This window comes from Paenibacillus paludis, assembly GCF_042610515.1.
In the GTDB taxonomy this organism is placed as follows: domain Bacteria; phylum Bacillota; class Bacilli; order Paenibacillales; family Paenibacillaceae; genus Paenibacillus_AQ.
Map to the genome: position 1 here is coordinate 230,687 of NZ_JBGJZP010000006.1, position 57,671 is coordinate 288,357.

Here is a 57,671-nt window from a genome sequence, read left to right on the forward strand (position 1 = left end):
AGCGTAATGCCGATGAAATCGGCCGCAACGCCCGCACCGTGTCACGATTGTTAGACGGACTCCGGGAACTGGGCCACCTGCATAGCGGTGTGGTTCTGGAACATGGAGGCATGCTGAAGGTGGAGCTTAACCACCGCAGCTTCGTAAAGGTACAGGAAATGTTCGGTGAGGTATCCAACGACAACCGGATATTGGCTGTAGCGCTCAATTATCTTCATGAGGAGAACGAGAAAGCTGAACCACGCCCTGTGGTACTCGTAAGTAAAGATGTACTTGTCCGCATCAAAGCGGATGTGCTTGGCATTACACCGGAGGATTATTTATCTGACCGTACAGGTGATCTGAACGAGCTGTATACCGGCTACCAGTCACTGATGGTCCATCCTTCGCTGATTGATGAATATTACAGCCATCGTTTCCTGTCCGTCAAACAACTGCCCCTGTCCTATGCGCTCTACCCGCATGAATTTGTAATTCTGAAGGATGAGATCGGCAGCGGCAAATCTGCTCTGCTCAAAGTGAACAGCGACGCCACACGCCTTGAACCGCTTTATTTGGGCAATGATGCGGTGTGGGGTATCAGTGCCCGCAATGCCCAGCAGCGGATGGCGCTGGAGCTGCTGTTGAACGATGACATCCCGCTGGTAACTATTACCGGCAAGGCAGGAACGGGCAAAACGCTGCTGGCGCTTGCTGCCGGATTGTTCAAGGTGGAGGATGAGCACCGCTACAAGAAGCTGCTCATCGCCCGGCCGGTTGTGCCGATGGGTAAAGATATCGGATATTTGCCCGGGGAGAAGGATGAGAAGCTGCGTCCGTGGATGCAGCCGATTTATGATAATTTGGAATTTCTGTTTGATACGAAGAAGTCCGGGGATATTGATAAAATACTCATGGGCCTCGGCAGCATCCAGGTGGAGGCACTAACCTACATCCGCGGACGTTCTATTCCTTCACAGTTCATCATTATTGATGAAGCCCAGAACCTTTCCCGCCACGAGGTGAAGACCATCGTCTCCAGAGCCGGGGAAGGCAGCAAGGTTATTCTTATGGGCGACCCGGAGCAGATCGACCATCCGTATCTCGACGCAGCGAGCAACGGGCTCAGTTATATTGTCGAGAAGTTTAAGCAGGAAGGGATCAGCGGTCATATCACACTGGAAAAAGGTGAGCGTTCCCGCCTGGCCCAGCTGGCCGCCGATTTACTGTAATCGCCAGAGGTCTTTGATTCGTTGCATTGCACACAATATAGTGGGTTCGTAACATACCTAATCACAGCGAAGTGATTCATTATCAGTACCACAGCAAAAGCCGGGAGATCAATGTCTCCCGGCTTTTTGTCTGCCCCTCCCCGGAACGGCGGAGGTTTCAGAGCTTATACGCACGCGATAATGGAATGGAGAGAAATTTTGGAACTGGAGAAGCACTAGCGTTCGCCTTTATCCCCGGATTTCTTCCGCTGCAGGCGGAATTATATAAGTTGAACAAAAGAACTACCTAGAGGCAAAAGCAGCGGAGGGGAAGTTTGGAACTGTAGGAGCGATAGCGACCGCCTTTGTCTACGGATTTCAACCGCAAATAGCGGGTTAAATCAAGAAATCTGTAGACAACAGCGGCCGGAAGTCCAAACATTCACCGCAGTTGTGTTCGATGCCGGATTGGTAAATCTTAAGTTCAACTTATATAGAATCAGGAAATCTGAGGATAACAGCGATCGGAAGTCAAAATCTTTCTTGTAATGCAACATTATATCGCAAATGTCTCGAGGCCTCCGCGGTTCACACCTATATAATAGAAAGAGAACGTTTTCAGCTAACACAGACAATCAAAGAATCATCTGGTAAAATAGGGGGACAAGTGTTTAGGCCGGAGGGGAAAAAGAAATGCTGAGACGCAAAAACTATTGGCTGCTGTTTGCAATACTGCTGCTTGCGCTGACAAGCTTGTCACCCAGCATGGAGCTGGACACCAGCGAACGCACCCGTCCGCAGAAGTTGCCGCTCGATCAATCAGAGCGCCCGGATTCGGGAGAGACGGGAAATGTGCAAAGCCTGCGGATTCGCGTTTCGCTGAGCAGCGAAGAGCTGCGTGAGCTGGAACGGATCAGCAGGAACTATACGTTATCGAGCGGGATTGAAGTTGTGCTGAGCAATGTGGACAGCGAGGAATCGGCTGAAGCGCTGAAGCAGGACCTGACTACAGGCGACAGTCCGGATATTGTGATGACCGATGGCCGTAATATTTCCGATCTGGCCACCCGGGGATATTTGCTTCCGGTGGATGTCTATCAGAGCGTTCCCGGCAGTGCCCCGCTGACCCTGCTCATTCCGCAAATGCAGTGGAATGGTTATGATTGGGGAGTTCCGCTCGATATTGATCCTTACGTACTGGTGTATTCTCCGGCGCGCCTTGCCGAATTGGGCCTTTCGGAAGCGCCGAAAAGTCTGGAACAGTGGAGCGGTCTGCTGAAGCATCTTCGAGAAGAACAGGATCAGGAACAATATATCCTGGCTATGGATACCCGCAACCCTTATGGTTACTCTGCGGTTCTGGAAAGTATGGGGGCCAGCCTGACTTCAGAGAATGCGGCAATGCTGGAGTGGACCCAGAACGCCCGTAGCTCCTTCTATCTGACCAGCCGGTACGATAAAGAAATCTGGAATATGCTACAGGAGGGAAAGGTCGCCGTAGCTGCGCTTCCGCTCTCTGAATTCCAGAAGCACGGGAATTCATCGCTGGCTGTGGAAGTGCCGCTGCCTGGCGGGAGCAGTAAAGGCTATGAGGCAATGTACAGCCGTTTCTTCGCTCTTCCCGCAGAGTCGAGCAACCCGGAGGCAGCGGTGAAATGGCTCGCCTATATTACCTCCAGCTCCGCGCAGCTCGAATGGCTGGAGAACACGGGGCGTCTGCCTGCGTTGGATGAGCTTTACCGTTCGGGACTTCCAGAGATGGACAGGCTTCCTTTTGACTCCGGGGTGCTGCTGACAGACGAAGCCATCACCGAGGAAAGACCGGTTGGCGGCTGGAGTGAGCTCTCCACGGCGGTGGCAATGTTGCTTACCGGTAAGCTGGATGCCGCAGGATACCGGGAAGCGCTGGCAGCACCCTCAAAATGAGATGGAGAGCTTTACATAAAGCACGCCTTCTTTGCTTTCTACTTCAGTCGCATGCAGAAGTGAGACGATTTTCTCCGGATAAAACCCTAGATCGAATTCTTCCTCCAGTGACTGGCGGGTGGAATCAGGCAGCTCCAGGCCGTTAAATACTACATTGTCGACATGGAACATGAGCCCGTTAACCGGCTCGTTTTCAATCGTGTAATGACCGGTCAGGGTAAGCGTCAAACCGCCGCTGGTTCCCGAAGCAGTCACCTGACCCTTGTTGAAATGAAAAGCAAAATCCTTAAACAGCTCATTTTGTGAGACCAGAAAGGTATTAAGATCCTCTTCTTTCAGCGCAAGGGTATAGGTCATTCCTTTACGGGTCAGCATCCCGCTTTTGCTCTGGACAAATTGCGGCAGATGATTCATAGCCGATGACAAAGCCTTGAAATAGGTTTTTACTTCATGGATACCAATGTTCTCCCAATACCTCGTAAATTCGTTCAGCAGCGCGCTCATGCTCTCCGGATCGCTGCTGGCGCTGATTCCTCCTTCAATCTCCTCATTTAACGCGGCAACCCGCGTTTTTTGTTCGGTAAGAGCCGTTTTAAGCTCCTCAAGCTCCTTGCTGCTGCGCAGCGAAGCCGTTATCGTGGATTTCATATCTTTGTACTGCTCTTCATACTGATTGAGGATGTCGCGGTCCTGCCCAATAATAATCTCGTAATAATCGTACAGGGCAAGCATCCGGCTGATACTTTTAGCGGAGAGCAGAGCAGCCAGCAGACTATCTCTGTCCCCCATATAATAAGAACGAATGACAGCCCCGGCACGCTTTTGTTGATCTGTGATAGCTGCTTCTTTATCTGCTGCTTGTTTGCTGAGGAGTGAAACCTTCTTCTCGAGAACCTTTTGCTCCGCAGTAATTCTAAGGATCTCACGTTCGATTTCAGCAGAGGACAACGTCTGCTCCAGCAGCTTGCGGGTCTCTTCGTTATCGGGAAAATCAGGAGGAGAGGAGACGGCGGCAGCACTAGAGCCCATGGAAAGCGAGGCCGCAGAGGTCAGCGGCAGCATCGTGCAGAGAAGCAGAATGAGCAGGAAGGCGAACCTTCGGCTTAAAATATTGCAGGAAAGCACTACACCACCACCTTTGGCAAAATAGAATAGGTATGTACTATTAATATGTTTTGTCCTGCTAAAATATCATACCCTGTTTTCCGCCTCCCGGCCTACAAAAAGACAAACAAAAAACGGAAGTCGTCCTTATTTCTAAGGATTTGACTTCCGTTTGATTGGCCAATAGCCATTATAGCGGCAACCCCATCTGAAAGATCGTCCAGTAGCTGAAGCCGGTAAATGTAACAATCATATATCCCCAGAACAACATGATGTAGGTCTTTTCTGTAAACTTCAGATAGCCAAGTATTACAAAAAAGGCGGTTTGCAAGAAGAAGAGTAAGGCCATCTCGGTTAAATCCCCGGCAAAAGCCATCAGCCCGATTACGAGCGTGAAAAACCCCAATACGCGAAACATGCGGTCCAAGAGAGTGTCCCCCTTCTTAGAATGATTCCCGAATATGACTTCTTTGGATTAATTATACCTCCTGGACAAAAGACTGTAAACGAATTCATTGAAAAAAACCTTTGTTTTTTAAATTAATATGATTTTTGACATTGACATATGTGTTTAGCGAAAGAAATTAGAAATTATAGCAATGTGCGTATGATGTTTAAGCAAAATGGAAATACAATTTAGTATCAAATAGATTCTATGAACTCTATCAGAGGCATAGAAATGGAGTAAGCAGCTTTTATCCTATTCACTACCCGGCGGAGCTGCCGGTTATGAAGATGGCTATTTCATGATGTTGTTAGGAGGGTTAGGCTTTATGACAGCCGTTAGACAAGATGCTTGGAGTGCTGAAGATGATTTGATTTTGGCAGAAATAACGCTGCGTCATATCCGGGAAGGCAGTACGCAACTCGCTGCTTTTGAAGAGGTGGGAGAAAAAATCGGCAGGACCTCGGCGGCATGCGGATTTCGCTGGAACAGTTGTGTCCGCAAAAGCTATGAGGATGCAATTGGCATCGCTAAAGGCCAGCGCCAGAAGCGGAGCTATTTGAAAAAACAGCCGATGAACAGGGGAGCACAGGTAGCAGGACTGATTCTCGGGGACATTGAAGAAGAATATGGACGAAGCGAAGGCTTGAACGAAAATTCGTTATCCATTGATGCGGTTATCCGTTTCCTCAGACAGTGGAAAGGAACCTTTCAGGAGGCGGGACGCCAGCTGAAGATGCTGGAAAGAGATCTGCGGGAGAAGGAAGATGAATTATCCGAGCTCAGGGTGGAAAATGAGCGGTTATCGAAGGAAGTTAACCTCGCCCAAAGTGATTACCGTGTGGTAAACGATGATTACAAGGCACTGATTCAGATTATGGACCGTGCCCGCAGACTTGCCTTCCTTAATGAAGAAGAAGAGGAAATGAAGACTCGGTTCAAAATGGATGCCAACGGCAATCTCGAACGTATGGAATAAAGGTTAAGCAACGGTATGACCCGCAAACAAAGCTGCCTTCGGGCACAGTGTTTGCGGTTTTTTTGTTTTTTGCATTTGCGGGAGCCTGCGGATATAATGAGGGAAATTATTGGAAGGGTGCGGAGGCGCGGCGTGAAAATTGATATCATTGGCGCGGGATCACTTGGTTTGCTGCTGGCAGGAAAACTTATCGGCGCCGGAGCCGAGGTCAGACTCTGGTGCCGAAGTGATGAACAGAGCAGGGCGCTGGAGGAGAACGGTATTACAATAAGCTATGAGGATGGCCAACCCCCGGTTTTTCTTCCGCCCGACAAGTTTAAGTCAGCATCTGTGAACACATTTGCCGAAGTTTATCTGCACGATCCGGGGGATTGGATGGCAATCATGGTCAAACAGAATGCACTCCATAATGAATTCCCGCAGATACTGCTTCCACTTAAGCAGAGCAAGATTCAGGCGGTGTGTTTTCAGAATGGCTATGGCCATTTGGAGCTGCTGCAGGAGCTGCTGCCACAAGCAGCAGTTTGGGCAGCGGTAACCACTGAGGCAGCCAAAAGAAAAACATTAACCGAGGTTGTTCATGCAGGGAGAGGAGAAATATGTATAGGGAAGGTTGGCGACAGCAATACTACTCATGGTCCATCCTCGCTAATTAGTTTCATTGAAACGCTCACAGCAGCAGGATTCTCCGCCTCTATGTCGAAAGAAGTGGATACCATGATTTACCGGAAGCTTTTAATCAATGCTGTGATCAATCCTCTTACAGCGATCTGGCGCGTACCGAACGGTGAATTGCTCGCTGCCGAGCAGCGCATACATTTGATGAAGGAGCTGTATGAGGAAGCGATTGCCGTTTATGAAGCCTGCGGTATTGCTCTTGAAAGTAACGCCTGGGAAGGCATAATGGAGGTTTGCCGGGCAACAGCCGGCAATATTTCATCGATGCTTGCCGATGTGTTGTCCTCAAGAGCAACGGAAATACGCTGGATTAATGGGAGCATTGTGGATATGGCGGAGCGGAGCGGCATCGATGCTCCACAACACCGCTGGATTTGCCGGATGGTAGAAGGCATGCTTGTGAGGGAGAGGTGAGGCTGTTTGGAATTTCTGCGGAATTCGTTCATTACTATAAGCGTTATTCCGATTGTTCCTTTTTTAATCGTCTATTTTGCGGGAATAGGCCTCAAAAAAGAAAAGAAAAGCACTTTTTTGCTGGCAATGGACGTGACTACATTATTTTTATTGCTTTCCGTATCGGCCTTATTTAATATCATATTTGATTCGGGTTGGGGCTTCTATCTTATACTACTTATTGTATTAATATCCACCGGATTGATTGGAGGGGCTCAAAATCGCTTAAAAGGAAAGGTGGATGGAAAACGGTTACTTCGGGCAGTATGGCGGCTTACTTTCTTTTTTATGACCGTTAGTTACATTCTGTTTTTATTCGTAGGCCTCATTCGATACATATCACAAGCGATGTAACGTTCCACTGCTTCGGTGAAGCGTCAATGTCACAAATCTTTTAAGTTTAAAAAAAAAACGGTTTTCAGAAAATATTGCTCTAGATTTTTTTGACCACTGGTTGTATAATCATAAACCATATACCACATTCTATTTAGGGGGAACTGCTAGATGAAGAAGAGTAAAAGTCTATTGCTCATGATTGCATTAGTTTTAGTCATCGGCACAGTGCTTGCTGGCTGCGGCGGAAACAATGCAAACAATGGCAAAAATGCCAGCCCGACCAATGCGCCGGCTGACAACGCAGGTAACAAGAACACAGGAAACGCAACTGGCGATGAGAAGTTAGCTGCTGACCAAACGCTTAAGATCAACCTGAGCTCCGAGCCTCCTACATTTGACCCGCAACAAGCTCAAGACAGCACATCCAATGCTATCCTGAAATTGTTGTATGAAGGACTTACTCGTCAAAATGCAGAAACTGGGCAAGCTGAAGAAGGTATTGCTGAGTCCTGGGAAATCTCCCCTGACGGCCTGGTGTATACTTTCAAACTTCGTGATGCAAAATGGAGCAACGGCGACGCTGTAACAGCTAAAGACTTCGCCTTTGCTTGGCAACGTGTCCTTGATCCGAATGCGGAACAAGCTGCTCCTTACGCTTACCAATTGTTCTACATCAAAGGTGCTAAAGACTTCAACGAAGGCAAAATCACTGATTTCAGCCAAGTTGGCGTTAAAGTAGTTGACGATAAAACACTTGAAGTGACACTGACCAACCCTACACCATATTTCTTGGGTCTGCTGTCTTTCTATACGTACTACCCAGTGCATAGTTCCGTTGCAAATGATCCAAAATGGGCAACTAAGGTTGAAACCCAAATTACTAACGGACCTTTCACTTTGTCTGAGTGGACAACTGGCCAATCTCTGGCCGTAGTTAAGAACCCATCGTACTATGCTGCAGATCAAATTAAAGCAGCAGGCATCAACTTCTCCATCGTAAACAGTGGTGCAACTGAACTGCTGAGTTACAAAAACGGCGAACTTGACCGTGCAGGCGGTCCGATTGGTGAAATTCCAACCGAGCAACTGCCAATCGTTGAGAAAGAATTCCCTAAAGAATTTTCAAGAAAAGGTATTTCCAGCGTTTACTACTACCAGTTCAATGTAACTGAAAAACCTTTTACAAATGCTAAAATCCGTAAAGCCTTGGCTATGGCTATCCAACGTCAGCCAATCATCGATAATATCACTTTGGGCGGACAACTGCCGGCATTCGGTTTTGTTCCTCCGGGCATCCAAAGCAATGAAAAAGAATACCGTGCTCAAGTAGCTGATTCCCAATACTTCAGTGAAGATGTGGAAGGCGCTAAAAAATTGCTTGCCGAAGGTCTGAAAGAAGAAGGCTTGGATAAACTGAGCTTCTCTCTGACTTATAACACAAGTGAAGGCCACCAAAAGATCGCTGTAGCCATTGCTGATATGTGGAAAAAGAACCTCGGCGTTGAAGTTAAGCTCGAGAACAAAGAGTGGGGCGTCTTCATCGAAGACAAACAGAACAAGAACTATCAAGTAGCACGTGCCGGCTGGTCCGCGGACTTCAATGATCCAATGACTTACCTTGATATGTGGGTAACTGGCGGCGGTAACAATGATACTGGTTACTCCAACCCAGCGTATGACAAACTGATCGACGAAGCTAAAAAATCTTCAGACAATGCTGTTCGTCAAGAGAAGTTTACTGCTGCAGAAAAAATGATTATGGATGATATGATTTTGATTCCAATCTATTACTACACAAACAACTCGTTGACTAAAGAGTACCTTAAAGGTGTAACTCTTGACTTCAGCGGTGCAATCGACCTGAGCCGCGCTTACTTGCTCGAACACTAAGAGTAAAGCTTGCAACAAAATATAGTAATATAATATCTGAAGGTTTTTATATTACTTCGGGATATATATGTGGAACTCCATATATATCCCTTTTTTTTGTATGGGATAGTAAATGAGATTATTTGGAAAAAATAACAATTTGATTAAATGGACAAATGAGTATTTTTTCCTTAGAATAGGTAAGTAAAAATATTGTCGAAGGAGGTGATGGCGGGCATGGTTCGTTATATTTTCAACAGATTTCTCCACATGATTATTTCCCTGTTTGTATTGATATCTGCGACCTTTTTTCTAATGAAGGCGATTCCCGGAGATCCATTCACAGCAGAAAAGAAAATTCCTGAACAAATTTTGCAGCGTCTATACGCGCAGTATAATTTGGACAAGCCCGTCTTTGAGCAGTACGTAATTTATTTGAAGAATATTATTAAAGGTGACCTGGGCATCTCAATGAAAATGCTTAACCAGGAAGTAACAGATATTATTTCACAAACCTTCTCTTCATCGCTGAAGCTTGGGGTTGTGGCTATTATTGTAGCGATTATTATAGGTGTAGGGCTAGGGATGCTTGCAGCTCTGCATCACCGGAAATTGATCGATAATGTCGCAATGATATTGGCTGTTCTCGGTATTGCTGTACCGAGCTTTGTTGTGGCTTCATTGCTGCAATATTTGCTGGCCTATCACTGGAAAATTTTCCCTGTCATGGGCTTTAAAGGACCGATGAATTATTTCCTCCCGGTTATGGCACTGACGGCGTCGCCGATTGCAGTCATTGCACGTCTTACCCGTTCCAGCATGCTTGAAGTGCTTCATGCCGATTACATCAAGACAGCAAAGGCGAAGGGCCTCAGCTGGATGTCGATTTTATCCCGCCACGTGTTGCGCAACGGTATTATGCCGGTAATTACTTATGTGGGACCGATGACCGCGAACATTATTACCGGTTCTGTTGTCATTGAACAAATCTTCGGTATCGGCGGTATCGGTAAACAGTTCGTTCAAGCGATTAACACACGTGACTATCCGATTATTATGGGTATCACCATATTCTATGGTGTAATCTTGATGGTCGCACGTTTCCTTACGGATGTCGCTTATGTTGCTGTTGACCCACGTATTAAACTTGCTGGAGGAAAGGAGGATTAACGTTGGCTGCAAATAATAATACTGTTGCTCCACATGTGGACCTGAAGCCCGAAGATTTCCGTAAAATCGGCATTGATGAGAAGGAAGCGGAAGTGATTCAGCGCGAAAGCCTTTCCGCTTGGCAGGATGCATGGCAGCGTCTGCGCCAGAACAAACTAGCTATGGTTGCGCTGGTTATTATGATCTTGATTGTCATTATGGCCATTGTTGCTCCGCATTTGGTTCCTTATACTTATGACTCGAATGATTTGATGAGTACGAACAAGAAACCATCCTTGGATCACTTGTTTGGAACGGATGATTTTGGACGCGATGTATTTGTCCGCACCTGGATGGGTGCCCGGATCTCGCTGATTGTCGGCCTTGCCGCTGCGATGATCGACTTAATCTTTGGTGTTATTTACGGTGGGATCATGGGATTCTTCGGTGGACGCATCGATACAGTAATGAACAAGTTCTCCGAAATTTTATATTCGATTCCTTATCTGCTCGTAGTAATCATGCTGCTTGTAGTATTTGAACCGAGTCTGTGGACGATTATACTTGCCTTGACCATCACAGGCTGGATCAATATGTCCTGGATTGTGCGCGGCGAGATTATGCAGCTCAAAAACCGTGAATTCATCTTGGCCTCCCGCTCTATGGGTGCTGACTGGAAACGCCTGCTGTTCAAGCATTTGCTTCCAAATGCAATGGGGCCTATTATTGTTACCGTAACGTTGTCCGTACCAAGCGCAATCTTCTCCGAAGCGTTCCTCAGCTTCCTCGGACTTGGCGTACAGGCACCGGTAGCTTCACTCGGTTCCATGATCAATGACTCCCTTACAGGCTGGATGTACTATCCTTGGCGGATGATCTTCCCTGCGCTTGTTATCAGCTTGACCATGCTGTCCTTTAATATTTTTGGTGACGGACTCCGTGATGCACTGGATCCTAAGCTGAAGAAATAGGAGGTGAACATTGATGGAACCCATTCTGCAAGTCAAAGATCTGCATGTTTCCTTTTTTGTAAAAGGTGGAGAAGTACAGGCTGTCCGCGGTATGAATTTTGAAGTAGGCAAAGGTGAAACGGTAGCCATTGTCGGTGAGTCCGGCAGTGGTAAGAGCGTTACGGCGCAGTCGATTATGCGGCTCATCCCTACACCGCCCTCTAAAGTGAAACAGGGCGAGATTATTTTTCAAGGACAGAATCTGCTGAACAAAAGCATGAAACAAATGGAAAGTATTCGCGGCAAAGATATTGGCATGATATTTCAAGACCCGATGACTTCTTTGAACCCAACTATCAAAGTGGGCAAACAGATAACCGAAGTTTTGATCAAACATCAGAATATGTCAGCGGCCGAAGCGAAAAAGCAAGGTATTGAGATGCTGAAATTAGTTGGCATCAAAAATGCGGAGGCTCGCTTTAACCAATATCCCCACGAATTCTCCGGCGGGATGCGCCAACGTGTAATGATCGCCATTGCACTGGCCTGCCGCCCGGCTCTGCTGATTGCAGATGAGCCGACAACGGCGCTTGACGTTACGATTCAAGCGCAAATCATGGATGTTATGAAAGAGATGCAGCAAAAACTGGGGACCTCCATCATCCTGATCACTCATGATCTCGGCGTAGTTGCAGGCATGTGTGACCGGGTCATCGTTATGTATGCTGGTGAAGTGGTGGAAACAGGTACCAGATGGGAAATCTTTAAGAATCCGCAGCATCCGTATACCAGGGGGTTGCTCCGGTCGATGCCGCGTCTGGACCAAAAGAAGGGTGAGCCTTTGATTCCGATCATCGGGACTCCCCCGGATCTGATTAAGCCGCCGATCGGCTGTCCGTTCACAGCGCGTTGCAGTGAAGCAATGCATGTCTGCGAACAAATCGATCCCGGTGCAACAGAGTTCAGTGAAACGCATATGGCGCGTTGCTGGAATCTGCATTCGATGGCCAAGGAGGTGCAGTTCGTTTGAGTAAGAACCTGATTGAAGTTGAAGGTCTTAAGAAATATTTTAATGTAGGCAAAGGTAAAGTTCTTAAGGCTGTTGATAATATTAATTTCTCAATCCGCGAAGGTGAAACCCTGGGTATGGTTGGGGAATCCGGATGCGGAAAGACTACTGCCGGCCGTACGGTTCTTCGTTTGTATGAACCGACTGCAGGAAGCGTAAAGTACAATGGCACTGATATTTATAAATTATCCGCGGGCAAAATGAAGGCGCTGCGCCGTGACATGCAGATGATTTTTCAGGATCCGTATGCTTCACTTAACCCGCGTCTAACGGTGTCCGATATTATCGGGGAAGCACTGGACATCCATGGGATGGCCGGAAGCCGTGCAGAACGCAAGAAACGGATTGAAGAGCTGCTGGATATGGTTGGACTTAACCATGACCATGCTACCCGCTATCCGCATGAATTCTCCGGCGGCCAACGCCAGCGTATCGGGATTGCCCGCTCGCTTGCGGTAAACCCTAAGTTCATCGTCTGCGATGAGCCGATTTCCGCACTTGATGTGTCTATTCAGGCGCAGGTTGTTAACCTGCTCAAAGAACTGCAGGAGCGTCTTGGACTTACTTATCTCTTTATCGCGCATGATTTGTCCATGGTTAAGCACATCAGCGACCGTGTGGCGGTAATGTACCTGGGTAAAATGGTTGAGCTTGCAGAAAGCGAAGAGCTTTATGCGAACCCGCTTCACCCGTACACGAAATCGCTGTTATCGGCGATTCCAGTTCCCGATCCGGAAATTGAAGTCAATAAGAAACGTATTCATCTGTATGATGAGCTTGGCAGCCCGATTTACTCGGCTAACGAGAAGAGCAATGACGCCGATTTTGAGCTTGTAGAAGTATCCAAGGGGCATTTTGTTGCTAAAGCATTCGCTTAAGGCAAGCAAAGCTCTCTTTTATAACTGAAACAGAGGGGGTTGTGGCACAAGTCATACAATGGCTTATGGCACGGCCCCCTTTTGCATAGGGGATTTTATTTGTAATAAGAATCTTAAGTTATTTTTTGACGCCAACACTTACATTGGATACAATCATAAAGAGTTTACGAACTTGTGATTACATATAGCAGGCATAGCTGAACAGGAGGCATTAGTAAATGGAAGTAGTACCGGAACCGATCCCGGGCGGATCTGCGCTCGCACGCGACTATATAGACCGTTATGAAACGGTAGAGCATTTGTACGGCGGGGATTTCAGAAATGAAGACAGCCGAGAGAAACGGGCGGCGTGGCTGGATGCAAATGAACATCAGCGTGCCGACCGTACTAAGATTGCTTCAGCCTTACGGCTCTATAACGAACAGCATAATCCCCATTCTGCGGTAACGAATGCTCTGGCGCTGCTGGAACAGCCAGGGACGCTGGTGGTGACCGGGGGGCAGCAAAGCGGCCTGTTTACAGGTCCCCTGTTTGTCGTATATAAGGCGATCACCACCATCCAGGCGGCAAAAGAAGCTGCAGCCCAGCTTGGACGGCCGGTTGTGCCGCTCTTCTGGATTGCCGGTGAAGATCATGACTGGGATGAGGTTAATCATACATTTGTCTTAAACCGCACCGGGGAGATCACCAGAATCAAGCTGGACAAAGCTGATGGCCCCCGTTCTTCTGTCAGTGATATTAAGGTAGAAGAATCGGGATGGGAGCAGGTCATTGCCGAGCTGGCTGGCTTGCTTCAAGAAAGTGAATTCAAACCGCAAATCATGGAGTTTATCCGTGAATCGTCACGAATGGCGGGCAGCATGAGCGATGCTTTTGCCAAGCTGATCGGTTCGCTATTCGGCAAATTCGGCCTGATTCTGCTGGATTCTGCCGATCCGGAACTGCGCAAGCTGGAGAAGCCGTTTTTTGCCAAACTGATTGAACGCAATGATGAGCTGGAAGCAGCCTACAAACAATCGGCAATGCGTATAGTTGACGGAGGATATGAGCTGCAGGCAGATGTGACCTCCGGCAATGCGAATCTTTTCTATATACATGAAGGTGCGCGGCTGCTGCTGCATAAGGCGGATGGGCGATATACTGACCGCAAGGGTGCCGTCTCCTTCTCACCGGAGGAATTGCTGGCAGTGCTTGAAGACCATCCTGAACGGTTCAGCAACAATGTGCTGACACGCCCTCTTATGCAGGATTATGTCCTGCCGGTTCTGGCCACGGTATTGGGACAAGGGGAACTGGCCTATTGGGCCATTCCACGCAATGCCTTTGAAGTTGTCGGCGGACAGATGCCGCTGATCCTTCCGCGCATGTCTTTTACAGTCATAGAAGGAACACTGCATAAGCATATGAATAAATACAGCCTCTCCTTCGAGGATGTGAGACAAGGGCTTGAACAGAAACGGAAAGAATGGATCACCGCCCAGGATGAACTCGAGCTTGGCCGCCGGTTCGAGGAAACGAAGGAAGCCTTCTCCGCCATGTATGAGCCGTTGATCGAACAGCTCGGAACGATTCAGGCCGGTCTGCTTAAATTAGGCAATAACAATAAAGAGAAGATCCTGGACCAGATTGCATTTTTACAGGGAAAAGCCCAGGATGCCATGGAGAAACAAAATGAAGCTGCGCTCCGCCAATGGGAACGGATTGAGCTGTCACTCATGCCGCTGGGAAAGCCGCAGGAAAGAGTATACAATATGATGTATTACTTGAACCGCTACGGCCCGGCTTGGCTGGACGAACTGATGACCATACCCGCTGACTTCAGCGGAACGCACCGTATTATTTATATGTAGGGAAAAAGAAGTAAGCTTACGAAGGAATTTTTGTTCGAAGCTATATAAGTTGAACTAAAGAACTAGCTAGAGGCTAAACAGCGGAGGGGAAGTTTGGAACTGTAGGAGCGATAGCGACCGCCTTTGTCTACGGATTTCTACCGCTAAGAGCGGTATTAATCAAGAAATCTGTAGACAACAGCGGCCGGAAGTCCAAACATTCACCGCAGTTGCGTTCTAATGCCGGATCAGTAAATCTAAAGTTCAACTTATATAGTTCAAGGAAGTCTATGTTTACAAAACTTTTAGGAGGTTTCATAAATGAGTTCAATGTCGAAAGAAAATAGTATTGTCGCAGACATGTCGCTTGCTCATGAAGGGCATCTGAAAATCGACTGGGTCCGCCAGCATATGCCGGTGTTGAACCGCATCCGCGAGCAGTTCGAAGCTGAGCAGCCTTTCAAAGGGCTGAAGGTGTCGATTACGCTGCATCTGGAAGCAAAGACGGCTTATCTTGCGAAAGTAGTCAAGGCGGGCGGTGCTGAAGTTACAATAACCGGATCAAATCCGCTGTCGACCCAGGACGATGTCTGCGCGGCGCTTGTCGAAGACGGCATTACTGTGTTCGCCAAATATAATCCCTCACCGGAGGAGTTTAAGGCACTGAATATCAAGGCTCTGGAGAGTAAGCCGGATCTGATCATCGATGACGGGGGGGATTTTGCGACCCTGCTGCATTCGGAACGTCCCGACCTGATGGAGAATATCCGCGGCGGTGCCGAAGAAACCACTACAGGGATCATTCGGCTGAAGGCACTGCAGAAGCAGGGCATCCTGAAGTTCCCGATGGTTGCCGTCAACGATGCGTATTGCAAATATTTGTTTGATAACCGTTATGGTACGGGCCAGTCGGCATGGGACGGGATCGTCCGTACAACCAACCTGATTGTAGCAGGCAAAACCGTGGTTGTAGTCGGTTACGGCTGGTGCGGCAAAGGGGTAGCCATGAGGGCTAAAGGCTTGGGCGCTAACGTAATCGTCACTGAAGTGGATGCAATCAAGGCAGTGGAAGCGCATATGGACGGATTCCATGTGATGCCGATGCTGGAAGCGGCCAAACGCGGTGATTTCTTCGTTACGGTTACCGGCAACCGGTATGTCATCCGCGGCGAGCATTATGATGTTATGAAAGACGGCGCAATTATGTGCAATGCCGGACATTTTGATGTGGAAGTGAATAAACCGGAACTTGCGGAACGATCGGTATCCCAGCGCACTGTGCGTAAAAATATCGAGGAATACCAGTTGAAGGACGGACGCAAGCTGTATCTGCTGGCTGAAGGCCGGCTGGTCAATCTGGGTGCGGCCGATGGGCATCCGGCGGAAATAATGGATACGACTTTCGCTTTGCAGGCGTTGTCGCTTAAATATGTGAATGATAATTACAAGAGCATCGGTGCTAAAGTGGAGAATGTTCCTTATGATCTGGATGAGCAGGTGGCACGCTACAAGCTCGAAAGTCTGGGAATTGCTATCGACAGCCTGACTCCAGCGCAGGTGGAATATCTGGACAGCTGGAATTTGAACGACTAAGCGGTATTTTATCCTTATCGATAGGCCCGTTGCCATGTATATGGTGCGGGCTTCTTTTTTTGATCCGGATGGGTGAATGCATAGAGTCAGGTGCCTGTGGAGGGGATGACTTGACAAACAAGAAAAAATTACCTTGCTGCGGAAAAAGGTTTTTGATTTTTAATGGCGAATCTATTATGCTTAGGTGGTGTAAAGTGGGGTAAAGTGGGGAATCGGTAGCAAGGGGTGGGTAAAACTATGTTTATGGGGGAATTCCAGCATAGCATTGACGACAAGGGCCGCATCATTATTCCGGCCAAGTTCCGTGAATTGCTCGGAACCTCTTTCGTAGCGACCCGCGGCCTCGACTCCTGCCTGTTTGTTTATCCCATGGAAGAATGGGGAATCATGGAGCAAAAGCTCAAAAGCCTTTCACTGATGAAATCGGATGCCCGCGCCTTCAGCCGCTTTTTTTTCTCAGGAGCGACAGAATGTGTATGGGACAAGCAAGGCAGGGTGAATCTGCCGGGGAATCTGCGGCAATATGCCAAGCTGGACAAGGACTGTGTTATTCTGGGCGTTTCGAACCGGGTGGAGATCTGGAACAAGGAGCTATGGGAGCAGTACTTCGAACAGTCAGAGGAATCGTTCAACGAGATTGCCGAAAAATTGGTGGATTTCAATTTTGATCTATAACATACACAAACACAATTCGAATACTGCCCTGGAGGGATGCAGCTTGTTTCACCACATCACGGTGCTTAAGGAAGAAGCGACAGAAGGGCTGCACATCAAGAAGGATGGGATTTACGTTGACTGTACGCTCGGAGGAGCCGGACACAGTTCTCTTATCGCATCCAAGCTTAGCGGCGAAGGCCGGCTGATCTGTCTGGATCAGGATGAGTGGGCTTTGAACAATGCGAGGGAGAAGATGGCTGAATACGGGGAGAAGGTTGTTCTGGTTAAGACCAACTTTCGCGATCTTGAGCAGGTGCTGAAGGAGCTTCCTTTTGTGCCGCAAAAAGATGGCGTTCCCCAGGTCGACGGAATCCTGTTTGATCTTGGCGTATCCTCACCCCAGTTCGATGAAGGGGAACGGGGGTTCAGCTATAATCACGATGCTCCGCTTGATATGCGGATGGACCAGTCCGCAGAGCTGACTGCAGCCGAAATCGTCAATACATGGACCGAACAGGAAATCGCCCGCGTGCTTTTCCAATACGGAGAAGAGAAGTTCTCGCGGCGGATCGCCCGCAAAATTGTGGAGCGAAGAGAGGAACGGCCGGTAGAAAGTACAGGCGAATTGGCTGAGCTGATTAAGGAAGGCATCCCTGCAGCTGCGCGCAGGACGGGTGGACATCCCGCCAAACGCAGTTTTCAGGGTCTGAGAATCGCCGTGAACGACGAGCTTGGCGCTTTCGAGGAAGGACTTCATGGAGCGGTACGCTGCCTGGCACCCGGAGGAAGGGTATCAGTAATTACCTTCCATTCTCTGGAGGACCGGATTTGCAAGCAAATCTTCAGCAGCTATTTAAGCAGATGCACTTGCCCGCCTGACTTTCCTTTTTGCGTATGCGGCGCTGAAGGTACTCTCAAGTTAATTAACCGCAAGCCGCTCGTTCCTTCCGGGGAAGAGCTGGAGCTTAACCCGCGCGCCCGTTCAGCGAAACTGCGTATTGCAGAGAAATTGTAAAAAGACGATAAAGGAGAGTCAGAGATGGCCTATACCCGCGGCAATTTAGCAGTTCAACCCAAGAGAAAAGAAGAGGTAAACCCGCTTTACCGCGAGAAGACAAAAGTTGTCACTAGGCGGATGGTGATTCCACTGCAGGAGAAGCTGATGTATATGCTGACACTGGGAGCATTCGTGCTGGTGGCTGTCGCCCTGATTTGGCGTTACGTCCACATTTATGATTTGAACTTGCAGGCTCAGAAGCTGGACAGCGAAATTGCAAACAACAAAAAGCAGATTGCCACATATCAGATGGAGAAGCAGAATTTAGAGCAGCTGGTAATCGAGAAGGCAAAAAAGCTGGGATACGTGCAGCCGCCTGAGGATACCACTATTTATGTGCCGGTGGGTAGTACTTCAACTGACGGAGACAACCAATAGCGATTGGCAGAAGTCGCAATAATAGAGTTTGTGAGGTTTCCTTATGGTAAAAAGAATAAAACTTCGCACGCTGTTTATAGGAGGGTGTATTACCCTCTTTTTTCTTGTTTTAGTCGCCCGGGTCTTCTGGATACAGGTTCTGCAAAGCGAGTCCTGGCAGGAAAAGGCGGCCGAGCAGTGGGCCCATAAATCGGTTATTAAAGCGGTGCGGGGAACGATTGAAGACCGTAACGGCATTGTTCTGGCTAGTGATGTCCCGGCGTATACCGTTGTGGTGGACCCCGCGGTCATTGCTGAACTGAAAATCGGGGAAGAAGTTATTCAGGGTCTGCATGACCTGCTGAACAAGCCGGTGGATCAGTTGAAGATACTGGTTGAGGCCAAGGATGATAAAGGCAATTTTCTCAAGAATCGCGAGGTCCGTACCGAAGGCTGGAAAATCGACCAGGAAATGAAGGACAAGGTGGACGCTTTTATCGAAAAGCTCCGCAAGGAGCATGATATTCTCGAAACCGGCGTCGGCACGGTCAGGGAGCAGAGACGTTATTATCCCAAGAAAACACTTGCCGCGCATATTTTGGGTTATACCGACAGAGACGGTATTGCCATAGCGGGGCTGGAGAAATATTTCGACAAGCAGCTTAAAGGCGTCGACGGCAAGCTCTATTACCAGAGTGACGGCAAAGGATTCAAGCTGCCTGACTCACAGGATACTTTTCAGCCTGTCGTGAACGGCAGTGATTTCAAGCTGACCATCGACAGCACAATTCAGTATTACATCGAAGAAGCGATGAAAAAGGCTTATGAGCTGTACAAACCAAAGTCCATAAGTGTGATTGCCGCCGACCCGAACACGATGGAGATTCTGGGCCTGGCCAATTTGCCTACCTTCAATCCCAATGAATTCTGGAATTCGGAAACGAAACCGGGGGACTTCTATAACCACGCCATCATGTCGAGATTTGAGCCGGGCTCGACGTTCAAGGTTGTAACGCTGGCCGGTGCGGTGGAGGAAAACCTCTTTGATCCGAATGCCTATTTTAAGTCCGGCCAAATCAAACTCAAGGGTTTGCGCAAGCCTATTCCTGATATCAACAGAGTAGGATGGGGTGAAATCACTTACCTTGAAGGGGTTAAACGTTCCAGCAACGTAGCTTTTGTCAAGCTAGGCTATGAAATGCTTGGAAAGGAAAGGCTGCTGCAATATATCACTGATTTTGGTTTCAAAGATAAAACAGGCATCGACCTTCCGGGAGAAATCATCGGGCTCGTTAACCCAGACCCGAACAATGTGTCGGAAAATGCTACACTTTCTTACGGTCACGGGAAATTGCTCGTTACTCCGATCCAACAGCTTACGGCGGTGGCAGCGATTGCGAACGGCGGCAAGCTGATGGTACCTCATGTCGTCAAGGAAATTACCGATCCGAATACCGGGAAGACAACGGTCACCCAGCCTGAGGTTGTGCGTCAGGTTATCTCGAAGGAAAGCGCACGCGAGACCGGAAGCTATCTGGAGCAGGTTGTTGCGGATTTGCAGCATGGGACCGGGAGACACGCCTACATTGAGGGCTATCGTGTGGCGGGCAAGACCGGGACGGCGATCAAGCCTGACGGCAAGGGTGGTTATGACCGGGACAAGGTGCGCTCTTCCTTTCTCGGATACGCACCGGTCAATGATCCGAAGATCGCTGTCTATGTCATTATTGACGAGCCTGCCGACGCTGCCGGCGGCGGTATCGCAGCGGGCCCGGTGTTCCAGGAGATCGTATCCCAGGCGCTGCCCTATATGGGCGTGCCCAAAATGGGTGACACGAGCGATACCGACAGCGGCAAGAAAACGGTCAAGGCGCAAGCCTCTGTACAGCGCAAGGCACCTGATCTGACCAGCAAAACCGTGAAGGCAGCCAGAGAACTGCTCATCAATGGGGGATATGATTTTGAAACGGTGGGTCAAGGAGCTACTGTGGTCAGCCAGTACCCAGAGAAAGGAACTGTGCTTGCAACAGGACAGCGCATTTACCTGTTAACTCAGCAGGGGGAGAAACAGACCATTCCGGATTTGCGCGGTCAATCCCTGCGGGATGCACTGGAAATTCTCAATCTTTTGAAGATCGGCATTGCAGTGGATGGCGAAGGGTATGTCTCCGAGCAAACGGAAGGCATCAAAAATGGCAAGCCACTGGTTACTCTGAAGCTCAATCCGATCAATGAATACGGTGAGGATATTCCGGTTACGGAGCCGGCGGAGGATGCAGCGGAAGAGTAGCCGGGGATCTCAGGCTATTTAAAGAAGTGAACCAAAGCCGTTCCGGCAGCGGTAAAACCGTGTTAGCCTGATTAGCTTATGAGCGGCAATCGTACAGGCTGTTCTAAGCCCTGTTTGTCCCGAATAGTCATGAGATAAGAGATCATGTCTATACGAGCGAAAGCGGGGAGAACGGAATGAAGGTTTCGAAAGTCGTAACTCGGCAGAGAATGCTGTGGACGCTGCTGGGATTGGCCGTATTGTTCGGCTCTCTGGCCGTGCGTCTTGCCTATGTGCAGTTGTCCAAAGGTGAAGAACTCAGCGCCAAGGCGGAAAATTTGCTGCGCCGTGACATACCTTTTACTGCAAAACGCGGTGAAATATTGGACCGTGAAGGGACGTCACTGGCCTATAATGTCAGCTCGCCTACGATTTATGCGGTTCCTGTGCAGGTGAAGGATAAGCAAGGAACAGCACAACAGCTGGCTCCACTACTCGGCATGACTGAGGTGAAGCTAGTGACGCTGCTGTCTAAAGGGAAGTCTTCGGTGAAGTTACAGCCCGGCGGCCGCAAAATTACGATGGAGCTTGCCGCAAGCATCCGTGATTTGCAGCTGCCGGGCATCGTTGTCGCTGAGGACAACAAACGTTATTATCCTTACGGGGATTTGGCGGCCCATATTCTTGGGTTCACGGGAATTGATAATCAGGGCATCACTGGCGTTGAGAATATTTACGATAAACTGCTGCGGGGAATTGACGGGAAAATATCCTATTTGTCTGATGCAGGCGGCCGGTTAATGCCTGGCTCCTCTGAGAAGTATTTCGAACCCCAGGAGGGACTGAGTCTGCAGTTGACCATTGACAAGCAGATCCAGTCCATTATGGAACGTGAGCTGGATCAGGCAATGGTGAAATATCAGGCTCAGGGCAGCTGGGCTATTGCCATGAATCCGAAGAATGGCGAGATTCTGGCAATGGCGAGCCGGCCGGGTTATGAGCCGGGCGCTTACAAGGAATACGATGCGGCAGTGTATAACCGTAATCTGCCGATATGGATGACGTATGAACCGGGTTCGACATTCAAGATTATTACCCTGGCTGCGGCGCTGCAGGAGGGGAAGGTGGATTTACAGCATGAGCATTTTTTTGACCCCGGTTTTATTGAGGTCGGCGGGGCGAAGCTGCGCTGCTGGAAAAAAGGCGGCCATGGCAGCCAAACCTTTCTGGAAGTGGTGGAGAATTCCTGCAACCCGGGTTTTGTCGTGATGGGCCAGCGTCTTGGCAAAGATACCTTGTTCAAATATATCCGTGATTTCGGCTTTGGTACGAAGACGGGGATCGATTTGAACGGGGAGGCAAGCGGCATCCTGTTCAAGCCTTCGCAGGTGGGGCCGGTGGAACTCGCTACAACAGCCTTTGGCCAAGGGGTGTCGGTTACACCGATTCAGCAGATTGCGGCAGTGTCTGCGGCAATAAACGGCGGTAAGCTGTACACGCCTCATGTTGCCAAGGCATGGATTAATCCGGATACCGGTGAGACGGTATCGGAAGTGAAGCCGCAAGAAGTGCGGCAGGTTATTTCCGAGGAAACCTCGAAGAAGGTGCGGGCTGCCCTTGAGAGCGTAGTTGCCAAAGGCACCGGCCGGCCGGCATTTATTGACGGCTACCGTGTGGGGGGCAAGACAGGGACGGCACAGAAAGTAATCAATGGCCGATATTCTCCTACAGAGCATATCGTATCTTTTGTAGGCTTTGCGCCTGCGGATGACCCGCAGATTGTTGTGTACACTGCGGTGGATAATCCACAGGGCATACAGTTTGGGGGCGTGGTGGCGGCTCCGATCGTACAGAACATTCTTGAGGACTCCCTGCGTTATTTGAAGGTACCGGAGCGTAAAGACCAGCTTCCCAAAACCTATAAGTACGGAGAGACTCCGATTGTGACGGTTCCCGATCTGACTGGCGCCACAGTTCAGGATATTTATGAAGATCTCAACATGAATTTTACGCTCGTGCGTTCAGGCTCAGGCAATACCGTAGTCAATCAGGCCCCCAAAGCGGGAGCTAGAGTCGAACAAGGCTCGACAATCAGGATTTATATGGGGTCTTCCGTAAATGATAAGAATGACAAAGCAGAGTGAGGGATTGCTATGAACATTAATGAATTATCTTCTTGTCTTGCAGCTTCGCGCCTATACGGCGATGGTGAAACAGAGATTTCCGATCTTCAGACGGATTCCCGCCAGGTGAAACCGGGTGATTTATTTATTTGTTTGCCGGGACATACTGTGGATGGGCATAAATTTGCCCCGCAGGCTGCCGCGAGTGGAGCCGCTGCCATCGTCTGCGAGCGGAGGCTGGATATTGATCTGCCCCAGCTCGTAGTGGACGACAGCAGGTTTGCTATGTCCGTACTGGCAAATGTCTTCTTCGGATCGCCTAGCAGCCGCATGAGAATGATAGGGATCACTGGCACCAACGGCAAAACTACCACCACTTATCTGATTGAACGGATCATGCAGGACCATGGTGTAAAAACGGGACTGATCGGAACCATTCAAATGCGATATGACGGACAAAGTTATCCGATGTCAGGCACCACGCAGGAGTCGCTTGAACTGCAGCGTACGCTTCAAGATATGGTGCTTAAAGGTGTACATTGCTGCGTGATGGAGGTCTCCTCCCATGCGCTGCAGCAAGGACGCGTGAAGGGGACAGATTACCGCACAGCAATATTTACGAATTTAACCCAGGATCATCTCGATTATCATCATACAATGGAAGAGTATCGCGCCGTTAAAGGCCTGTTCTTCTCCCGTCTCGGCAACGCTATTTCTCCATGGAAAGAAGAGCGCAAATATGCCGTACTTAACGCGGACGATGAGGCGAGCGCTTATTTTTCTGCCCAGACTGCAGCGGAAGTGATTACATATGGCATCGACAGCAAGGCAAATGTCCGAGCCTCACAAATTTCGATCACATCCAAAGGAACATTTTTCCATGTGGATACGTTTAAGGGAGAGGCAGACATTTCTCTGCGCATGGTCGGCAAGTTTAACGTATATAATGCACTTGCCGCTATCACTGCCGCTCTTCTAGAAGATGTGCCGCTTCAAGAGATCAAAGCCAGCTTAGAGTCTGTGCCAGGTGTGGACGGACGGGTGGAGTCGGTGGATGAGGGGCAGGACTTTGCGGTTATCGTTGACTATGCCCATACACCGGATGGCCTTGAAAATGTGTTGAAGGCAGTCAGCGAATTTGCAACCGGCAAAGTGCTTACCGTCTTTGGCTGCGGCGGCGACAGAGATACCACTAAACGGCCGTTGATGGGGAAGATCGCAGCCAAATACAGCGACAGCGTATTTGTGACCTCTGACAACCCACGGACTGAAGATCCGCTGCTGATTCTGCGGGATATTGAAGCGGGACTGAAAGAGGATGGGGTAGCGCAGGAACGTTATGAAATGGTTCCCGACCGGCGGGAAGCGATCAGAAAAGCTATTGAAATGGCAAGCCCTGGCGATGTAGTATTGATTGCGGGGAAAGGTCATGAGACCTACCAGTTGATCGGCGGAGTGGTTCATGATTTCGATGACCGCATTGTCGCCAAAGAAGTGATAAGGGGCCGAAGCTATTGATTACAAGAACGCTGCGAAATATCGCTGACATGTGCGGGGGAGAAGTGTTTTCCGCTGAAGATATGAATGTGAAGATTGCCGGAGTGGTTACCGATTCCCGCAAAATTACGTCTGACTGTCTGTTCGTTCCGCTTGCCGGAGACAACTTTGACGGACATCATTATGGTGCCGCAGCTTTGGCTGCGGGAGCGGCCGCAACGCTATGGCAGAAGGATAAGGGGACTGCGCCTGAAGGCGGCGGGGTTATTCTGGTAGAAGACACGCTGTCTGCACTGCAGAAGCTGGCTGCTGCTTATTTGAGCGAAATTGCTCCGCAGGTTGTTGCGGTTACAGGCAGCAACGGCAAAACGACTACCAAGGATATGATTACAGCCTTGCTTGAAGGACAATTTAAGGTTCATAAAACTCAAGGCAATTTCAATAACCATATCGGACTGCCGCTTACGGTCCTTTCTATGCGCGAGGATGTGGAGATCGCCGTGTTGGAGATGGGGATGAGCTCAAGGGGCGAAATCGCCCTGCTCGCTTCGCTCGCTGCGCCTGATGTGGCCGTCATCACGAATGTAGGTGAATCCCATTTGCTGCAGCTCGGCTCCCGCAAGGAGATCGCCCGGGCCAAGCTGGAGATTGCCGAAGGGCTGAAGCCGGGAGGTCTGCTGATCTATAACGGGGATGAGCCGCTGCTAGCTGAGGTTATGGCTGAAGCCTCCTTCCATGCGCCCGAGGGAATGCAAACCTTGCGTTTCGGCATCTTTACGGATAACGATGATTATCCGACCGGGATGATGACGCACAGCGGAGGTATGACCTTTACGAGTTACCTCCACAAGGAGCGTGCCTATACGCTCCCGCTGCCGGGCAGGCATAATGTAGTCAACGCATTGGCCGCGCTTGCGGTTGCACGCCATTTCGGCGTAACTGATGACCACATAGAGGATGGACTGAAGAGGCTTAAGCTGACCGGCATGCGGATTGAAGTGATGCTGACCTCTTCGGGGCTTACCTTGCTGAATGATGCTTATAACGCCAGTCCTACCTCGATGAAAGCAGCGATTGATGTGCTGCAGTCTATGAAATGCACTGGCAGCCGAATCGCTGTGCTGGGGGACATGCTGGAACTTGGGCCGGATGAAGTGCGGTTCCACCAGGAGATCGGGACTTATCTCGATCCTGAGGAAACGGATCTGGTTTTTGCCTATGGACCACTCTCCGCCCACATTGCTGAGACGGCAAGGGACAAATTCGGAGCAGAACGTGTGTTTTCTTTTACGGACAAAGCGGAGCTGACTTCCGTCTTGATCGGGAAATGCAGTCCTGACGATGTTGTGCTTTTCAAGGCTTCCAGAGGGATGCGCTTGGAAGAAGTACTGCACAGCCTAAACAAACATTTTGAGCAAACTTAACATATTGGAGGGGGTGTACCCATGGATTATCAACTGCTGCTGCTGACGATTGCTGTGTCCTTTATCCTTGCGGTCATTGCCGCTCCGCTGATCATTCCGCTGCTGAGACGGATGAAATTCGGACAGCAGGTTCGTGATGACGGACCGCAAACTCATTTGAAAAAAGCTGGAACGCCTACCATGGGCGGTATCATTATTATGGTGGCCTTCACTTTATCTTTTCTGAAATTTTCCGTGGTGAATTCGGACTTTTATGTCCTTTTGGTAGCAACGCTCGGTTACGGGCTGATTGGTTTCCTTGATGATTATATTAAAATTGCTTTCAAGCGTTCGCTGGGACTTACAGCCCGCCAAAAGCTGGCAGGTCAACTGCTGATCGGGGTGGTGTTATGCGTTCTGTTGATTAACGCCGGCCATAACACAGGCATCAGCATACCGGGAACCTCCATCAGCTTCGATTGGGGCGCATGGTTCTACTATCCATTTATTATCCTCATGATGATGGCGGTCACGAATGCAGTAAACTTTACTGACGGAGTAGACGGATTGTTGTCGGGTGTCAGCGCGATCGCACTTGCCGCCTTTGCGGTAGTGGCCATGCAGGCTACCTCGATTGCTGCCGGTGTCTGCGCAGCGGCGATGATCGGGGCGGTATTAGGTTTTCTGGTATTTAATGCACATCCGGCAAAAGTATTTATGGGAGACTTCGGTTCCTTCGGAATTGGCGGTGCGATCGGGGCTATTGCGATTGTGACCAAAACCGAGCTGCTGTTTGTTGTGATTGGCGGAGTTTTTGTGGTTGAGATGCTGTCTGTGATTTTGCAGGTAGCCTCCTTTAAAACGCGCGGCAAGCGCATTTTCAGAATGAGCCCGATCCACCATCACTTTGAGCTCGGCGGCTGGTCGGAATGGCGGGTTGTTGTCTCCTTCTGGGCGGTTAGCCTTGTGCTGGCGGCAGTAGGACTATATATCAGCAAGGGGTTGTAAAGAATGAAACATCCGGATATGTACCGAGGGGAAGAGGTGGTCGTCCTGGGGCTGGCAAAAAGCGGCGTCCAGGTGGCCAAAGTGCTGCATGAGCGCGGTGCGGTAGTTACGGTCAACGATAAAAAGGAAAGAGATCAAAGTCCCGAAGCTTCCGAATTGGAATCTTTGGGAATTTCTGTTATATGCGGCGGACATCCGGAAGGACTGATTCATTCAGGTGTCAGCCTGGTGGTCAAAAATCCGGGCATTCCCTACACTGTTCCTCCAGTGCAGCAGGCGCTGCAGCTAGGCATCGAGGTTGTGACCGAGGTGGAGGTGGCTTACCGGCTCTGTGCCGCCCCCATGATCGGTATTACCGGCTCCAACGGCAAGACAACGACTACGACCTGGGTAGGCCGCATGCTGGAGGCCGCAGGGATGAAGCCGATTGTTGCCGGCAACATCGGTACGCCGCTCTCTCAGGCCGCTCTGGAGGCGGATGAGGACAACTGGATGGTTGTCGAACTAAGCAGCTTCCAGCTTAAGGGGACGGAGACCTTCCGTCCCAAGGTGGGTGCTCTGCTGAACGTAGCCGAAACCCATCTGGATTATCATGGCGACATGGACGATTATGTGGCTTCCAAAGCGAAGCTGTTTGCTAACCAGGGGCCTTCTGACACGGCTGTGCTGAACTGGGATGATCCGGTTTGCCGGGGCCTGGTTCCTTACATCAAAGGCAGCATATTGCCTTTCTCCATGACGGAGGAGCTGGTTCAGGGCATCTTTGTCCGTCCCTCTTTTGTGCCGGATACCGAAGACGACCACAATCGGGTAATCATTTATCGTGATTATTCGGAGAGCGAGACGGAGATTGCCACGGTGGATTCCATTGGCCTCCCGGGGCGGTTCAACGTTGAGAATGCCTTGGCTGCCTGCGGAATCGCCATCGCTGCCGGAGCAGCTCCGGAGGGTCTTGGTGCTGTGCTGGCTTCTTTCCGCGGGGTGGAGCACCGTCTGGAATATGTGGCGGATAAGGCTGGCGCCGCTTACTACAACAATTCCAAAGCAACAAACTCCAAAGCCACCTCCATGGCATTGGCTTCGTTCCGCGAGCCGATTGTATTGATCGCCGGGGGACTCGACCGCGGGTCCGATTATATGGAGCTTCTGCCTGTCCTCAGCGGCAATGTGAAGGGGCTGGTGGTCCTGGGGCAAACAAAGGACAAGCTGGCCAGTGTGGCGCAAATGGCAGGAGTAAAGCGCATCATCTCCGTCGATAATGGGGAGAGCGCCGCCGCCGTGCTGCAGGAGGCTGTCCGGGAGGCTTCCGCTCTTGCGGAAGAAGGAGATGTTGTTCTCCTGTCTCCTGCCTGTGCAAGTTGGGATATGTTTACCTCGTATGAGGAGCGCGGGCGTATTTTTAAAGAGGCGGTGCATAACCTTTAAGTAGGGGGGTGGATAAGCCCCTACTACGGATGCAAGAGGTGTGCTCCTGATGAAGAAATCCCGTCATGCGCCTGATATCTGGCTGCTGATTCCGATTCTGGCTCTACTGGCAATCGGCATGGTGATGGTGTACAGCGCCGGGTCCGTTTTGGGCTTCCGCAATTATGGCGATTCGTTTTATTTTGTTAAAAGACAGCTGCTGTTTGCCGGACTGGGTCTGGGGGCAATGTTTGTTACTGCCAACACGGACTATCTGGTGCTCAAAAAATTTGCGAAGCCTGCTCTGATCATCTGCTTCGTTCTGCTCGTGATGGTGCTCATTCCCGGAATCGGGGTTGTGCGCGGCGGTGCGCGGAGCTGGCTGGGCATCAGCTCCTTCGGAATTCAACCCTCCGAGTTTATGAAGATGGGGATGATTCTTTTTCTGGCAAAATGGCTGGGACAGGATGACTATGATATCTCAGTCTTCACTCGAGGGCTGCTTCCTCCCCTGGCATTGATTGGTTCTGCCTTTGGGCTGATTATGCTGCAGCCGGATCTGGGCACTGGTACTGTAATGTTCGGTGCGGCTCTGATGATGGTGTTCACGGCAGGAGCCCGGATGAAGCATCTGCTGTCACTCGGTGTGGCCGGCATCGCCGGGTTCGCCGGATTGGTTGCTGCCGCGCCATACCGCTTGCAGCGCATTACAGCATTCCTGGATCCCTGGTCGGATCCGCTCGGCGCCGGTTACCAGATTATCCAGTCGCTGTATGCAATTGGACCTGGCGGCCTTGGCGGTCTTGGACTGGGCATGAGCCGGCAAAAGTACAGCTACGTGCCGGAGCCGCAGACTGATTTTATTTTTTCTATATTGGCCGAGGAGCTCGGATTTATCGGGGGGCTGGCAGTACTGCTGCTGTTTCTGATTCTGATCTGGCGCGGGATGAAGGTGGCGATGAGCCTGCCTGACCGTTTCGGCAGTTATCTGGCCGTAGGCATCGTCTGTATGGTGGCTGTCCAGGTTATCATCAACATCGGTGTTGTCATCGGGATGATGCCGGTAACGGGCATTACGCTCCCGCTGATCAGCTATGGAGGCTCGTCGCTGACCCTGATGCTTACAGCACTCGGTATTTTACTGAATTTATCCCGTTATGCGAGGTGAGAGACATGCGTATCGTATTAAGCGGCGGGGGTACGGGGGGACATATTTATCCCGCCGTAGCCGTCGCCAGACAGCTGGAAGAGGAAGACAAGGGCTCTGCCTTTTTGTATATCGGAGGCAAGCGTGGTCTGGAGAGCAAAATCGTTCCCCAGGAGAAAATTCCATTCAAGGCGATTGATATTACGGGCTTCCGCCGGAAGCTCTCCATGGACAATGTAAAGACAGTCATGCGTTTCCTTAAGGGGGTTAAAGCCTCCAAAGAAATGCTCAGAGAATTTAAACCGGATGTCGTGATCGGCACTGGAGGTTATGTCTGCGGCCCAGTCGTTTATGCGGCTTCCCGTCTTGGAATTCCGACCTTGATTCATGAGCAGAATGCCATTCCCGGGCTTACGAACCGCTTCCTTAGCCGGTATGCCGACACAGTTGCCGTAAGCTTTGAAGGGACTGAATCGGCCTTTCCGGGAGGGAAAAACGTCATTTATACAGGAAATCCCCGGGCAACTACCGTAACGACTGCCAGCGCTCAGAGAGGTTTCGCATCACTGGGCATTCCTGAAGGCAGCACAGTGGTGCTGGTTGTCGGAGGCAGCGGGGGGGCTAAGGCCATCAATCAGGCGATGATTGAGATGGCCCCGTATGTGGGTAAGGGTAATGGTGTTCATTATGTGTATGTTACCGGCGAGTCATATTTCGAAGAGACCCGGAAAGCCCTGCGTCAAAAGCTGGGAAGCGAGCCAAGCTGGCTGCATATCCTTCCCTATATTCACAATATGCCCGAGGTTCTGGCTTGTCTTTCTCTGATTGTGAACCGGGCAGGCGCATCTTTTCTTGCAGAAATTACGGCACTGGGTATCCCCTCCGTCCTTATCCCGTCCCCCAACGTGACGAATAATCATCAGGAAGCAAATGCTAGACAATTGGAACGTGAAGGTGCGGCGGTTGTACTGCTGGAGAAGGATCTGAACGGCCAGACCCTGCTGGCGGCTGTACAAAAGATTATTGGCGCAGAAGATGTGCAGAGAAGCATGTCGGAAGCCTCAAGACGTCTGGGCAAAAGAGATTCCGCCTCGCTGGTCGTGGCCGAGCTGCGCAGGCTCGTGGCCAACCGTAAAGCCTAGGTCTTCTGCAGGTTGTTGGGTAATGTATAACTGAAGACGATGTTATTTCCCGATTGCGTGAACAGGCAATTAGGCGGGGAAACGCGCACATTTTCTCTAGTTAAGAGGTTGTGAGTTTCTTGGTGAACAGCAAAGCAATTCTCCGTGCCGAACCTGTACTTAGTGCGTTAATCTTCTTGTTATCCTCCACTGTCACACACCCGGGGTTATGAACATAGGATAATCCTATAATCGTGACAATCACCCAGGGCACTTCCGGTTTATGAGATGACAAAAGCGGGAGGGCCATCCCGCACATTTCATTGCGCCTTGTACGGGAAGTGCTTGTGGTGGGTGAGCGGTAATCTCGGAGGTGATACATTGGACAAATTGGTGATTGAGGGTGGAAACCCCCTGTCAGGCACCATACGTATCCATGGAGCAAAAAATGCGGCGCTGCCGATCCTGGCGGCAAGCCTGCTGGCCGAAGGAGTTCACTCACTGCATAATGTGCCGAAGCTGCTGGACATCGAAACAATGCTGAATATTTTGGAACGGCTGGGCTGCAGGGGCTTGCATGAAGACGAGACGGTGACCATCGACACGTCAATGCTGGGCACTTCCCATGTTCCTGAGGATTTAATGCGGCAGATGAGATCGTCTATTTTTCTGATGGGACCGTTATTATCCAGATTTGGAGAGGTGACGATTTATCAGCCGGGTGGCTGTGCGATCGGGGAGCGCAAGATTGATCTTCATCTGCAGGGACTGAAGCAGCTGGGGGCGGAAATTGAAGAGAGCAATGGACGGATTTCCTGCCGGGCCGCAAGACTTAAGGGAAGCGATATACATCTTGATTATCCTAGTGTCGGAGCCACGGAGAACATTATGATGGCTGCTTCCATGGCAGAAGGAACGACAACGATATCGGGTGCGGCCAGAGAGCCGGAGATTCAGGATCTGCAGAATTTCCTGAATCAGATGGGTGCCCAGATTATCGGTGCCGGTACCGATACCATTACGATTCAAGGTGTAAAGAAGCTATATCCCTGTACGTACGAGGTTATTCCCGATAGGATTGTCGCCGGAACGGTCATGATAGCCGCTGCCGCCACGCGGGGCAACGTTACATTGACCCATACCAATGCCGGGCATTTAACCTCCCTGATCCATGTGCTGAGGAGGGCTGGTGTTCAAATCACCGTATGCAATGATATAATTAATATCAGTTGCATGGGACGTCCCCGTGCGGTGGAACGAATCGTTACTTCTCCCTACCCTTCCTTTCCCACAGATCTCCAATCTCAGGTAATGGTGCTGCTGTCGCTGGCCGACGGATTCAGCGTCATCAAAGAGACGGTATTCGAGGGACGCTTCAAGCATGTGGAGGAGATGGCCAGGATGGGCGCCGATATTTCCATTGATCTGAACCGTGCGTTTATCCGCGGGGTGCAGAGACTGTATGGAGCAACGGTGGAAGCAACCGACCTGCGGGCGGGAGCTGCCCTGGTGATTGCCGGACTCGCCGCTCATGGGACCACGGTTGTTGAGCAGGCGCATCATATTGACCGCGGATATGACGGCATTGAGCAGCTCTTTCAGAAGCTGGGTGCACGCATCAGCCGCAAAGTACCTGTGCCGGGTCCGTTTGATTTGGCCAATTAAAGCTCCCTGTCTCCTTCAGCTTCATGCGTGGGAAGGAGACAGGGCCTTATTACGGAGATATGAGATGCCAAAAACCCGTTTACCTCTTCTTAAAGAGGACAAGCCTACCAAAAAAATGAGCCGAAAGATTACTTTCATTCTGCTGCTGCTGTTTATTGCGCTGCTGGCCGTGATTTTCTTCCGCTCGTCCATGAGCCGGATTACAGAGATCCAATTTCAGGGAAACAAATATTCCACCCGTGAGGAGCTGCTTGAGAAAAGCGGACTTGCCCTCGGAGGACAGTATTTTGCCGTCTCTAATGATGCAGTGGCCGATCGCCTTAAGGAGCTCAAGACGGTTCAGGAGGCCAGTGTGGAAAAGAAATTCCCCGGTCTAGTCACCATCAGTATTAAGGAGTACCCTGCAGTGGCCTATGAATTGGATCAAGATGGCGTACTGGAGGCGATTCTATCCAGCGGCGCTGCTGTTTCCGTGAATGAAACGGGCATTGCGGTGGAGAAGCCGATCTTGACAAGCTGGGGGGAAGATGATCCCCATAAAGCCAAATTGTGCCAGGCTCTCGCCAGTATCCCTAATGAACTGACCAGTGACATTTCCGAGATTGTGCCATCACCAACATTATCCTTTCCAGACCGCATCAAGCTGTATACCCGTTCGCATTTTGAAGTCATTACGGCAATTTCTTTGCTTAAGGATAAAGTAGAGTATTTAAATCAAGTGATAGAGACAGAGGAGCCCGGACTGATCAAGATGCTTGAAGCGGATTCCTATGTTCCTTTTGCACCTGTAAAAGAGGAGAATGTGAAAGAGGACACGCAAGAGTAAATAGGCCCTACTAATAGTAAGAAAAAAATGCTACAATCGGTTTTACGGGCAATAGGCAACGTCCCTCTTTTTTCTTCGGATTTTTTGAAATGAAGTATCAAATATGGATGACATTTCTTTATTACACTTATATTTCATGTAATAAATGCCTGTTTTCAGGTTTCTAGCAGCTGCTATCTTCATGCGAGATGCTTGTCATATTATCCCACTCAAAAAATTTGTAGAAAAAAGAGGGAAAGGATTAGAGATGTTGAATATGTACAGAGAAGTTTTTCTTCAATGGAAACCAAAAACTAAATCAGCTTTACATTTCATTTTGATAATAACAGGAGGTGCCATAGGGCTTGAGCAACAATGACATCATTGTTAGTTTGGACATCGGTACATCCAAAGTTCGGGCAATTATTGGGGAAGTTACTAATGGAACCTTTAATATTATTGGCGTTGGATCTGCTGATTCGGAAGGAATACGAAAAGGTGCGATTGTAGATATCGACCAGACTGTGCAATCGATCAAGAGTGCTGTAGATCATGCGGAGCAAATGGTCGGTATACAAATATCCGAGGTCTATGTCGGCATTTCCGGCAATCATATCGGGCTTCAATCCAGTCATGGTGTTGTGGCCGTTCAGAATGAGGATCGTGAAATCGGCGAAGATGATATCGATCGTGTAATCAAGGCAGCAGAAGTTATTGCACTGCCTCCTGAACGCGAGGTAATTGATGTTGTCGCCAAGCAATATATCGTCGATGGCCTTGAAGGAATCCAGGATCCCCGCGGGATGATCGGAGTTCGTCTGGAAGTGGAAGCGACGATTATTACCGGGGCTAAAACGCCAATACATAATCTGCTTCGCTGCGTAGAGAAATCAGGACTTAAAGTCAAAGATCTTGTACTGATGTCTCTTGGAGCTGGCGGATTAGCGCTTTCCAAAGATGAGAAATCAATGGGCGCCGTGCTGGTTGACATCGGTGCGGGCTCAACGACGATAGCCGTATATGAAGAAGGTTCCCTTTGTGCCACCTCCACGATCCCGATCGGCGGAGAATTTGTAACCAATGATATCGCATACGGACTCCGTACACTTACTGATCAGGCGGAGAAGGTGAAGCTGAAGTATGGCTGCGCCTGGATTGACGACGCCGCTTCTGACGTGGTGTTCAAGGTGCTCCGGATCGGCAGCAATGTGGAAAAAGAATTTAATCAGGAAGATCTTGCAGCGATCATTGAACCGAGAGTGCAGGAAATCTTCCATCTGATTCGTCAGGAAGTGAAGCGGCTTGGTTACAATGAGCTTCCCGGAGGTTATATACTAACGGGTGGCACTGTATCTATGCCGGGGGTATTAAAAGCAGCCCAGACTGAACTATCAGCCTCTGTGCGCGTTGCGGTGCCGGATTATATCGGAGTCCGCGATCCCGGATTTACCGGAGGAGTAGGCATCCTGCATAACGTTGTCCGCAGATTCCGCGGACGCGGAAACAGCAGCAGCGGGAATAAAAAGACGGTCAACCGGAACAAGCAGAATGCAGCTCCGAATCAGGAAGCCGTTTCGAAGCCGGGTTTGGTGGAACGTCTAAAGAATATGTTCAGCGAGTTCATATAAGTGTAAGTCCAGATATACTTGGACTGGCCATCCAAGCACATTGAGGGGGAGATGGAACAATATGTTGGAATTTGATTTTGAAATGGAGAGCTTGGCGCAAATAAAGGTCATCGGCGTGGGCGGCGGCGGTAGCAATGCTGTCAACCGGATGATTGAAAATGGCGTTCAGGGTGTGGAATTCATCACAGTTAATACAGATGCCCAAGCGCTGCATATGGCCAAATCGGAGCATAAACTGCAAATCGGGGATAAACTGACCCGCGGACTTGGCGCTGGAGCCAATCCTGAGGTGGGGAAGAAAGCGGCTGAAGAATCCCGCGATCTGATTTCAAATACGCTTAAAGGTGCAGATATGGTATTCGTAACCGCAGGTATGGGCGGGGGTACCGGAACGGGCGCAGCGCCTGTAATTGCTGAGATTGCCAGAGAGTGCGGAGCATTGACGGTTGGCGTCGTGACCCGTCCGTTTACTTTTGAAGGCAGAAAACGTGCAAATCAGGCAGAGCTTGGCATCGAGGCGCTCAAGGAAAAGGTCGATACACTGATCGTGATTCCCAATGACCGACTGCTGGAAATTGTGGATAAGAAAACCCCAATGCTGGAGGCATTCCGTGAAGCGGATAATGTACTCCGCCAGGCGGTGCAAGGGATCTCCGACCTTATTCAGGTTCCCGGCCTGATCAACCTTGACTTTGCCGATGTGAAGACAATTATGACGGAGCGCGGTTCAGCGCTTATGGGTATCGGTATCGCCACCGGCGAGAACCGTGCTTCGGAGGCGGCCCGCAAAGCGATCATGAGTCCGCTCCTGGAGACCTCCATTGAAGGTGCTCGCGGCGTGATCATGAACATTACAGGGGGTTCCAACCTTTCCCTGTATGAGGTGAATGAAGCAGCCGAGATCGTTACCTCTGCTTCGGATCCTGAAGTGAATATGATCTTTGGTGCCATCATTGAGGAAAGCATGAAGGATGAAATCAAAGTTACGGTAATCGCTACCGGCTTTGAACACAAACCTTCACCGATTGCTCCAGCCCGCCGTCCATCGGCGAGTAGCGAACCTGCTGCGCCGGATAAGAATGCCAATCTGCGTCCGTTTGGCAATCAGACAGCCTCAGACCAGCTGGACATTCCAACATTCCTGCGCAACCGTACTCGCGGCAATAACGACTAATAAAATAGTATAGTGTAAATAGATTTACGGAAGCACCGTATCTCCCAAGCGATCAGCTATGGGTGGATACGGTGTTTTTTGGTTTACCGGCTGTTATAATACTAGTAGCGGGAGAGGATACAATGAAACTGCTTGATCCCCGGGTTGATTTTGTATTTAAACGTATTTTTGCAAGCGAGGGCAATAAGGATGTGCTGTTGGCTTTTCTTAACGGTATTTTTTCGGATGCAGGGGAACCTCCGCTGAATGAAGTGGTGCTGCTGAATCCATACACGGATAAGGATGATCCGCTGGATAAGCAATCGATATTCGACATATGGGCCAAGACCGAGGAAGGCAAGTTGATTAATATTGAAATGCAGCTGTTTAATAAATATGATATTGAGAAACGCACGCTCTATTACTGGAGCAAACGATATTCGGGCCAGCTGCAGGAGACGGGTAAGTATAAGGATCTCAAAAAATGTGTGACCATCAATATATTAAATTATAAAGTTTTGCCCAATGAACATACTCATAGTGTGTTTCATCTGCGGGAAGATAGGAATGGAACTCCGCTTGCAGACGATATTGAAATTCATTTCTTGGAGCTGCCGAAGCTGGAGCATACGCCTGTTCCCGGTGAAGGCGGTTTGGTCAATTGGCTGCTGTTTCTGAAAGGAATAGACGATTCGAATTGGGAGGTGCTTAGCATGAATGAGCCTGTCTTGAAAAAGGCAATGGATACGCTGCAATTCCTGAGCCAGGATGAGGAGGCCCGCATGAAGTATGAAGCCCGCCAGAAGTTTTTGCTGGATGAGGCTTCGCAAAGAGACGGGGCGCTTACAGAGGGCTTTGCCAAAGGGTTGGCTGAGGGAAGAGCGGTAGGAAGAGCTGCGGGTATAGAGGAAGGTAAGGCGGAAGGCAAGCTGGCGGGTAGATTGGAAGGCAAGCTGGAAGGGAAGCTGGAAGGGAAGTTGGAAGGGAAGTTACAGGGGAAATTAGAAGCCAGATTGGAAGTGGCAAGAAATCTGCTTGCGATGGGACTGGATTATCATGCGATCCGAACGGCAACGGGGCTTACAGATGAAGAATTAGAGTCTATGAAGTGAATTTAAGATTAGGAATTTTGAAGTCAGCCTTTAGATTTAGAGGCTGGCTTTTTTTATTAAAAGATAAGGACGGCTAAGCCGTTTCCACTTGTCATGTAGAGGTTTATGCTGTACTGATAAGCCTCGAGCAGCTCCAGCCTCTCAAGTTAACTCTGTCACGCTATAACTCGACAAAAAAACCTCAAGAACGCCCCCCAAGTTTAGACAGACTTTGAATGCGAGAGTTCCTATACTAATCTTATCGTCCAAAAAGAGAGCCTGATCCCCGGCCTTGAGGATAGATAGCAGCCCTTAGGCAGGTGAATGCATTGGTAGTTTATATTGACTTGATTTTCGCTGCCAATCTGCTGATCGATGGCATTCTTCTATGGCTGACAGGCTGGCTGGTCAAGCTTAAGGCCTCCAGGTGGAGATTGGCGCTCTCCGCGCTGGTTGGCGCGCTTTATGTAGTGATGATGTTCGTACCGGAGCTGTCTTTTCTCTATACCTTCCTCATTAAGTTCGGATTGTCGGTAGTCATGCTGTGGATTGCCTTTGGATTCAGGAGTCTGCAAAGCTACCTCCGCGTGTTGGGGGCCTTTTATATTATTAATTTTGCAGCAGCCGGCGGCATTGTAGGTATTCACTATTTGTTGCAGAGCTCAGGCGACATCTGGAAGGGTATTCTGTTTACCTCTTCAGGAGGCCAAGCATACCGGATGAAGATCGGTTTCTGGTTTGTGCTTGCGGTCTTACCGCTGGTACTGCTCCTCTTTAAGCTCTTCCATTCTTCACGGGTCCGCAGGGAGCAGCTCGAATCGTACATTGGTGAGGTAACTGTGGAAATTGACGGCGTAACTGTGGTCTGTCCAGGGCTGCTGGATACAGGGAACCGGCTCAGTGATCCGTTGACGCGGATTCCGGTAATGGTGATGGAGGCGTCGCTCTGGGAAGGCCATCTGCCTGCTTCATGGAAAGGGAGGCTGACACAGACGAGCGCAGACACCCTTCTGCTGGAAACGGACGGGCAGTCTTTTGCCTGGCAGGACAGGATGCGGCTTGTCCCTTATAGGGGCATCAACCGTGGTTCATCCTTTATGCTTGCGCTGAAGCCGGATCTTGTGAAGATACAGTTGGGTGAGGAGACCTTTTACAGCAAAAGGGTGCTCATCGGGCTGGATGGCGGGACACTGTCGGGAGACGGCGCGTACCGGGCGGTCATACATCCTGACCTCGCCCAAAAAGAACAGGCTGCTGACGCAGCGCTGCCATGCTGATAACCGCAGAAGCATTTGGCATTTCAATCCTAATATTGGACAAAGGGAATTGGGGCAGGGCAGCAGGGAAATGGATGGGATAAGAAATATCACAGGGTTACTGTGTACTTCTTGGAGGAGGAACAAGAATGGTCAAATGGAAGTTAGCGCTGCAACTGCAATATTACCGCATGCTGTTTCTGCTGGGGCTGAAAAGCCAGGAAATTTATTATATCGGTGGAAGCGAGGCGCTGCCTCCTCCCTTGACGAGGGAAGAGGAGGAGTATTTACTGCAGCGGCTGTCCAGCGGCGATGCGGCAGTCCGGGCCATGCTGATTGAGCGCAACCTGCGGCTCGTTGTATACATTGCCCGGAAATTTGAGAACACCGGCATCAACATTGAAGATCTTGTCTCTATCGGGGCCATTGGACTAATCAAGGCGGTCAATACGTTTGATCCGGAGAAAAAAATCAAGCTGGCTACCTATGCCTCACGCTGCATCGAAAATGAGATACTGATGTATTTGCGGCGCAACAGCAAGACACGGAGTGAGGTGTCCTTTGATGAACCGCTAAATATTGACTGGGACGGCAACGAGCTGCTTCTCTCCGATGTGCTTGGCACCGAGAACGACACCATTTACCGGAACATCGAAGAGCAAGTGGACCGGAAGCTGCTGCAGAAGGCGCTGGAGAAGCTGAGTGAGCGGGAACGCCTGATTATGGAGCTAAGGTTTGGACTGCGCGGGGGAGAAGAAAAAACGCAAAAGGATGTGGCCGATCTGCTGGGTATTTCCCAATCCTATATTTCGCGTCTGGAAAAAAGAATTATCAAGCGGCTGCGCAAGGAGTTTAACAAGATGGTGTAAGCATAAATCAGCAAGGAATAAAATGCCGGACCGGGGAGATAATGTACAGTAATGTTTCTCCTTGGGAGGTAAATCATCATGACCCGAAATAAAGTCGAGATTTGCGGTGTGGACACCAGCAAGCTGCCCGTACTAACAAACGTGGAAATGCGGGAGCTGTTCACTTCGCTGCAGCAGCAGGGCGAGCGATCCGCCAGAGAGAAATTGGTAAATGGTAACCTTAGACTCGTTCTTAGTGTTATTCAAAGGTTCAATAATCGGGGAGAGTTCGTTGACGATCTGTTCCAGGTAGGCTGCATCGGGTTGATGAAAGCCATCGATAATTTTGATTTATCGCAAAATGTGAAGTTCTCCACCTATGCGGTGCCGATGATTATCGGTGAAATCCGCAGGTATCTGCGCGATAATAACCCGATTCGGGTATCACGTTCGCTCAGGGATATCGCATACAAGGCGCTGCAGGTGCGTGACAGTCTGACGAACCAGAATTCCCGGGAGCCGACGATTTTTGAAATTTCCGAGGCGCTGGGAGTTCCGAAAGAAGATGTGGTTTTTGCTTTAGACGCCATCCAGGACCCGGTCTCCTTGTTCGAGCCAATCTACCATGACGGCGGGGACCCGATTTATGTGATGGACCAGATTAGCGACGATAAGAATAAAGATGTCTCTTGGATTGAGGAAATTGCATTGAGGGAAGCGATGCGCAAACTGGGACAACGCGAGAAGCGGATACTGTCCATGCGTTTCTTCGAGGGCAAGACCCAGATGGAGGTCGCCGATGAGATTGGGATCTCTCAAGCCCAGGTTTCCAGACTTGAGAAATCGGCCATCCAGCAAATGCAAAAGCATGTGAAGACCTGAGTAACAGCGATAGATGAAGCAGGGGTATCCAGGAGGCTATAACCCTTCTGGATACCCCTTTGTATGTAGAACCGTATTGGAAAATATATATTGCATTGCATGTTGCCAAGCCCGAACAACATATATTGGACTATATGTCTGAAAGTACAGGGGTGGCGAGGTGAACGAGGATTCAATAGGAACAGGCAAAAAAATGAAAATTTCCGATTTTCAGACCAAGGATGTCATCAATATTGTTGATGGTAAGCGGCTCGGGCAAATCAGTGATCTGGAGCTCGATCTGCGCCGCGGAGTCATTGACGCAATCATTGTGCCCGGGTATACACGCTTTATGGGGCTCTTTGGAGGTGGCGCTGATTTGATCATTCCCTGGAGGAATATCGTTAAGATTGGTGCTGATGTTGTGCTCGTAAAGATAGAGGAGTCCAGAATGCCCCAAGGTCAGGAAGAGCGGGAAACTATGTATTTGGAACGGGGAGACCGCAGTGAAAGGCGCACATATTAACTGGGTGCGTCTTTTTTGAGCGGAAACGGGTATAGAGCTTATGTAAGAAGTACAGCCCATAACCGGGAGATTGTTCGGAGGCTTTGTAAAGTACTTGAGTAAGCTTCGAGGTCTTAACAACACTTTGTGGGGAGGTCTTGTGGTACACTTAGGCGGAGGTGAGAAGATGGAACCGTTCGTACAAATCGACAGAACGCCTGTGCAGCTTCATCTGAAGCCGTGGTGTTCAGCATATGCCCAAATTACTGCCGGCTTTACAGGAAGACAAGGTGGTGCGGGCAAGGCGCCGTATGACAGCTTCAACTGTGCTCTTCATGTCGGCGATGACGTGGAAGATGTGATCAGCAACCGGAGGATGCTCGCCGAGAGTCTCGGTTTTACACTGGATTCATGGACATGCGGGGAACAAACTCATGGGAAAAATATTGCGGTTGTTACCAAAGAGAACCAAGGATACGGCAATCTGGACAGAGCAAGCGCCTTTCAGTCCACTGATGGGCTGCTGACCAATGTGCCGGGGGTGCTGCTGACTTCCTTTTATGCGGACTGTGTGCCGCTATATTTCTATGATCCTTTGCAGCAGGTGGCCGGCCTTGCGCATGCGGGCTGGAAAGGGACTGTAGCAGAAATTGCCGGGGCTATGGTCAGCACAATGGGTGAGGTCTACGGCAGCCGTCCAAAAGATATTCTGACAGCCATTGGACCTTCTATCGGTGAATGCTGTTATGAGGTCGATGATTATGTAATGAATCATGTCCGCCGGTTGGAGGATGAACTTAGCACACTGAATTTGGCTGAGAACGCTCCATTCTTATACAGGAAGTCGGATGCAGATGACAGCAAAAGCATGCTGAACTTGAAAGAAATGAATCGACGCATTATGATTAAAGCAGGAATATTGCCGACTCATATCGAATGTACAACTTGGTGTACAAGCTGTAACAGTGATCTCTTCTTCTCATACCGTAAGGAAAACGGGGTTACAGGAAGAATGACGAGCTGGATCGGAATAAAGGAGAGCTGAAAGTTGGGTTTGACACTGCAAGAAAGAATAGCCGAGGTCGAGGAACGTGTGGAACGGGCTTGCGCGGCAAGCGGCAGGGATGCAAGTGACGTCAAGGTTATCGCAGTGACGAAATATGTATCGCTGGAAACGGTATCCGCTGTGCTGGAAGCGGGTCTTGAGGACATTGCCGAAAGCCGCTGGCAGAACGCCGAACATAAATGGAACGCCCTGGGCAACAAAGGCACATGGCATTTCATCGGTCATTTGCAGACCAATAAGGTAAAGGACGTTATCGGCAAATTTCAATATATACACTCTTTGGACCGGTTATCACTGGCACAGGAATTGCACAAGAAGGCCGAGGCCGCCGGTATAGACGTAAACGTCTTCCTTCAGGTGAATATCTCGGGAGAAGATACGAAATTTGGTTTATCTGCTGAAGCGGTGCCTGGATTTTTGCGTGAAATCGCTCCTCTGCATCGTGTGAAAGTAATCGGCCTTATGACGATGGCGCCTTATGAAGGGGATCCCGAGCTTACCCGCCCGGTCTTTCGCGGACTCCGCGAACTGCGCGATGCGCTCAATCTGCTAGCTTTGACACCTGAGCCTATACAAGAGCTGTCGATGGGAATGTCGAATGATTTTGAAGTGGCGATACAGGAAGGAGCCACCTGGGTGCGCCTGGGAACGGTATTAGTAGGTCATGAGGAGGGAGCTTGATGGGCGTGATGAACCGGTTTATGAGCTTTTTGGGCTTGCAGGAGGAAGAGGAAATTGTGGAGCGGGAGCAGATTTCCCGTGAAGAGGATGAATACGAGCCCGCCCCTGTAGAAAACCGTAAAAACCAGCGGGCCAACGTCGTCAGTATCCATTCGCAAAAAAATGTGAAGGTAGTGCTTTATGAGCCCCGTTCTTATGACGAAGCTCAGGAAATTGCCGACCATCTTCGTTCGCACCGCACAGTCGTAATTAATTTGCAGCGCGTGCGCAATGACCAGGCAATGCGGATTATTGATTTTCTCAGCGGAACTGTTTATGCCCTGGGTGGAGGAATCTCCAAAATTGGGGGCAATATATTTATGTGCACACCGGATACGGTCGAAATTCAAGGTTCCATAACGGAAATTCTGGGTGACGATCAAGACTACAACAGAATGAGGTGAACGGGCTTTGTCCCAAATCGATTTAATTATTAATTTACTTTTCAAGATCTACTACTACATGATTTTCTTCTATATCCTCATGTCCTGGCTGCCCAATGTCCGTGACAATTTCATCGGAGAGCTGCTCGGCAAGCTCGTGGAGCCTTTTCTGAGTCCATTCCGCCGGATTATTCCGCCGCTGTTCGGAACGTTGGATATTTCCCCGATCATCGCGCTGATTGTGCTTCAATTTGCGGAAGGCGGCGTGCACTCCATTGTGGGCCTGCTCTTCCGTTAATGACATGAAGAATGAAATCTATGGTCATTTTCACCCTGACGAACGGCAATTTGTGGACAAGGCCTGGGAATGGGTCACTCATGCAGGAGAGTATCATGAGCTCAAGCTGACTGAATTTCTGGATCCCCGTCAGAGTTATATTCTGCAGAGTCTTGTGAACCGTCATCCCGATGTTACTATAAGATGGGAGGGCGGCTCAGAAAATGCTGAGCGGAAACGGGCGATGGTGGCACCAGATTACCGTGACCTTTCAGAAGAAGATATGGAACTCAAGGTGCTTGCCATCACCTCCGGGGAACAGAAGTTTTTGGCTTTGGAGCATGGCGATTATATGGGTTCAATTCTTGGACTGGGCATCAAAAGAGGCAAAATCGGTGATATACATGTGCTTGAGGATGGCTGTCATGTTGTAGTGGCGGCGGATATCGCCAATTTCCTGGACGTGAATTTAACCGGAGTACACCGGATTAATGTCAGCACAGAGATTCTGCCATTGTCCGGCTTGCGGAGCAGTGAGGTTAAGCTTGAGATCATGGAGTTGACTGTGGCTTCCTTACGGCTTGATGGGATCGCTGCGGATGTGACCCGGCTCAGCCGGAGCAAGATACTTGCCCCGATCAAAGCCGGAAGGGTCCGGGTGAACTGGAAGGTGGAGGAAGACCCCTCCTGTGGACTTAAAGACGGCGATATGGTCTCCATTCAAGGTTTTGGCCGTTTTAAGGTTCTGGAGATCGGAAGTTTGACGAAAAAAGGCCGTTACCGGGTTCAGGTTGGCAAATTTGTCTGAATCGTTTGCAGGAATCCGGATTTGCTTGTCGAAATTCATTATCTCTAGGGAAGCAAACATTTTGAAAGCTGGGCGCCGATACTTGTAGAAGAGGCGGATCCTTAAACGGCATTCGGAATGATAACCAGCCTTAATTTTCTTGCAGAAACACTTGCCGCTTTATCCAGACAGGCATGTTCGTTTCTTCTTAAAGTACAGTCTTTCTTCTTTGTCTGCCGGGACAAATTATGTTCTATGGGCATAAGAGGTCCGAAATTTCTAGGAGGTGCACAGCATGCCATTAACGCCGCTCGATATACATAACAAGGAATTCTCCCGGAGAATCCGCGGTTATGATGAAGACGAGGTCAACGAATTTCTGGATCAGGTAATCAAGGATTACGAAAGTGTCATTCGTGAGAACAAGGAGCTGCACAATCAGCTATTGTCTATTCAAGAGCGCCTTGATCATTTTGTGAATATTGAAGAAAGCTTGTCCAAGACAATCATCGTCGCACAGGAAGCGGCAGATGATGTCAAGAACAACTCCAAAAAGGAGTCACAGCTGATTATCAAGGAAGCGGAAAAGAACGCTGACCGGATTATCAACGAAGCGTTATCCAAATCCCGGAAAGTAGCGATTGAGACGGAAGAATTGCGCAAGCAAGCCTCTATCTACCGCACCCGTTTCCGGACTCTCGTCGAAGCACAGCTTGAACTGCTGTCTCAGGATGATTGGAACGCCCTGGAGAGCCGCGAAGTCAGTGAGAACGTGCTTTAACCTTCTAAAATGCTGAGCATATCATGTGAGATGAATATTTCTTGTTTTCCGGCCACAGTTATACCGTGGCTATGAATATTGACATTTTGTCTTAAAACGTCTATAACTAAAACATATCTGTACCATAATCATTCGATGACGGGACAAGTACGATAAGGTTACGTTCTCCAGAGAGTCGGTGTTTGCTGCGAGCCGATTGTTCACACCTTGCCGGAAGATCTTCCCCTAGAAGCTGAGCTGAAGCGTTAATTCGTGCGTAAGTTTAGCCGTCTGCCGGACGTTATCCCGGACCCGCGCGTTTAGATTGTCTGCGCGGAACTGAGATTGTGCTGAATACACTCCCCCTGAGGATGTGCCTGAAGCACAGAATTAGGGTGGTATCGCGAGCGTCGTCTCGCCCCTTGGGGGCGGGATGGCGCTCGTTTTTGTTGTTGCGGGGCGCGATCCCCCTAAATCCCCCTTTCCAAGGGGGACCCCAAGGGCTGGCCGCCCTCTGGACACCCGCAACAAGGGCATTGTGCAGAGAGTGGCGTCCGCGGACGGGTAGGGATTTGTTCGACGGGGGAGCGCCCCTTCTTAGGCTCCCCTGGCGGGTACGCCTGCGGGGCCTTTCCTGCTCAAGGGCAAAGGCAAAGACGGCTTGCGGCGGCTGCGCCCCGCCGCGAGGGCAACCCGGCCCAGCGCTGCCCTGACGGGATCGCGGGCCGGGGGCCCAAGGCAAGAGCAAGGGCAAGGGCAAGATCAAAGGCAAGAGCAAGGGCAAAGACAGCTTGCGGCGGCTGCGCCCCGCCGCGAGGGTAACCCGGCCCAGCGCTGCCCTGACGGGATCGCGGGCCGGGGGCCCAAGGCAAGAGCAAAGGCAAGAGCAAGAGCAAGAGCAAGAGCAAGAGCAAGAGCAAGAGCAAGAGCAAGAGCAAGAGCAAGAGCAAGAGCAAGAGCAAGAGCAAGAGCAAGAGCAAGAGCAAGAGCAAGAGCAAGAGCAAGAGCAAGAGCAAGAGCAAGAGCAAGAGCAAGAGCAAGAGCAAGAGCAAGAGCAAGAGCAAGAGCAAGAGCAAGAGCAAGAGCAAGAGCAAGAGCAAGAGCAAGAGCAAGAGCAAGAGCAAGAGCAAGAGCAAGAGCAAGAGCAAGAGCAAGAGCAAGAGCAAGAGCAAGAGCAAGAGCAAGAGCAAGAGCAAGAGCAAGAGCAAGAGCAAGAGCAAGAGCAAGAGCAAGAGCAAGAGCAAGAGCAAGAGCAAGAGCAAGAGCAAGAGCAAGAGCAAGAGCAAGAGCAAGAGCAAGAGCAAGAGCAAGAGCAAGAGCAAGAGCAAGAGCAAGAGCAAGAGCAAGAGCAAGAGCAAGAGCAAGAGCAAGAGCAAGAGCAAGAGCAAGAGCAAGAGCAAGAGCAAGAGCAAGAGCAAGAGCAAGAGCAAGAGCAAGAGCAAGAGCAAGAGCAAGAGCAAGAGCAAGAGCAAGAGCAAGAGCAAGAGCAAGAGCAAGAGCAAGAGCAAGAGCAAGAGCAAGAGCAAGAGCAAGAGCAAGAGCAAGAGCAAGAGCAAGAGCAAGAGCAAGAGCAAGAGCAAGAGCAAGAGCAAGAGCAAGAGCAAGAGCAAGAGCAAGAGCAAGAGCAAGAGCAAGAGCAAGAGCAAGAGCAAGAGCAAGAGCAAGAGCAAGAGCAAACCTTGCGAAAGTGCTGCGCGCCTAGCGTGCTTGAGGTAAAGCGGGCCGCTTGCGGCGACAAGCGGGGATAACACCAAAATGAACTCTACATCCGCCTCTCCCTGGAATTTAGACAATATTCCGGGTGTCCAGAGGGCCGGGGCCCTCGGGGTCCCCCTTGGCTAAGGGGGATTTAGGGGGATCGAGCAGCTTTATAGACTAAACCAAGGAAGGATTGACCAGCAATGCAAAAAGTAGATGTCAGAGAAAAAGCGCGGGCAAGAGATGTCCGCATTCTGAAGAAATGGAGCGATGAGAATACGTTCCGCAGATCCATGGAGAACCGCGAGGGCCGTCCGAACTATGTGTTCTATGAAGGACCTCCGACAGCTAACGGCGTACCGCATATCGGGCATGTGCTGGGCCGGGTCATCAAGGATTTCATCGGCCGCTACCAGACGATGAAGGGCTACCGCGTTGTGCGAAAAGCGGGCTGGGACACTCACGGCCTGCCGGTTGAACTCGGCGTGCAGAAGAAACTCGGAATCTCCGGCAAGCAGGAAATTGAAGAGTACGGCGTGGAGAAGTTCATCAAAGAGTGCAAAGAGAGCGTATTTGGTTACGAGAAGCAGTGGCGTGAGTTCACGGAAGCGATCGGTTACTGGACCGATCTGGATAATCCGTATGTGACGCTGGATAATACGTACATCGAAAGTGTGTGGAATATCCTGGCTACGGTGCATGAGAAAGGTCTGCTGTACCGCGGACACCGCGTCAGCCCGTACTGCCCGAGCTGCCAGACAACGCTGAGCTCCCATGAAGTGGCGCAGGGCTATAAGACGGTGAAGGACCTCAGTGCAACGGCCAAGTTCAAGCTGGATGGCAGCGGCGACTATGTCCTGGCCTGGACGACCACCCCTTGGACGCTTCCGGCGCATATGGCGCTGGCGATGAACCCGGAGATGGAATATGTCCGTGCGCAGCAGGAAGACGGCGTATACGTGCTGGCCAAGAACCTCGTGGAAGAGGTACTGAAAGGGGAGTATACGGTTCTTTCTACGCACAAAGGCTCTGACTTTATCGGTCAAAGCTATACCCCGCCGTTTAGCTATATCCAGGCGGAGAAACATAATGTGATTGTTGCTGCATCCTTCGTAACGGATTCCAGCGGTACCGGGATCGTGCATATGGCTCCGGCACATGGTGAGGATGACTATAAGAGCTGCCGCGACAACGGCATCAGCTTTGTCAATGTGGTGGATACTTCCGGTAAATACACTGATGTGGTAAGTGATTTTGCCGGACGGTTTGTGAAAGATTGCGATTTAGATATCATCAAGGTGCTGTCCGAAAAAGGGCTGCTGTACAATAAAGAGAAATACGAGCACAGCTATCCGTTCTGCTGGCGCTGCGATTCTCCACTGCTGTATTATGCGACAGACAGCTGGTTCATCAAAACGACAGCGATCAAAGATCAGCTGATCGCCAACAACAACAGCGTAGACTGGTATCCTGACCATGTGCGCGAAGGCCGCTTCGGCAAGTTCCTGGAAGAGCTGGTGGACTGGAATATCAGCCGCAACCGCTACTGGGGCACACCGCTGAATGTCTGGGTTTGCCAGGACACCGGCAAAGAATTTGCGCCGCACAGCATCGCTGAACTCCGCTCGATGGCGATCGGCGAAGTCGCTGAGGATATCGAGCTGCATAAGCCATATGTAGACAACATCAAGCTGCGCAGCCCGTTCAGCGAAGGCGGCGTGATGGTGCGTACTTCTGAGGTCATCGACGTATGGTTTGACAGCGGCTCGATGCCGTTTGCCCAAAGCCACTATCCGTTCGAGAATGAAGATAGATTCGCTGACCAGTATCCGGCAGATATGATCTGTGAAGGAATTGACCAGACACGCGGCTGGTTCTACAGCCTGCTTGCGGTATCGACGTTGTTCAAGGGCAAAGCGCCTTACAAGGCAGTTATTGCCCACGGCCACATCTTCGATGAGAACGGCCAAAAAATGTCCAAATCCAAAGGCAATGTCATTGACCCTTGGGAAATCATGAACGAATACGGCACCGATGCTTTCCGCTGGGCGATCCTGTCCGACAGTGCGCCGTGGAATAACAAACGTTTCTCGCGCGGTCTGGTTGGTGAGACCAAATCCAAGGTTGTGGATACGCTGGTCAACACGCATGCGTTCCTGACGCTCTATGCCGGTATTGACGGATACGACCCTGCAGAGCATCCGTTCAAGGTATCCGGGCATAAGCTCGACCGCTGGATTCTCTCCCGCTTGAACAGTCTGCTTCTAGTTGTGGAAAAAGGCCTCGCCATCAACGACTTCGTTAATTCGTCCAAAGCGATTGAGAACTTCGTGGATGAACTGAGCAACTGGTATATCCGCCGCTCACGCGACCGGTTCTGGGGCAGCGGGCTTGACGAAGAGAAGCTGGACGCTTACCGTACGCTGACACATGTGCTGCTCACAACGGCTACGCTGATGGCTCCATTCACACCGATGCTGTCGGAAGATATCTATACCAACCTTGGCGGCGGGGAAAGCGTACATTTGGCGGATTATCCGGCTGCCGACGAGAGTCTGATCGATCTTGAGCTGGAGCGGGATATGGAGAGTGCCAGAGGCATTGTCGAGCTTGCCCGCAACGTGCGCAACGAGACTGGCATCAAGACACGCCAGCCGCTGTCCGAGCTGATCGTTTCCCTGGACGGCAGCTTTGATGTAACGGATTATGAAGAGATCATCAAGGATGAAATCAATGTCAAGGGAATTGTGCTGGAGAACAGCGACAGCGGGTTTGTTGATTTTACGCTGAAGCTGAACCTGAAGGTAGCCGGTAAAAAATACGGCAAGAGCGTAGGCTTCCTGCAAGGCTACCTGAAAGGGATGGACAGCGACGCTACCCGCAAAGCGGTACAGGACGGTGTGATTGCCATCGTGTCGCCGGAAGGGGAAGAACTGCAGATTACTGCCGAGGAGCTGCTTGTTGAGAAGCAGGCCAAACCGGGTTTTGCATCAGCCTCCGGTTACGGGCTTACGGTAGCACTGAACACGGAAATCACTCCTGAACTTGAGCAGGAGGGCTGGGTCCGCGAAATTGTCCGTGCAGTGCAGGATTACCGCAAACGCCTAGATCTGGCGATCGAGAAACGGATTGCGCTCACGCTGCAGCTGGATGATGAACTGAAAGCGGCAGTGACTGCTTTTGAACATGTACTGCGTGAAAATGTACTTGTGACTAACGTGGAGTTTGACGGAGCGCATCCATTTGAAACGGTGGATGCCGGCGGCAGATCCATTGGTATCCATATCGGAGCCTAAAGAGAAGGTAAATGCTGATCCCCGTATCGCTTGTCTCCAAATGACATATACTAGCGGCATAAGAAGAAACGTCCAGGCCTTTAGCATAGGGCAGGGGCTTTCGAGATTGGCGGTATGTGTACCGCTGATCAGGAAGCCGTTTCTGCGGAAATATGAGGATCTTTACTGAGAACCTTATATTTATGCGCAAAATGACGAGCCCCGTGTTCGGGGAGAGATTACCTCTCCCCGAACCGGGCTCGTTTATTTTGTGGACGTTAGGGAAGGAGCTAGAGTGTTTTGGAGGGTCGGAAAGAAGGAAGCAAAAGCTCCGGGCAGCAGGGAGAAATCTCCGCCGCAACTGGCGAGGGCAGCGGACTGGATCAGGCGCCGGATTTCAAACGGGAGACTGAAGCGGGAGCAGAGGCCCTTTCCCAGGACGAGAAAGTGAGCGCGGTATACCGGCTGACATTGTGGCTGGCCCGGGAGATGGAGAAATCGCGGGTTGCTGAATATACACAGCTGCTGCATTCGCCCTGGCGGCTGATCTGGCTGAACATAATATCAGGAATAGCGCGCGGGGTGGGGATTGCCCTCGGATTCACTTTTTTTGCAGCGACGATCATTTATGTACTGCAGATGCTGGGGGCGCTGAACCTGCCGATTATCGGAGATTATATTGCAGATATTGTGCGGATCGTACAGCACCAGCTGGAGCTTAAGACTTTTTAAAGATTAGAGAATCATTGATCTGGCGTGTGTACCTAAAAAAGGAGCAGCACATGGCTACTCCCTTTCCTTTTTAGCGGACGGATCCAGCAGGTAGCTGCCTTCCTCGGTGTCCATATAATGGCGGTAACTGGTTCCTTTGATGATGGTCAAATGGTTTCCGGCGATATCGGTCGCCACAAAGTTCTCCCACGGCTCCACGAAGCCTTCGGTTTCGTCGGCCTCAATCTCCATATCGTTGTAGGAGCTGATATCATTGCCTTCGGCCATGGCCGGGGAGTTGGAGCTGCCCCAGCTTTCGACGATCTGCCAGGCATCTTCGCCGTCAAAACCGTTTTGCTCATCGCGTTCGTCAAGGCTGGTGCGTCCAAAAGGCGGGGACAGCAGCTCTTCTTCGACCGGCCGGGTAAACGGCGCGTTCTGGCGTGGGGCATGCTCCTTGCTGTATCTGGTGGATGGAATGGCTGAGAGGCGCTCATATGGAATCGGATTGCCGCTGGCGATACAAATCCCGTAGGTGCCTTCATCCATGGCCTGCAGAGCGGCTTCGATATCGTCCAATTCATGCTCGTCGCGTTCCAGCAGGGAAATATCTATCGAGCGGTTATACAGCTCAGTGGCGGCATCGCCGGGATGGTTGTCGATTTCGGACAATTCCCCGGTTGTATCGCGCATGGCTTCCTGCAGACCGTAATGCTCGTTATTTTGCAGCCTGTGGCGGATTTCCTCCTGCTGCTGCTGCAGCGCTGCACGCAGCTGCGAGAGCTGCTGTGATGTCAGATGGCTCATAGGCGAGTGCTCCTTTCAGATGCTTTTGTCATAACGTACGCTTCCCGGCATTCCTGCCGGTTCGTTCTTTGATAGCTTGACCGGAGAAGCGTCTTTTTAGCGATGGTAAATAGTCCCCCGGCCTTAAAAGGGTTATACGGTCCGCAATAGACGGCTTCTTGAGGCCTGTGCTACAATATACAAGTCTTTATTCAGTATTTGTACCGCTATAACGCGGGAAAAATAAGAACGGAGTGACAACTTCTGTGGTGTACTATCTGATTGCGCTAATTGTGTTTTTGATTGACCAGGGTACCAAATATGTGATTGCTACCCGGCTGGAGCTCGGCGAGCAGATTCCGGTCATAAACGACTTCTTCATTATTACCTCCCACCGCAATAGTGGAGCCGCTTTCGGAATTCTTGAAGGACAGCAATGGTTTTTCTTTATAGTTACGGTTGTTGTTGTCGTCGGAATTGTCTGGTATATGAACAAGGCCAAAGCCTCGCGGAAGCTGCTTCCTACCGCTCTGGCATTGGTGCTGGGCGGAGCTATAGGCAACTTTTTGGACCGGATGCTGAACGGTGAGGTTGTTGACTTCCTGATGTTCAACTTCGGGAGCTACACCTTCCCTATTTTTAATGTCGCCGACTCCTGCATCGTGATTGGGGTTGGACTGATTATTCTCGATACACTGCTGGATATGAAGAGCGGAGAAGAAATCATCGAAGTTAAGGAATCAAAGGAAGTAAAAGAAGGGAATGAATGATTTGAACAAGGACGTCAATCAGCAGGCAGGTGCTATTGCCTACGAAGAAGAAAGGGACGTCACGGAGTGGATTGTTTCCGGAGAGAATGCCCGGGAGCGGGTTGATAAATATATTACGGAGGCCTGGGAAGAAGAAATTTCACGCTCTCAGGTACAGCTGTGGATCAGCAGCGGACATGTTAAGGTAAACGGTTCTCCGGTTAAGGCCAACTATAAGCTGAATGAAGGCGATGTTATCGCTGTTACAGTTCCAGAGGCTGAAGTTACCGATCTGATTGCGGAGGATATTCCGCTTGAAGTGGTCTATGAGGACAGCGATGTTATTGTAATTAATAAGCCTCGCGGCATGGTTGTGCATCCGGCAGCAGGGCATCCGTCCGGTACACTGGTCAATGCGCTGATGTTTCATTGCAAAGATCTGTCCGGCATCAATGGCGAGATTCGTCCCGGGATTGTGCACCGCATTGATAAAGATACTTCCGGTCTGATTATGGCAGCCAAAAATGATGCCAGTCATGCTTCACTCGCTGCCCAGCTCAAAGAGCACAGTGTAACACGCCGCTACATCGCAGTGGTGCATGGTAACCTGGCCCATAGCCATGGAACCGTAGACGCTCCGATTGGCCGTGACCCGCATGACCGCAAGCTGTACACGGTAACCGAGAAGAACAGCAAACGTTCCGTGACCCATTTTACCGTGCTGGAACGCTTTGGCGACTGCACACTGCTGGAACTGCAGCTGGAAACCGGACGGACCCATCAGATCCGCGTGCACATGAAGTTTATCGGGCATCCGCTGGTCGGCGATCCGGTATACGGGCGCAGCAAGGGGATTATGATGAACGGACAGGCTCTGCATGCCGCCGTACTGGGCTTTAAGCATCCTTCCACGGGTGAGTATATGGAGTTCAGCAGACCGATTCCGGCAGATATGGAAGAAGTGCTGTTTACGCTGCGCAGCAGATAAGTACAAATGAAGTGATCATAAATCCATGGTTTTGGAGACAATTTTGCTTCATATTTAATGATATATTTAATAATAGCCAGGAGATGAGAACAAAATTATGAGTATCGAACAGTATCAAGAGACTTTCATTCAGACTAATTTTGCGGACCGCATCGGCGGTGCGAATTACGGCAAAGATACAGCTATTTACAAATTCGAGAAAATCAAACGCGCCAAAGCATCGGCGAAACAGGATTTTCCTAATATTGAATTGATTGATATGGGCGTCGGCGAACCTGACGAGATGGCGGATGAAGGCATTGTTGCAAGACTTGCCATCGAAGCGGCCAAAGAAGAAAACCGCGGCTATTCCGACAACGGAATTCCTGAATTCAAAGCTGCCGCTGCAGCTTACCTGAAGGATGTATTTCGTGTAGAGGGGATCGACCCTGTAAACGAGGTTGTGCATTCCATCGGCTCGAAGCCGGCTTTGGCCATGCTGCCATCCTGCTTCATCAATCCGGGTGACATCACCATTATGACGGTTCCGGGTTATCCGGTACTGGGTACCCACACCAAATATTTGGGTGGACAAGTCTATACGGTGGAGCTCAAGAGAGAGAACAACTTTCTGCCTGATCTGAATTCCATTCCGGAAGATATCGCCCGCAAAGCGAAGCTGCTCTACCTGAACTATCCGAATAACCCTACAGGTGCCAGCGCAACTCCTGAATTTTTCAGCGCCGTTGTAGACTGGGCCAAAAAATATAACGTCGTAGTCATCCATGACGCTCCGTATGCAGCGCTGACATATGACGGTGTGAAGCCGCTGAGCTTCCTGTCCGTACCCGGCGCGAAGGATGTCGGCGTAGAACTGCACTCACTCTCCAAGTCTTACAACATGACAGGCTGGAGAATCGGGTTCGTTGCCGGCAACCCGCTGGTCGTGAAAGCATTCAGCGATGTGAAGGACAACAATGACTCCGGCCAGTTCATCGCGATTCAAAAGGCTGCCGCCTACGGTCTGGAACACCCTGAGATTACTGAAGCGATTGCTGCCAAGTATTCCCGCCGCCACAACATGCTGGTGGACGCGCTGAACAGCCTGGGCTTCAAGGCAGAGAAACCAAAAGGTTCTTTCTTCCTTTATGTAGCTGCACCAAAAGGTGTCAAAGGCGGACGCCGTTTCGAATCCGGCGAAGATTTCTCGCAGTTCCTGATCCGCGAGAAGCTGATCTCCACCGTGCCTTGGGATGATGCAGGCCCATTCGTACGTTTCTCCGTTACTTTTATCGCCAAAGGTGAAGAGGAAGAGAAACGTGTAATCTCCGAAATTCAAAGACGCCTCAGCGACGTTGAATTCGAATTCTAAAATAACGGGCAACTAAGAAGCCGCCGCAGAGAAATCTGCGGCGGCTTCTTGTTGCAGCATGCTCAAGATAGACGGTAAGATTTTCTGTGAAAATTGTTAATATAACGGAATAAAGACTCCCCATTATCTTCGACAGCAACTCCCTGCTTCAGCGGGCGCAGCATTGCCTGATACGGCTCCGGCACCCAAATATATTGATGGATATACGGTGTCAGCTTGAAACCATTCCGTTCCCAGAAATGAATACGCTCAAGATGTGCAGCTGTGTTTCCGGCTTCCACCTCAATGATGATTCCACTGGCGTTATGCACTTGTTCAGCCCAGTGAATGATTTTTTCCAGAAACAATGAGCCAAGGCCTTCTCCGCGCGACTTCTTGGCAACTGCCAGATAGTCAATGATAAGCCGCTTGTCGGTCGTCCCTCCAACGATCCCGGTTACAGCCATTGCTACAACCTGTCCATCAGATAGGCCTGCATGCAAATAAGCTATTCCTCTGTCCAGCATATTGTGCAGAATTCCTGCCGGTTTGGCCCCGCTGGGAAAAGCCTCCTGATACATGGGTTCAATTAACTCCCATAAGCTATCATTCCAATGCGCAGCTGTGATAAATTCCAGTTCCATTATCAGTCGCCTCCGGTCTTCATCATATCAAAGCGGAAGCAGGGACGTAAAACAAGTAGAGGTTAACCGGCACTCCACCCGAAGGGTCGTGCTGGACAGCCTGACGGGTCCTATCCGACTATATAGGCTACGCTGTGATGTATGGCATTCCGCCCTTGTTTCCGGTCTTAATCATCAGCTTCATCAAATAAGCTGGCGTTCTTTTTTGCTTCTTACTTTTAAACTGAAAAATTCCACGTTTAGGTGGAAGCAGTGGAGGGGATTTTGGAACTGTAGGAGCGAATGCGTCCGCCTTTAGGTTTGGATTTCTACCGCTAGTAGCGGTATCAATCAAGGAATCCAAACCTAACAGCGGCCGAAAGTCCAAACATTCCCGCAGTCTGCGTCCTTTCACCTAAACCTCCCTCGAGTTTTCTGATCCCACTGCCTCCCATTTGACACAAGCCATGACTTCTGTCATAATTCTGTTAAATGAATATGCGCCTTTAATTCAGTCCCGTGAGGCTGGCAAGGTAACGTGAATCGAGGTTCGCGACTTAAGGAAGGAATCCGTATGAGTACGGAGGGTCTTTTTATGCGCGCGGACACGCCATCTTTTTGAATCTGCGGATTTCACTCCTTGCCTGCTTTGGGCAAGGAGTTTTTTGATTTCCGGGAGCTTGAACGGGCGTACAAGCAGGAGGATGACGGATTATGGTTACTGAGAAAAATGTCATTATGGATGAAACGGCAATTCGCCGCGCACTGTCGCGCATTGCCCATGAGATTTTGGAGAAAAACAAAGGTATCGAGAATTGTCTGCTGGTAGGCATCCGGACACGCGGCATTTACCTGGCCCAGCGGATCGCAGAACGTATCAAGGAAATTGAAGGTGTTGATATTCCTTACGGCGAGCTGGACATCACACATTACCGCGATGACCGCGAAGGCGGAGATAACCGGGAAGCGATGGACCGGACGGTAGTGAAAAGCTACCTGACCCTGCCGGAAGGCAGCAGCGGCATCCACGACAAAAAAGTGATTTTGTTTGACGATGTGCTCTACACCGGTCGCACGATCCGCGCGGCGATGGATGCCCTGATGGATTGCGGACGGCCAAGGATGATCCAACTCGCTGTACTGGCTGACCGTGGACACCGGGAGCTTCCGATCCGTCCGGACTACATCGGCAAGAACGTACCTACCTCCAGGCATGAGCAGATCGAAGTGGCGCTGACCGAATTCGACGGCAAGGATGAAGTTTACATTATTTCAAACCGGGAGGAACGATAACAATGATGACGGCAACCAAGGTGAAGGAACGCAGTCTGCTGGGGATTAAAGAGCTGGACAGCTCGGAAATCCGTGAGCTATTGGAGAGAACAGCGTACTGGGACAATCAGGCCGAGAAGCTGACCCCGGTACTGAGATCACATTTTGTTGCCAACATGTTTTTTGAGAACAGCACGCGCACCCGCTTTTCCTTCGAAATGGCCGAGAAACGCCTTGGCGTTCAGGTGCTGAATTTCACGGCTGCGGCTTCCAGTGTAGAAAAAGGCGAGTCGATCTACGATACAGTACGCACACTGGAATCAATGGGGATCGATGCCGGAGTTGTGCGTTTGAAGCCTGCGGGCGTGCTGCAGCAGCTGGCCGAGAAGGTGTCCATTCCGCTGATCAATGCCGGAGACGGTAATAACGAGCATCCGACACAAGCACTGCTGGACCTGTACACAATGAGCAAAAATTTTGGCGGGCTGAAGGGCCTCAAAGTTTCGATTATAGGGGATATTATGCATAGCCGGGTTGCACGCTCGAACCTCTGGGGACTGACAAAGATGGGGGCCAAAGTGCAGTTCTGCGCACCGGAGAATATGCAGGCGCCGGAACTTGCTGCCTACGCTCCTTATGTGAGTATGGAAGAAGCGCTTAAGGCTGATGTAGTCATGATGCTGCGGGTTCAGCTTGAGCGCCATGCATCCGGCATACTGCTGTCTGCCGAGGAATACCGGAAACAGTATGGATTGACGGAAGAACGGGCGGCGCGGCTCGATAAGAACACGATCATTATGCATCCGGCTCCGGTGAACCGCAACGTAGAGATTGATGACGCAGTGGTCGAAAGCAGCCAATCGCGGATTTTCCCGCAGATGTCCAACGGCGTGCCTGTGCGGATGGCTGTAATGGAGAGAGCCCTTCAATAGCAACTCTCCAAGTTAAAAAAAGCTGACATAAATACACTAATAAATATACACAAAGATGAATTTTTATTATATAATAATCAGAGAGCTTGCGGCTGCGGCCTGCAGGTAAAAGGAGAATCATAACCGTGATCATTAGAAACGCCAGCGTGCTCAACCAGGAAGGCGAGTTAGAGACTAGACATATCGTAGTTCAGGACGGCGTAATTTCCGCAATTGAGAGTAATCTGGATGCGCTCGACGAATCCGCTGAAATCATAGAAGCCGAAGGCAAACTGCTGATCCCGGGACTGATTGATATGCATGTGCATCTCCGCGAGCCTGGCTTTGAGCATAAAGAAACGGTAGAAACCGGAGCACGTTCGGCTGCCAAGGGCGGATTTACTACTATCGCCTGCATGCCGAATACACGCCCGGTAACGGACAGCCCGGAAATCGTACAGTTTGTGAAGGATAAAGCGCGCGAAGCCGGACTGGTGAAGGTGCTCCCTTATGCGGCGATCACGAAAAATGAGCTGGGACGCGAGCTGACCGATTTTGCCGCACTTAAGGAAGCTGGAGCCATTGGTTTCACGGACGACGGAGTAGGCGTACAGACTGCCCAGATGATGAAGGATGCCATGAAATTGGCTGCCGGGCTGGATATGCCTGTAATCGCGCATTGCGAGGACGATTCGCTGGTTGAGGGCTGTGCGGTCAACGAAGGCAAGTTCGCAACCGCGCATGGCCTCAAAGGTATTCCGAACGAGTCGGAAGCGATCCATGTCGGACGCGATATTCTGCTGGCTGAAGCAACCGGTGTTCACTATCATGTCTGCCACGTCAGCACGGAACAATCGGTGCGGCTGATCCGCCAGGCCAAGCAAATCGGCATCAAGGTGACCGCGGAGGTATGCCCGCATCATCTGCTGCTGTCGGAGGAAGACATTCCGGGCATGGATGCCAATTGGAAAATGAACCCGCCGCTGCGTTCGCGCCGCGACGTGGAAGCCTGCATCGAGGGTCTGCTCGACG

At 50.3% G+C, this 57,671-nt stretch carries 51 protein-coding genes and 1 other annotated feature (2 of these 52 running past the window's edge); of the genes, 47 read left to right on the top strand and 4 right to left on the bottom strand.

Going from position 1 to position 57,671, the window contains the following annotated elements; genetic code table 11:
- Positions 1-1,211, top strand: the 3' portion of a protein-coding gene (locus ACAN56_RS13845) for a PhoH family protein (protein WP_076109033.1). Its footprint begins 121 nt before the window's first position; 1,211 of the gene's 1,332 nt are visible here — the last part of the coding sequence; its start codon lies off the left edge, out of view; its stop codon occupies positions 1,209-1,211.
- A 672-nt stretch (positions 1,212-1,883) separates the two neighbouring features.
- Complete coding sequence (locus tag ACAN56_RS13850) at positions 1,884-3,116, top strand: sugar ABC transporter substrate-binding protein (protein ID WP_379143459.1); 1,233 nt, start codon at positions 1,884-1,886, stop codon at positions 3,114-3,116.
- Here ACAN56_RS13850 and ACAN56_RS13855 read toward each other — a convergent pair.
- A complete protein-coding gene (locus tag ACAN56_RS13855) occupies positions 3,108-4,241 on the bottom strand; it encodes a coiled-coil domain-containing protein (protein WP_379143461.1) in 1,134 nt (377 codons plus the stop codon). The genes ACAN56_RS13850 and ACAN56_RS13855 overlap by 9 nt on opposite strands.
- 169 nt (positions 4,242-4,410) lie before the next feature.
- Positions 4,411-4,647 carry a DUF2626 domain-containing protein gene (locus ACAN56_RS13860; protein ID WP_038595390.1) on the bottom strand — a complete coding sequence of 79 codons (237 nt, stop codon included), beginning with the start codon at positions 4,645-4,647 and terminating at the stop codon, positions 4,411-4,413.
- Positions 4,648-4,993: 346 nt separating this feature from the next.
- Between ACAN56_RS13860 and ACAN56_RS13865 the strand changes: the two genes are divergently transcribed.
- The 39 genes from ACAN56_RS13865 (at position 4,994) to ACAN56_RS14055 (ending at position 50,001) form a co-directional block, all read left to right on the top strand.
- Positions 4,994-5,644 carry an RsfA family transcriptional regulator gene (locus ACAN56_RS13865; RefSeq protein ID WP_038595388.1) on the top strand — a complete coding sequence of 217 codons (651 nt, stop codon included), beginning with the start codon at positions 4,994-4,996 and terminating at the stop codon, positions 5,642-5,644.
- Between the two features lie 132 nt (positions 5,645-5,776).
- Positions 5,777-6,736, top strand: coding sequence for a ketopantoate reductase family protein (locus ACAN56_RS13870; protein WP_379143464.1), 960 nt, complete (start codon positions 5,777-5,779; stop codon positions 6,734-6,736).
- Between the two features lie 6 nt (positions 6,737-6,742).
- Positions 6,743-7,129, top strand: coding sequence for a DUF3397 domain-containing protein (locus tag ACAN56_RS13875; RefSeq protein WP_038595385.1), 387 nt, complete (start codon positions 6,743-6,745; stop codon positions 7,127-7,129).
- 150 nt (positions 7,130-7,279) lie between these two features.
- Positions 7,280-9,001: a peptide ABC transporter substrate-binding protein gene (locus tag ACAN56_RS13880; RefSeq protein ID WP_038595384.1), complete on the top strand. Its 1,722-nt coding sequence runs from the start codon at positions 7,280-7,282 to the stop codon at positions 8,999-9,001.
- Between the two features lie 216 nt (positions 9,002-9,217).
- The gene (locus tag ACAN56_RS13885) at positions 9,218-10,150 is read left to right on the top strand and encodes an ABC transporter permease (RefSeq protein WP_038595383.1); all 933 of its coding nucleotides are present in this window, start codon (positions 9,218-9,220) and stop codon (positions 10,148-10,150) included.
- A gap of 2 nt (positions 10,151-10,152) precedes the next feature.
- Positions 10,153-11,100, top strand: coding sequence for an ABC transporter permease (locus tag ACAN56_RS13890; protein ID WP_038595382.1), 948 nt, complete (start codon positions 10,153-10,155; stop codon positions 11,098-11,100).
- A gap of 13 nt (positions 11,101-11,113) precedes the next feature.
- Complete coding sequence (locus tag ACAN56_RS13895; protein ID WP_038595381.1) at positions 11,114-12,109, top strand: ABC transporter ATP-binding protein; 996 nt, start codon at positions 11,114-11,116, stop codon at positions 12,107-12,109.
- Positions 12,106-13,026: an ABC transporter ATP-binding protein gene (locus ACAN56_RS13900; protein WP_379143470.1), complete on the top strand. Its 921-nt coding sequence runs from the start codon at positions 12,106-12,108 to the stop codon at positions 13,024-13,026. Before ACAN56_RS13895 ends, ACAN56_RS13900 begins: the two co-directional genes overlap by 4 nt.
- Before the next feature lie 218 nt (positions 13,027-13,244).
- Positions 13,245-14,876, top strand: a complete 1,632-nt coding sequence (bshC, locus tag ACAN56_RS13905) for a bacillithiol biosynthesis cysteine-adding enzyme BshC (RefSeq protein WP_379143472.1) — start codon at positions 13,245-13,247, stop codon at positions 14,874-14,876.
- Between the two features lie 300 nt (positions 14,877-15,176).
- Positions 15,177-16,448 (top strand): adenosylhomocysteinase, encoded by a 1,272-nt coding sequence (locus tag ACAN56_RS13910; RefSeq protein WP_038595378.1) that lies wholly within the window; start codon positions 15,177-15,179, stop codon positions 16,446-16,448.
- A gap of 237 nt (positions 16,449-16,685) precedes the next feature.
- Positions 16,686-17,123 (top strand): division/cell wall cluster transcriptional repressor MraZ, encoded by a 438-nt coding sequence (gene mraZ, locus ACAN56_RS13915; protein WP_038595376.1) that lies wholly within the window; start codon positions 16,686-16,688, stop codon positions 17,121-17,123.
- Between the two features lie 43 nt (positions 17,124-17,166).
- Entirely contained in the window at positions 17,167-18,120 is a 954-nt protein-coding gene (gene rsmH / locus ACAN56_RS13920) for a 16S rRNA (cytosine(1402)-N(4))-methyltransferase RsmH (protein WP_341379524.1), read from the top strand.
- A gap of 24 nt (positions 18,121-18,144) precedes the next feature.
- On the top strand, positions 18,145-18,540 hold the full coding sequence (locus ACAN56_RS13925) for a hypothetical protein (protein ID WP_038595373.1): 396 nt from the start codon (positions 18,145-18,147) through the stop codon (positions 18,538-18,540).
- A gap of 43 nt (positions 18,541-18,583) precedes the next feature.
- Positions 18,584-20,809 carry a penicillin-binding transpeptidase domain-containing protein gene (locus ACAN56_RS13930; RefSeq protein WP_379143476.1) on the top strand — a complete coding sequence of 742 codons (2,226 nt, stop codon included), beginning with the start codon at positions 18,584-18,586 and terminating at the stop codon, positions 20,807-20,809.
- A 176-nt stretch (positions 20,810-20,985) separates the two neighbouring features.
- Positions 20,986-22,932 carry a stage V sporulation protein D gene (locus ACAN56_RS13935; RefSeq protein ID WP_038595370.1) on the top strand — a complete coding sequence of 649 codons (1,947 nt, stop codon included), beginning with the start codon at positions 20,986-20,988 and terminating at the stop codon, positions 22,930-22,932.
- A 9-nt stretch (positions 22,933-22,941) separates the two neighbouring features.
- On the top strand, positions 22,942-24,429 hold the full coding sequence (locus ACAN56_RS13940; RefSeq protein ID WP_038595369.1) for a UDP-N-acetylmuramoyl-L-alanyl-D-glutamate--2,6-diaminopimelate ligase: 1,488 nt from the start codon (positions 22,942-22,944) through the stop codon (positions 24,427-24,429).
- A complete protein-coding gene (locus tag ACAN56_RS13945) occupies positions 24,426-25,832 on the top strand; it encodes a UDP-N-acetylmuramoyl-tripeptide--D-alanyl-D-alanine ligase (protein WP_379143479.1) in 1,407 nt (468 codons plus the stop codon). The genes ACAN56_RS13940 and ACAN56_RS13945 overlap by 4 nt, the downstream gene beginning before the upstream one ends.
- A 21-nt stretch (positions 25,833-25,853) precedes the next feature.
- The gene (gene mraY, locus ACAN56_RS13950) at positions 25,854-26,819 is read left to right on the top strand and encodes a phospho-N-acetylmuramoyl-pentapeptide-transferase (protein ID WP_038595366.1); all 966 of its coding nucleotides are present in this window, start codon (positions 25,854-25,856) and stop codon (positions 26,817-26,819) included.
- A gap of 3 nt (positions 26,820-26,822) precedes the next feature.
- The gene (murD, locus tag ACAN56_RS13955; protein WP_379143482.1) at positions 26,823-28,244 is read left to right on the top strand and encodes a UDP-N-acetylmuramoyl-L-alanine--D-glutamate ligase; all 1,422 of its coding nucleotides are present in this window, start codon (positions 26,823-26,825) and stop codon (positions 28,242-28,244) included.
- 49 nt (positions 28,245-28,293) lie between these two features.
- Complete coding sequence (gene spoVE / locus ACAN56_RS13960; protein ID WP_038595363.1) at positions 28,294-29,391, top strand: stage V sporulation protein E; 1,098 nt, start codon at positions 28,294-28,296, stop codon at positions 29,389-29,391.
- 5 nt (positions 29,392-29,396) lie between these two features.
- Positions 29,397-30,512, top strand: coding sequence for an undecaprenyldiphospho-muramoylpentapeptide beta-N-acetylglucosaminyltransferase (gene murG / locus ACAN56_RS13965; RefSeq protein WP_038595362.1), 1,116 nt, complete (start codon positions 29,397-29,399; stop codon positions 30,510-30,512).
- A gap of 360 nt (positions 30,513-30,872) precedes the next feature.
- Positions 30,873-32,156 (top strand): UDP-N-acetylglucosamine 1-carboxyvinyltransferase, encoded by a 1,284-nt coding sequence (murA, locus tag ACAN56_RS13970; protein WP_379143485.1) that lies wholly within the window; start codon positions 30,873-30,875, stop codon positions 32,154-32,156.
- A gap of 64 nt (positions 32,157-32,220) precedes the next feature.
- A complete protein-coding gene (locus tag ACAN56_RS13975; RefSeq protein WP_038595359.1) occupies positions 32,221-32,982 on the top strand; it encodes a cell division protein FtsQ/DivIB in 762 nt (253 codons plus the stop codon).
- A gap of 344 nt (positions 32,983-33,326) precedes the next feature.
- The gene (ftsA, locus tag ACAN56_RS13980; RefSeq protein WP_038595357.1) at positions 33,327-34,589 is read left to right on the top strand and encodes a cell division protein FtsA; all 1,263 of its coding nucleotides are present in this window, start codon (positions 33,327-33,329) and stop codon (positions 34,587-34,589) included.
- Positions 34,590-34,650: 61 nt separating this feature from the next.
- Positions 34,651-35,763, top strand: a complete 1,113-nt coding sequence (ftsZ, locus tag ACAN56_RS13985; protein WP_038595356.1) for a cell division protein FtsZ — start codon at positions 34,651-34,653, stop codon at positions 35,761-35,763.
- A 122-nt stretch (positions 35,764-35,885) separates the two neighbouring features.
- The gene (locus ACAN56_RS13990; RefSeq protein ID WP_379143489.1) at positions 35,886-36,854 is read left to right on the top strand and encodes an Rpn family recombination-promoting nuclease/putative transposase; all 969 of its coding nucleotides are present in this window, start codon (positions 35,886-35,888) and stop codon (positions 36,852-36,854) included.
- Positions 36,855-37,162: 308 nt separating this feature from the next.
- Positions 37,163-38,110: a sigma-E processing peptidase SpoIIGA gene (gene spoIIGA / locus ACAN56_RS13995; protein ID WP_038595353.1), complete on the top strand. Its 948-nt coding sequence runs from the start codon at positions 37,163-37,165 to the stop codon at positions 38,108-38,110.
- Between the two features lie 128 nt (positions 38,111-38,238).
- Positions 38,239-38,958, top strand: a complete 720-nt coding sequence (sigE, locus tag ACAN56_RS14000) for an RNA polymerase sporulation sigma factor SigE (protein WP_038595351.1) — start codon at positions 38,239-38,241, stop codon at positions 38,956-38,958.
- 78 nt (positions 38,959-39,036) lie between these two features.
- Positions 39,037-39,819 carry an RNA polymerase sporulation sigma factor SigG gene (sigG, locus tag ACAN56_RS14005; RefSeq protein WP_038595349.1) on the top strand — a complete coding sequence of 261 codons (783 nt, stop codon included), beginning with the start codon at positions 39,037-39,039 and terminating at the stop codon, positions 39,817-39,819.
- Positions 39,820-40,012: 193 nt separating this feature from the next.
- Positions 40,013-40,324, top strand: coding sequence for a YlmC/YmxH family sporulation protein (locus ACAN56_RS14010; RefSeq protein WP_038600462.1), 312 nt, complete (start codon positions 40,013-40,015; stop codon positions 40,322-40,324).
- Between the two features lie 166 nt (positions 40,325-40,490).
- A complete protein-coding gene (gene pgeF / locus ACAN56_RS14015; RefSeq protein ID WP_038595348.1) occupies positions 40,491-41,348 on the top strand; it encodes a peptidoglycan editing factor PgeF in 858 nt (285 codons plus the stop codon).
- 9 nt (positions 41,349-41,357) lie between these two features.
- Positions 41,358-42,050 carry a YggS family pyridoxal phosphate-dependent enzyme gene (locus ACAN56_RS14020; protein ID WP_379143796.1) on the top strand — a complete coding sequence of 231 codons (693 nt, stop codon included), beginning with the start codon at positions 41,358-41,360 and terminating at the stop codon, positions 42,048-42,050.
- Positions 42,050-42,493, top strand: a complete 444-nt coding sequence (locus ACAN56_RS14025) for a cell division protein SepF (protein WP_038595346.1) — start codon at positions 42,050-42,052, stop codon at positions 42,491-42,493. The genes ACAN56_RS14020 and ACAN56_RS14025 overlap by 1 nt, the downstream gene beginning before the upstream one ends.
- Positions 42,494-42,500: 7 nt before the next feature.
- Positions 42,501-42,770, top strand: a complete 270-nt coding sequence (locus ACAN56_RS14030; protein ID WP_038595345.1) for a YggT family protein — start codon at positions 42,501-42,503, stop codon at positions 42,768-42,770.
- 4 nt (positions 42,771-42,774) lie between these two features.
- Positions 42,775-43,557 carry a YlmH family RNA-binding protein gene (locus ACAN56_RS14035; protein WP_038600456.1) on the top strand — a complete coding sequence of 261 codons (783 nt, stop codon included), beginning with the start codon at positions 42,775-42,777 and terminating at the stop codon, positions 43,555-43,557.
- A 274-nt stretch (positions 43,558-43,831) separates the two neighbouring features.
- A complete protein-coding gene (locus tag ACAN56_RS14040) occupies positions 43,832-44,317 on the top strand; it encodes a DivIVA domain-containing protein (protein ID WP_038595344.1) in 486 nt (161 codons plus the stop codon).
- A gap of 126 nt (positions 44,318-44,443) precedes the next feature.
- Positions 44,444-44,722, top strand: a binding site (T-box leader).
- A gap of 365 nt (positions 44,723-45,087) precedes the next feature.
- A complete protein-coding gene (locus tag ACAN56_RS14045; protein WP_379143494.1) occupies positions 45,088-46,044 on the top strand; it encodes a hypothetical protein in 957 nt (318 codons plus the stop codon).
- A gap of 153 nt (positions 46,045-46,197) precedes the next feature.
- Positions 46,198-49,290: an isoleucine--tRNA ligase gene (gene ileS / locus ACAN56_RS14050; RefSeq protein ID WP_379143496.1), complete on the top strand. Its 3,093-nt coding sequence runs from the start codon at positions 46,198-46,200 to the stop codon at positions 49,288-49,290.
- A gap of 357 nt (positions 49,291-49,647) precedes the next feature.
- A complete protein-coding gene (locus tag ACAN56_RS14055; RefSeq protein ID WP_379143799.1) occupies positions 49,648-50,001 on the top strand; it encodes a DUF5665 domain-containing protein in 354 nt (117 codons plus the stop codon).
- A gap of 54 nt (positions 50,002-50,055) precedes the next feature.
- Here the strand turns inward: ACAN56_RS14055 and ACAN56_RS14060 are convergent, their stop codons facing one another.
- Positions 50,056-50,787 carry a TraR/DksA C4-type zinc finger protein gene (locus tag ACAN56_RS14060; protein WP_038595339.1) on the bottom strand — a complete coding sequence of 244 codons (732 nt, stop codon included), beginning with the start codon at positions 50,785-50,787 and terminating at the stop codon, positions 50,056-50,058.
- Positions 50,788-51,032: 245 nt separating this feature from the next.
- Here ACAN56_RS14060 and lspA point away from each other — a divergent pair, with 245 nt between their 5' ends.
- The 3 genes from lspA (at position 51,033) to ACAN56_RS14075 (ending at position 53,854) form a co-directional block, all read left to right on the top strand.
- Complete coding sequence (gene lspA, locus ACAN56_RS14065; protein ID WP_038595337.1) at positions 51,033-51,536, top strand: signal peptidase II; 504 nt, start codon at positions 51,033-51,035, stop codon at positions 51,534-51,536.
- Entirely contained in the window at positions 51,529-52,503 is a 975-nt protein-coding gene (locus ACAN56_RS14070; protein WP_379143499.1) for an RluA family pseudouridine synthase, read from the top strand. The genes lspA and ACAN56_RS14070 overlap by 8 nt, the downstream gene beginning before the upstream one ends.
- Before the next feature lie 97 nt (positions 52,504-52,600).
- Positions 52,601-53,854 carry an LL-diaminopimelate aminotransferase gene (locus ACAN56_RS14075; protein ID WP_038595334.1) on the top strand — a complete coding sequence of 418 codons (1,254 nt, stop codon included), beginning with the start codon at positions 52,601-52,603 and terminating at the stop codon, positions 53,852-53,854.
- Positions 53,855-53,916: 62 nt separating this feature from the next.
- Here the strand turns inward: ACAN56_RS14075 and ACAN56_RS14080 are convergent, their stop codons facing one another.
- Positions 53,917-54,477: a GNAT family N-acetyltransferase gene (locus ACAN56_RS14080; RefSeq protein WP_379143501.1), complete on the bottom strand. Its 561-nt coding sequence runs from the start codon at positions 54,475-54,477 to the stop codon at positions 53,917-53,919.
- Between the two features lie 693 nt (positions 54,478-55,170).
- Between ACAN56_RS14080 and pyrR the strand changes: the two genes are divergently transcribed.
- From pyrR to pyrC, 3 genes are all read left to right on the top strand, one after another.
- The gene (gene pyrR / locus ACAN56_RS14085) at positions 55,171-55,749 is read left to right on the top strand and encodes a bifunctional pyr operon transcriptional regulator/uracil phosphoribosyltransferase PyrR (RefSeq protein WP_379143503.1); all 579 of its coding nucleotides are present in this window, start codon (positions 55,171-55,173) and stop codon (positions 55,747-55,749) included.
- A 2-nt stretch (positions 55,750-55,751) separates the two neighbouring features.
- Positions 55,752-56,660 (top strand): aspartate carbamoyltransferase catalytic subunit, encoded by a 909-nt coding sequence (locus tag ACAN56_RS14090; RefSeq protein WP_038595331.1) that lies wholly within the window; start codon positions 55,752-55,754, stop codon positions 56,658-56,660.
- 119 nt (positions 56,661-56,779) lie between these two features.
- On the top strand, positions 56,780-57,671 hold the 5' portion of the coding sequence (gene pyrC / locus ACAN56_RS14095) for a dihydroorotase (RefSeq protein ID WP_379143801.1). The gene runs 392 nt beyond the window's last position; 892 of the gene's 1,284 nt are visible here — the first part of the coding sequence; its start codon is at positions 56,780-56,782; its stop codon lies beyond the right edge, outside the window.

Excerpts from the sequence above, each read along its gene's own strand:
- ACAN56_RS13850 (WP_379143459.1), top strand. The coding sequence starts at position 1,884 with ATGCTGAGACGCAAAAACTATTGGCTGCTGTTTGCAATACTGCTGCTT.
- ACAN56_RS13865 (WP_038595388.1), top strand. The coding sequence starts at position 4,994 with ATGACAGCCGTTAGACAAGATGCTTGGAGTGCTGAAGATGATTTGATT.
- ACAN56_RS13880 (WP_038595384.1), top strand. The coding sequence starts at position 7,280 with ATGAAGAAGAGTAAAAGTCTATTGCTCATGATTGCATTAGTTTTAGTC.
- ACAN56_RS13885 (WP_038595383.1), top strand. The coding sequence starts at position 9,218 with ATGGTTCGTTATATTTTCAACAGATTTCTCCACATGATTATTTCCCTG.
- ACAN56_RS13895 (WP_038595381.1), top strand. The coding sequence starts at position 11,114 with ATGGAACCCATTCTGCAAGTCAAAGATCTGCATGTTTCCTTTTTTGTA.
- bshC (WP_379143472.1), top strand. The coding sequence starts at position 13,245 with ATGGAAGTAGTACCGGAACCGATCCCGGGCGGATCTGCGCTCGCACGC.
- ACAN56_RS13910 (WP_038595378.1), top strand. The coding sequence starts at position 15,177 with ATGAGTTCAATGTCGAAAGAAAATAGTATTGTCGCAGACATGTCGCTT.
- mraZ (WP_038595376.1), top strand. The coding sequence starts at position 16,686 with ATGTTTATGGGGGAATTCCAGCATAGCATTGACGACAAGGGCCGCATC.
- ACAN56_RS13925 (WP_038595373.1), top strand. The coding sequence starts at position 18,145 with ATGGCCTATACCCGCGGCAATTTAGCAGTTCAACCCAAGAGAAAAGAA.
- ACAN56_RS13930 (WP_379143476.1), top strand. The coding sequence starts at position 18,584 with ATGGTAAAAAGAATAAAACTTCGCACGCTGTTTATAGGAGGGTGTATT.
- ACAN56_RS13935 (WP_038595370.1), top strand. The coding sequence starts at position 20,986 with ATGAAGGTTTCGAAAGTCGTAACTCGGCAGAGAATGCTGTGGACGCTG.
- ACAN56_RS13940 (WP_038595369.1), top strand. The coding sequence starts at position 22,942 with ATGAACATTAATGAATTATCTTCTTGTCTTGCAGCTTCGCGCCTATAC.
- mraY (WP_038595366.1), top strand. The coding sequence starts at position 25,854 with ATGGATTATCAACTGCTGCTGCTGACGATTGCTGTGTCCTTTATCCTT.
- murD (WP_379143482.1), top strand. The coding sequence starts at position 26,823 with ATGAAACATCCGGATATGTACCGAGGGGAAGAGGTGGTCGTCCTGGGG.
- spoVE (WP_038595363.1), top strand. The coding sequence starts at position 28,294 with ATGAAGAAATCCCGTCATGCGCCTGATATCTGGCTGCTGATTCCGATT.
- murG (WP_038595362.1), top strand. The coding sequence starts at position 29,397 with ATGCGTATCGTATTAAGCGGCGGGGGTACGGGGGGACATATTTATCCC.
- ACAN56_RS13975 (WP_038595359.1), top strand. The coding sequence starts at position 32,221 with ATGCCAAAAACCCGTTTACCTCTTCTTAAAGAGGACAAGCCTACCAAA.
- ftsZ (WP_038595356.1), top strand. The coding sequence starts at position 34,651 with ATGTTGGAATTTGATTTTGAAATGGAGAGCTTGGCGCAAATAAAGGTC.
- ACAN56_RS13990 (WP_379143489.1), top strand. The coding sequence starts at position 35,886 with ATGAAACTGCTTGATCCCCGGGTTGATTTTGTATTTAAACGTATTTTT.
- sigE (WP_038595351.1), top strand. The coding sequence starts at position 38,239 with ATGGTCAAATGGAAGTTAGCGCTGCAACTGCAATATTACCGCATGCTG.
- sigG (WP_038595349.1), top strand. The coding sequence starts at position 39,037 with ATGACCCGAAATAAAGTCGAGATTTGCGGTGTGGACACCAGCAAGCTG.
- ACAN56_RS14010 (WP_038600462.1), top strand. The coding sequence starts at position 40,013 with ATGAAAATTTCCGATTTTCAGACCAAGGATGTCATCAATATTGTTGAT.
- pgeF (WP_038595348.1), top strand. The coding sequence starts at position 40,491 with ATGGAACCGTTCGTACAAATCGACAGAACGCCTGTGCAGCTTCATCTG.
- ACAN56_RS14025 (WP_038595346.1), top strand. The coding sequence starts at position 42,050 with ATGGGCGTGATGAACCGGTTTATGAGCTTTTTGGGCTTGCAGGAGGAA.
- ACAN56_RS14035 (WP_038600456.1), top strand. The coding sequence starts at position 42,775 with ATGAAGAATGAAATCTATGGTCATTTTCACCCTGACGAACGGCAATTT.
- ACAN56_RS14040 (WP_038595344.1), top strand. The coding sequence starts at position 43,832 with ATGCCATTAACGCCGCTCGATATACATAACAAGGAATTCTCCCGGAGA.
- ileS (WP_379143496.1), top strand. The coding sequence starts at position 46,198 with ATGCAAAAAGTAGATGTCAGAGAAAAAGCGCGGGCAAGAGATGTCCGC.
- ACAN56_RS14060 (WP_038595339.1), bottom strand. The coding sequence starts at position 50,787 with ATGAGCCATCTGACATCACAGCAGCTCTCGCAGCTGCGTGCAGCGCTG.
- ACAN56_RS14070 (WP_379143499.1), top strand. The coding sequence starts at position 51,529 with ATGAATGATTTGAACAAGGACGTCAATCAGCAGGCAGGTGCTATTGCC.
- ACAN56_RS14075 (WP_038595334.1), top strand. The coding sequence starts at position 52,601 with ATGAGTATCGAACAGTATCAAGAGACTTTCATTCAGACTAATTTTGCG.
- ACAN56_RS14080 (WP_379143501.1), bottom strand. The coding sequence starts at position 54,477 with ATGGAACTGGAATTTATCACAGCTGCGCATTGGAATGATAGCTTATGG.
- pyrR (WP_379143503.1), top strand. The coding sequence starts at position 55,171 with ATGGTTACTGAGAAAAATGTCATTATGGATGAAACGGCAATTCGCCGC.
- ACAN56_RS14090 (WP_038595331.1), top strand. The coding sequence starts at position 55,752 with ATGATGACGGCAACCAAGGTGAAGGAACGCAGTCTGCTGGGGATTAAA.